This window comes from Pseudomonas sp. PDM19, from assembly GCF_014852215.1.
Lineage (GTDB): Bacteria > Pseudomonadota > Gammaproteobacteria > Pseudomonadales > Pseudomonadaceae > Pseudomonas.
In genome coordinates this window covers 1596859-1654127 of sequence record NZ_JACVBG010000001.1, presented here as the reverse complement: position 1 = coordinate 1654127, position 57269 = coordinate 1596859, and the positions used below count along the sequence as shown (strand labels likewise).

Below are 57269 nucleotides of genomic sequence, written 5' to 3'. Positions count from 1 at the left end.
CCCGCATCAATCAGGATCGTGCGCCCCCCCCCCCCCGCACAAGATAGCTGTTGATGTGGATGGAGGATGGGTCGTTCAGGCCTGCACCGCGCTGCAGCCTGAGCGCGTCCATTGGCTCGATATTGGAGAGCAGATCCAGGCTCGCGGACAGATATCCGTCGCTGATGGCCGTGATCGAAAAATTGCCTACTGACCGGTATGGCAATTCGATGTTGTTCATTTCGTAATTCCTGGCCGGCACTCAGTTGCGTGCATGAATGTCGGAGGCCGCGTAGCCAAAGCAGCGAATGCGCGCTGTCATTCCTGCATAACGCGTTATGGCCTCGTCCAGTCCTGCCATGAAGGCATCCATCACCAAGCGTGTTCTGAGCGGTTCGAGGCGGTACTTCACTTCCACGTAGGCCGGATGGCCGCGGCCGTGGTGGACGTCGACGTAGACGATGTGGACGTTTTCCAGCTCAGCCTGAAGGATGCCTGTGCAAAGCTCGGTGCATCGCTCGGTGAGGCCCGCCAGACTCGATGCGGACGGCATTGTTGCCGCCGGGATGAAAAGGGTCAGGCTAGGCATGTTGGTGCGGCTCCATTGCCGGAGCCTTGGCACAGCTGTTCCCTGTCAATTGAGCTGTCAGCGGCGCATAGAGGTGCACACCTGCGGCAAGCCTGTTCATGCTGAGCGGGAAGGTGCGATCCAGCCTTGCAAGCCACCGGTTTTCGGGACACTTCTCCAACGCGGCGGCCCGCATCCAAACAGGCGTGAGCCCCATGTCGATGAGCGGCTCGGCACCGACCTCGCTCAGGAGCAGATACTCGCCTTCGCCGATGGCCGGTGCACGTTCGACACCGCCATAGAGATTGCGGTGCCAATCGATGATGTGCTGTTGCCAGCGCGCGAAGTTCCCGCCTCCCTTCTGCTGATACTCATCGCTTTCAAGAACGGCCATGTCGTCGATCGAATGCACTGCGAGGTAGACGGGGCAAGTTGCGCTCAACGCCTTGAAACGTTGAGAGGTGTGGAACCCACTGACCGAAATAAGCGCGGGCAGCTTCTCCAGGCTGTAAAAATCATTCCACTCTTTCTCGTAGGCGGGATCGGCAAAGCTGCATTCGACGGTGTAGATCATGGGGTTACTCGCAACCGGACTACTGACGTGTCCGTTTTCACTTTGATTTTCGATCATGCTATGGCTTGAAAATCGATGTTAAAAACGATTATTCGGTATGCTTCATTGATAAAAGATCAAGCTGAAATGCTCGCCGTAACCAGGAAACAGTCATGCGAAGGAAGATCCCCAGCAGCACGGCGCTGATGGCGTTCGAAGCGGCAGCACGTCACAGCAGCTTTGCGCGCGCGGCGGAAGAGTTATCTCTGACTGAAGGCGCCATCAGTCGCCAGATTGGCCGGCTGGAAGCTTTTCTCGGCGTCACGCTGTTTGAGCGGGTTGGCAATCGCGTTCGCCCCCTTCCCAATGGGGTGCGTTATGCGGCTGAGGTTCGTGAATTGCTCGAGCGGCTGGATCGGAGCAGCCGTTATCTCACAGGTCAGCCGAGCGATGGCGCGAGCCTGGACATAGCCTCCGTCCCGACGTTCGCGATGCGATGGCTTATTCCGCGTTTGTCGCGATTCCAGGAGCAGCATCCGAACATTACCGTGCATCTTTCGGAGCGCATGGAGCCGTTCGTTCTTGCCGAAAGCGGATTCGATGCCGCCATCCATTTTGAGCACCCGGCCTGGGCAGGAATGCGGACATACCCTCTGGTGCAGGAAGTGCTGGTTCCGGTCTGTCACCGCTCGTTGATCAGTAAGGATGAGGGACACTCACTGTTAGACAAGCTGCCCCGTCTGCATCGGAGACAGAATCCGGATGCTTGGCAAAGCTATGCGCTGGAGACTGGGATTACGCTTACCAATCCGGCAATGGGGGCGCGCTACGACCTTCATGCGATGTTGATCGAGGCTGCATTGGCCGGCCTTGGCGTCGCCTTGGTTCCGCGTCTGTATGTCGAGACGGAGCTCGCGCAGGGCCGGTTGGTCGCACCATGGCCTCAGGGAAAAACAATCTCGAAGACCTTTTGCCTCGTCCTGACCGAGCCGATTGGATTGAATTCCGAACCCATGCAGGCTTTCGCCGACTGGTTGCAGGACGAAGCAAGGAAGGCCACGGCGTACGAAGCGTAGGATATTTTCCTTTTTTGGTAGCGTGAGCAGGCCAGGGGCAGCTACCGACCCATTACGGACGTCCCGCATTGTTGGCCGACAGATACTGAACCGATACGGCTCTTGAAGTCTGTCTGCATCGTCCGATAAGCCTGCCATCAAAAAAGCGTGGCCAACATTGGCGACTGGCCACGCAATCACGCTCAACTGAAATTCAGAAGTGCTCGGCGCGCAGCTCGAACAGGCTTTCGCTGCCGGCGCGTATGGATGCGGCCAGGGACTCGGTGCGCGGCAGCAGGCGGGCGAAGTAGAAATGCGCGGTGGCCAGCTTGCCGCAGTGGAATCCGTCGCCCTGGCCCAGGCTGGCCTGCGCCATGCGCGCCCAGAGATAGGCATACGCGGTATAGCCAAACAGGTGCAGGTACTCAACTGAGGCGGCGCCTATCTCCTGCGGCTGGCTGGCGGCGCGCTCGCGCAACTCGCGGGTGATGCATTCGAGCAGGTCCAGCGCCTCCAGCAACGGCGAGGTGAAGGCGCCCATGGCTGCACCGTTGGTTGCGCCGGCAAAAGCACGGATTTCTCCGGCGAACTGGGCGAGCGCCTGCCCGCCATCGGCGATTACCTTGCGTCCCAGCAGGTCCAGCGCCTGGATGCCGTTGGTGCCTTCGTAGATCTGCGCGATGCGCACATCGCGCACTAGTTGCTCTTGGCCCCATTCGCGGATGAAGCCGTGGCCGCCGAACACCTGCTGGCCATGGATGCAGCTTTCCAGTCCGGTGTCGGTGAAAAAGGCCTTGGCGACAGGAGTCAGCAGTGCCACCAATGACTGGGCCGTGTCGCGCTCGGCGGTGTCCGCGGTGTACTTGGCGACATCCAGTTGCTGGCCGACGTAGGTGGAAAAGGCGCGGCCGCCTTCGGTCAGCGCTTTCATGGTCAGCAGCATGCGACGCACGTCGGGGTGCACGATGATCGGGTCGGCGGCCTTGTCCTTCGCCACCGGCCCGGCGGCGCGGCTCTGCAGGCGTTCGCGGGCGTAGGCGACAGCGCTCTGGTAGGACATCTCGGCGCAGCCGATACCCTGGATGCCGATGGACAGGCGCTCGTAGTTCATCATGGTGAACATCGCTGCCAGCCCCTTATTCGGCTCGCCGACCAGCCAACCGGTGGCGCCATCGAAGTTCATCACGCAGGTAGCCGAGGCCTTGATGCCCATCTTGTGCTCGATCGAACCACAGGAGACGGCGTTGCGCGCGCCCAGCGAGCCATCGGCCTGCACCAGGAACTTGGGCACCAGAAACAGCGAGATGCCCCGTGAGCCCGCCGGTGCGTCGGGCAGCTTGGCCAGCACCAGGTGGATGATGTTGTCGGTGAGGTCCTGCTCGCCGCCGGTGATGAAGATCTTGGTGCCGGTGACAACGTAGCTGCCGTCGGTCTGTGGTTCGGCGCGGGTGCGGATCAGCCCTAGGTCGGTGCCGGCATGGGGTTCAGTCAGGCACATGGAGCCGGCCCATTCGCCAGCGTACATGTTCGGCAGATAGGTACTCTTGAGGGATTCGTTGGCGTGGGCATCCAGCGCCAGGCAGGCGCCGGCGGAGAGGGTGGAGTAGAGGCTGAAGCTGGCGTTGGCGCCGTACATCATTTCCTCGAACTGCACCGAGAGCATTTTCGGCATGCCCATGCCGCCGTATTCGGGGTTGCCCGCCAGCCCGACCCAGCTGCCTTCGGCGTAGGTCGCGTAGGCCTCGCGGAAGCCGGCGGGCGTGCGCACATTGCCGTCGGCGAACTGCACCCCTTCTTCGTCACCACTGCGGTTGAGCGGAGCGAGCAGGCCGCTGGTGATCTTTGCTCCCTCTTCGAGGATGGCGTCGGCGGTGTCGGCGTCGATACGTTCAGCCAGCGCCGGCAGGCGTGCCCAGAGAGCTGGGGCATCGAACACGTCATTGAGCAGGAAGCGCATGTCGCGCAGGGGAGCGTTGTATACAGGCATGGCGGACTCCAGCGCTCCCCGCAGCGGGGAGCGCACGATGGCAGGCGAAAGGTCGGGTCAGAGGGCGTTGGCCCAGTCGCGCAGGACGAACTTCTGGATCTTCCCGGTGGAGGTCTTGGGCAGGTCGGTGAAGACCACGGTGCGCGGCACCTTGAAGCCGGCCAGGTGCTCGCGGCAGAAGCTCATTATGTCCTGCGGCTCGACCGCAGCGTGCTCGACTTTGAGGGTGATGAAGGCGCAGGGCGTCTCCCCCCAGCGTTCGTCGGCACGAGCCACCACGGCGGCCTCGAGCACAGCCGGGTGGCGGTAGAGCACACCTTCGACCTCAATGGTGGAGATGTTCTCGCCGCCGGAAATGATGATGTCCTTGAGGCGGTCGCGAATCTCCACGTATCCGTCCGAGTGCCAGACTGCTAGGTCGCCGGTATGGAACCAGCCACCGGCGAAGGATTCCTCGGTGGCAGTAGGGTTCTTCAGGTAGCCCTTCATTACGGTGTTGCCGCGCATGAAAATCTCGCCGATGGTCAGGCCGTCGCGCGGCACTGGCTCCAGAGTCTTAGGGTCGGCGACCATCACGCCTTCCAGGGTCGGGTAGCGCACGCCCTGGCGCGATTTGATGCGGGCGCGTTCGTCCAGCGACAACTCGTCCCATTCCTTATGCCAGGCGCAGACGGTCACCGGGCCGTAAACCTCGGTCAGGCCGTAGACGTGGGTGACTTCGATGCCCATTTCTTCCACCGCGCCGATCACCTTGGCCGGCGGAGCCGCGCCGGCGACCATGGCGTGCACCGGGTGGTCGATGGCGGCCTTGGCCGAGGCGGGCATGTTGATCAGCGCATTGAGCACTATTGGCGCGCCGCACATATGGGTGACCTGATGTTCGCGGATCAGGGTAAGGATCTTCTGCGGATCGACCCGGCGCAGGCAGACGTGGGTGCCGGCCAGCGCTGTAACGGTCCACGGATAGCACCAGCCGTTACAGTGGAACATCGGCAGGGTCCAGAGGTAGACCGGATGCTGGCCCATGGACCAGGTCATCTGGTTGCCCAGCGAGTTCAGGTATGCGCCACGGTGGTGGTAGACCACGCCCTTGGGATTGCCGGTGGTGCCGGAGGTGTAGTTGAGGGAGATGGCGTCCCATTCGTCCTGCGGCCACTGCCAGGCGAATTCCGGGTCGCCCTCGGCAAGCAGCGCTTCGTAGTCCAGCGGGCTGACTGCCTGGCCTTCGCCGTATTCGGGATCGTCCACGTCAACCACCAGCGGCGGGTGATCGAGCATGCCGAGTGCGGCGTGGATCACGTCGTGGAACTCGCGGTCGGTGATCAGCACCTTGGCTTCGCCGTGCTGCAGCATGAAGGCGATGGCCTCGGCGTCCAGGCGCACGTTGAGAGTGTTGAGCACCGCGCCGACCATCGGCACGCCGAAGTGCGCCTCGATCATCTGCGGGGTGTTAGGCAGCATCACCGCGACGGTGTCGCCACGGCCGATGCCTCGGGCGGCGAGGGCGGAGGCCAGGCGGCGGCAGCGCTGGTAGGTTTCCTTCCAGGTGCGGCGCAGGCTGCCATGGATGATGGCGTTGCGCTCGGGGTAAATGTGGGCGGTGCGTTCGATGAAGCTCAGCGGCGACAGCGCGATGTGGTTGACGGCCGCGCGCGGCAAGCCATGTGCGAAGATCGACATGTGGACACCCTGTGGCTGATTGTTAGCTCATTGTTCTGGTGTGACCCGTGGAGCGCTTGGCGGCAGGCGGGTCGTGAACGGTGCGGCAAGCTGTCGCCCGGTCATTGCGGCTTTTTATAGCAATGTCGAATTGAATATGGAAGTTAAACCTAAGATGTATGGTATTAGTACTATAGTAATCCGAAGCGCCTTCGAGCCTCTTTCATGTCCGAGTTGAATACCTTGGTGCGGCTGGTGCGCGAGCAGGCCCCTGTGGTCGTACAGGCCGACGTTCTGCAGCGGCTCTGTCTCGAGCGCGACGGCGTCGAGCGTGCGCTCTATGTCGAATGGCAACTGCGCAGCCAGAGCTTCGAAGCCCTGGCCGGCGCCTCGCGCCTGCCGCCGGGCAGCGGCGATCCGCTGCAGGCCAATGACCTGGCGCTGCTGGGGCGCCTGGATGGCGTGATCCGGTTGCCGCTCCGGGAGCTGCTCGGCATGCCGTGCTGGCTCAGCGGCCGCCTGCGCCGCGCAGGCTGGAGCCAGGGGCTGGCGTTGGTCCTGCCGTTGCGGGCAGAAGGGCAAGGGCTGCTGCTGGTGGAAAGTGCAAGCGCGGACGCCGAGGCCTGGCTGGGCTGGATCGGTGAACTGCTTGGCGACGTGCTTGCCCTGGCTCATCAGGCGCGCCGCACTGCGCCGTTGCTCAGTGCCGATCCGCAGCCGGCGCTGGTGCTGGACGACTCGGACACGCTGGTGGATTGCAACCAGGCCTTGCGCCAGCTGCTGGCCGAGTTCCCCGGTAGCGAGCCGCGTGACCTGCTGCCCAGCAACCGGGCGCAGTTGCTGCGCACCTGCCTGGAACAGGGACGCGCGGTGCACGAAGTAACCGGTGAGCGCGAGGGCCGGCAATTTCTCTGGACCTTCGTGCCGATGCCTGCCGAGCGCCAAGTGCTGATCCATGGCCGCGAGATCACCGTGGCGCTGCGTGAACAACGCGAAGCCGCGAGGGCCAGCCGGCTGTACCGGCAGATCATCGAGAACACCACCGACCTGATTTCCCGACGAACCCTCGACGGCCGCTTGCTCGACGTCTCGCCAGCCTCCCGGACGCTGCTGGGCTACTGGCCTGAAGAGCTGCGCGACAAGGAACTGCTGCCGCTGCTCCACGAGCAGGATCGCCAGCGGGTGTTCGAGCGTACCCGCGATGCGCTGGTGCAGGACGGCTACGTGACCCTGACCTACCGCCTGCGCCATCGCGATGGCCACTACCTCTGGTTCGAGACTGCGAGCCGCGCCATCCGCGAGACCTACACCGGCCACGTGATGGAAGTGGTCAGCGTGTCACGCGACATCACCGCGCGCGTGCGGGCCGAGGAAGGCTTGCGGCGGCTGGCTGAAGTGGTCGAGGCGAATACCGACCTGGTGCTGTTCGTCGATCCGGGCGGGCGCGTCACTTATCTCAACCCGTCGGCGCGGTGCGCCCTCGGGCTGGACGGCGAGGCACTGCCAGCGTCCGTTGCCGATGTGCTGGACGACGGCCTGCTGGCGGCGCTGGAGCGAGAAGGCTGGGAGAACGCTCGACGCGGCGGCGTGTGGAGCGCCGAAGGGCGCCTGCGCGGGCGCAATGCGGCGCCGCTGTCGCTGGTCCTGCTGGCGCATAGCACGGCAGGCGGCGAGCGCTATTACTCGCTGGTGGCCCGCGACATGACCGAGCGTGAATTGCGCGAGAACCAGCAGCGCCAGCATCAGGACGAGCTGGCCCACACCGCGCGGCTGGTGACGCTGGGCGAACTGGCCTCGGGCATTGCCCACGAGATGAACCAGCCGCTGGCCGCCGTGATGAACTATGCCAGTGCTAGCCAGCGCTACCTGAAATCCCTCGACAACCAGCCGGACGCCGTGCAGCGTGTAGCCTTGGGGCTGGCGCAGATCGTCGAGCACACCGCCCATGCCTCCGAGGTGATCCGTCGCTTGCGGGCCTTCCTGCGCAAGGGCCAGCGGCGCATGCAGGCACTGGACCTCAGTCAGGTGGCGCGTGCTTCGCTGGGCCTGTGCGCCTGGGAAGCGGCCAGCGCGGAGGTGGCGATCAGCGAGGCATTCACCGACAATCTGGCGCCCGTCTACGCCGACCGCGTGCTGCTGGAGCAGGTGTTTCTCAACCTGCTGCGCAACGCCATCGAGGCCAACCGCGAGCGCCATGCCGGCGAGCCCTCGAATGTGCGCATCGGCAGCTGTCGACACAGTGACGGGCAGCTCTGCGTCTGGGTAGATGACGAAGGGCCGGGTGCTAGCCCGGCGGCGCTGGAGCAGATGTTCACGCCGTTCTTCACCAGCAAGCCCGAAGGCCTGGGGTTGGGGCTGTCCATGAGTCGCGGCATCGTCGAAGGCTTTGGCGGCACGCTGGAGGCAGTGGCGGCGCCCTCAGGCGGTCTGCGCCTGGAATGCCGGCTGCCGGCAGGGAGAACCGAACAATTACGGAGTCAATAATGGATACGGCGGTGGTGTATGTGGTGGATGACGACCAGCGGATGCTCGACTCGACAGTCTGGTTGCTGGAGTCGGTCGGTCTGAAGGTGCGGCCATTCACCAGCGGCCGCGAGTTCCTCGACGCCTGCCCGAACGATGCTCACGCCTGTGTACTGCTCGACGTGCGCATGCCTGGGCTTGGTGGTCTGGCGGTACAGGAAGAAATGCGCCGACGCGGCCTGGAACTGCCGGTGATCTTCGTTAGCGGCCACGCCGACGTCCCAATCGTCGTCCGTACCTTCAAGGCCGGCGCGGTGGATTTCATAGAGAAGCCTTACAACGAGCAATTGCTGCTGGACAGCGTGCAGCAGGCGCTCAGCTCCGGTGAGCGTCAGCATGCGTCGCGCTCAGGCCTGGGCGAACTGGAGGTGCGTCTGGCGACGCTGACGCCTCGCGAGCGTGACGTGTTCCTGCCGCTGGTGCGCGGCTACACAAGCCGCGAAGTCGCCGAGCAACTGGAAATCAGCGTGAAGACTGTCGACCTGTACCGCGCACGGGTGATGAAGCGCATGCAGGCTGCGACACTGTCAGACCTGGTGGGCATGGCGATCGCGGCTGGGTTGGTGGACCCGCTCCGGCTTCGCCACAGTTAGCGCGCTTTCCCGGGCTACGTTTTTCCATTCATGGATCAAGCACCGAGCCCCAATGCATGACACCGGCAGGGGGCGAGCTGATCTGGTCGCAAGTCCTTGTGTTCGAGGTGTGATTTGAGGGGGCCGCTTCTGGCCGGAAACTGCCTCTCAATCAAAAAAGAAAGTGTCGCAGGAGCCCGTAAGGCTCCTGCTTATGGCGGGTTGCCGCCTTGAGGACGTAGGATGCGCGTGGACGCTAGTTGAAATATGGCGAGTGTCAGTAGAAGCGCCAGCGTCAATGGCCAAAACCGAATTGTCAGAATTACCAAAGCCACAACGGTAATGGTTCCTGCGAAGATGCTGACCAGTATGAACAGTAAGCCTAAGAACCGCAGCAGGCTCATGAGGAGCTCCTCGAGTAGTCAGAACGACTGTCGAATGCGTTGATACACCTCTTCTCGATGCACCGTGATTTCGGGGGGTGCGGAAATGCCGACGTATACTTGGATGCCCCTGATTTGAAGAATCAGGATCTTGATGTCATCGCCAGTGCGGATGGTTTTGCGGACGCTGCGTGTGAGGTTAAGAATGGTTCATACACCTGTAGATAAAGGCTGGCGTCGAGGTCAACTCGAGGCCAGCCTTTTCATGGGGGAGTTACTGATTGCGTGCTTCTGCCCGATCGCGCAGGAGCGCCGATAGCGCGGGACGAGCGGTTGAATTGGGGAACGTGTCGGCTGTAGACGGGGATGTGTTTACAGCAGTTGGAGCTTCATGAAAGAGCTCTTGCACTATGGCCTCTGCTTCCTCTTCGCTGTCCTCGAATGCACCATTGGCAAATCCCGATCTTGCAGCTGCGTCCAGAGCATTCTGATCAAAGCCCGATGCCTGCCGTGCCTCATAGATTTCTCGAGCATGCTGCAGCGCTTTCTCCATCGATATGCCGTCACGCACGGTGATGTCGACATAGAAGATCGGCAGTCCATGACTTTGCCGTGTCGATTTCCCACGAAGGCGCAGCTCTAGCGGAAGGCAGGCCAAACGATTGCCGGAGATTGCCTGGAGATACTGCAGTCGAGCAGCCAAAGTACGAATACTGTTGAAGCCCGTCGTACGAAATACAAAGCTGCCCAATGAGTCTTCATCACCGATGGCAACATTCAGCCGGCCATAGGGCTTGCAGGCGCCACCTTTCGCCAGCGAGCAACCATCGGGCGAAGGGCAGGGCAGAGACTCGACTCCGTCCTTGCCTCGGCGCTTACAGGTCTCTCCGTTGCCCACGCAGACAGGTCGACCTGTCTGCCGATCAAAAAGGCAGTACTCGGCTCGAAAATTCAGATCTGGTGAGTTGAACAGCAAACGAATCGGGATGCTGCGGATCTTGCCGCCTTGAGCCTTCCGAAGCTCGTCGTCGAGAGGGTGAAGCAGCCAGTGGTCGCGCAACTGGACTTGCGTGGTGATGGTGAATTGATCGTCCTTCTCTGGTAGGCGCTTGCCATTCTTTTCAACGACCTTGCCGATGGAAATCCGCCCGAGCACCGGCGGGGTGATAGCCAAGCCTTTGAGCATTGGTGGTTCTCCAATGGATGAATAAAAAAGGCCACCTAGGTGCTCAGGTGCACCAGGGTGGCCAATGGGGGAAGCGCATTTAGAGGATCAGGAAACGACGGCTGCCGGTTTTGGTGGTGGGGTAGCGGGCGAGGAGATAAGGCTTCTCCTTGAGGGCCTGAGAAACATCGAGCGTGATGCTGTCTTTAGCCTTGCGCCAAGACACCATGCCGTTGGCAAATACTGCCCGGCTGGCATCTCCCATGGCCTGTTGGAGCTGTTGCTTCAGCTCTGCTTCTCGCTTGCTTTGACGGTCGAGAGTGACGCGCACAGATTTCAACTCATCGAACGCCGCTGATAGGGAGACGTCCTCCGAGAAATCCAATGTGCGGCCTTGGTCCAAGGGATAGAGACAGCGCAGTGCGCGCTCTGCGGATTCCGATCCGTCTGCAGGAGGAGGCGTGTCGCGTTGGACGTAGCCCCAGAACTCCTTCTCCAACTCGATCAGCCAATGGATGAGCTCGTCGTCGCGCTCGATGCGGTGGATCTCCAAGTGCTGGCCACCGAGCAGTACGGCAACGTCGGCAGCCTGCTTCCCTGTGACTGCCAACTGGTGCATCACCTGCAATTGCACGTAGACCGGTACGCCTTCTCTCCAGAGAGTTGCTCCATTGAGACCGGCGGTTTTGCATTCGAGTATCTGTACATCCTCTGCGCCGATGACTTCACGATCAATGTTGGCCAACATCCAGTCGAGTTTGGTGTCAGGGTGCTGCAGCACTGCATTGATGCGGCGTACGCGATTACCGGTTCGCTGGGTGTAATGCCGTGCGACGATCGACTCCAGAATGTTGCCCCAGTAGGTCGGACTCTCCTCATCGTTCACATCGCTCTTAGGCAGGCCAGAATCGCGGCCGGTCTTCTCGAGCCACAACTCCAGCTGCGACTTGTAGGGGTTAAGACCTACCGCAGCGGCAGCATCAGAGCTGCCAATGCCACGCTTGCGGACAGCAAGCCAGTCGTCGCGAGACAGATCCTTGGTGCTAACCAGGCGCAGGGCAGGGCGCAGTTGTTCCGTGCAAGGGGTGAAATAGGCGTGGGCCATAGAAACCTCCGGGCATAAAAAAGCCCAGCAGGTTTTCACCGGCTGGGCGTGCAAGGGATTTGGGCTTAGTGCGCTAGGGCGCTTAGCCCTGGTGAGCACCGATGCTGATGAAGAAGCAAACGATCCAGGTGATGAAGTAGGCGAGGTTCTGGTTCAGCAGCTTGGAACGCTGATACAGGTAAACCGGAACCACGAAGACCCAGCCTTTGAATCGGCTGACATCATGACCCGCTTGCTTGAGGCGCTTGGAGTCGAGCACCGACAAACCGATGTTCAATGCCAGGGTGACGTACCAATAGCGGTTCTCCGACATGGCTCGCTCCCACTGAGCTTCATTTGCACCGAACAGACCGGCGACGAAGGACTCCAGGATGTAGCCAATAATCGGAGCGAAGGCGAGCAGCCAGACAATCTTGTTGCTCACACCGGAACCCGTGAGGGGCGGCGGACCAAACTCCTCCAGGTGCGGGCGCAGCTCGGTCTGCTCGATCTTGGCCCAAGCTGACATGCCTTTCTTCCAGACCATTGAGCCGTAGGTCAGCGTTCCACTGCGGATCAAGTCGATGATCTGCTGCTGATCGAAGCCGCCTTTGCGTTCTCCGTTTTGCTCGTAGTGCCATTGATTGCCGGCCGGATCGATGCCGTTGGATTGGGCGTTATCAAAACTGGTGCTCATGACATTTCCTTAGGGTGAGCGAGCTCGCTGCAGAAGTTGGCTTCCACAGTGCTTTGGGGGATTTAGGGGGTTATTTTTTAGGAAGCATGTCGGCATTTACGCCGATCTGTTTTCCGCTCTTGTCGTAGCACATCGGCAGGGAGTCGCAGTTCCCGCCTTTGGCGGTAACGTCGGGTTCATTGAGCGCTGGGATACCGATAGTTGGCAGGTTGGCCAGCTTCACAGTGATAAGCCCGATAGCCGTATCGACAGTGCAGTACTCGCTGTCGGTAAAAGGACAGACCGCGTGGAAGTTCTCACCGGGCTCACGTTTTCCCAGGGGATTGGCAGTCTGACGTTTGCCGTTGAATCCAGGGCCCGTGCCATTGGCATAGGAAACCGGGTTGCCGGCCGTGTCGACTCCCATGTACCAACCTGCCGCGACGACATAGTTTCCTTTGGGCGCACTGCCGTAGAAATCCTTGCCTAGGGCACAGATTCCATCCTCACCGCAGGTGACCGGTTTGTAGCCTGAGACGGACCGTACTTCGCCATTAGGCATGACGAGGCGAGCGACTTTAGGAGCATCGAGCGGTAAGCACGTGCTGGCCGGTCCCTCAGCGGCAGTGAATAGCCCCCCAAATGGCGAGCCTTTCAGGTCCCACGGTTTCGAGCAGGGCATGACGTTGTCAGCTGCCTGAGTGACCGTTGCTGCGGTAGCCAAGAGCAAGGCTACGAGTACTGCGATTCTCATGGGATTCTCTCTCTGATTTTTCCTTGCTGGGTGGTGCTTTAGGTAGATGCGAGTTCGCCAACGTCTCTTAAGAGGAATTCGTGTCTTGCATGACATGCTCCCAAGTGCGGGCTGCTGTGGCTTTGGAATGAGAAAACTGTTCAATGTCACGATTAGTGTGTTCACGATTAGATCACATTAATCAACGATCTGGGAATGACGCATCCCTCCCAGCATCCAGCCCTCCGCATACGCTTCGGCTCCCGAGTCCGGGAGTTGCGGCTGGCTAGTGGGGTAACGCAGGAAGAGTTTGCGGAGAGATGTGGATTTGCCCGGACGTACATGTCCCGCATAGAAACCGGCGGAGCAAATCCTAGCCTTGATGCTATTAAGGTGTTGGCTGATGCACTGGGTATTTCGATGTCCCTGTTGTTTGAGAACCTGTGACGTCCATGTCGTTTGGCTCCCTCATAGGCGCAGTGGATGCCTGGCGCGAGCTACGCAGCTAGAGCCAGGGCAGCATTTAACGCCTCCTGCTTGATCACTGCTCCCTGGCCAAACCACGCCGAGTCCATGCGGTATTCATTGCTGCGCGCGCGCCGTTCGTGATCCACAAACTCGGTGACTGCATTGAGCAGTCCCCACGCGGTTCCCTTAGCTGCTTCCAGATGCGAACCGCGCCCGGCACCCTCATACAGTTCGTGTACCTTGCGTAGTGCGCGCTCGTTAACGAGCTTGTCGGGTATCTCCTGGTTCGCTCTCACGCCGCACATGACGTTCATGAAAAAGCTCGTCGCTTCTCGCGGGTGCACCTTGATGTCGGCCAGGATGCGCATGCGGTACATGAACTCATCCCACTGCGAGACGGCGATGCCGAGTTGCTTCTTCACTGCTTGAGCGTCAAAGCGAGTGCTATGCGGAACCTTGATCGCTCGGGTGGCGCCGTCAACGGCGATGGTGAGGGTGTTGTTGCACACGACCCGTACGGTTGTCGGAGTAGCTGTCGTGGCCAAAGTCCCGTCGCAGGACGTGGCCAGGAGCAGATAACCGTTGACCAGGTCGTTACCCTTCAGCGAGGTGTTCTGCCCGGTGCGAGCAAGTGCCCAAAACTTGCGGCCGCCTTTGAGCACGCCGGCGGTTTCAAGCTCGTAACCGGAGACCTGGGTGAGGTCTCGGTAGAACTCCAACACCTCCCGCGGTTGCACGACTTGGTAGCGTTGAGAGACGACGGAAAGGGGAGCCTTGGTGTCGGAGCGGTAGAGCACTTTCTGCTCGGGGAAGGAGTGGATGCTGCCGAGGTGGCCAGCGGCGTCTGATTTAAAGTGGACTGGGCTTTCCTGGATTTGCCAGTCCATGCCGGCTTCACGTTGCCAGACTTCAAGAGGTTGTCGCTGCGATAGACGACTACCCAGGCCGTGCCAGGGAGCTTCGCCAACGTAAGCCATGCTTTCTATGAGATGAGCCATGATGAAATTCCTTTGAGCATTAGCCGGCATAAAGCGCTGCGTCGCACGCAGCACCGGCGAGATGTTTATTTGAAGTGTGTGGAGGTGATGGAGACCGATTTGGCCGAAAGGTTGAAGCGAGTGCCGCAGCTCAAGCAGATATGGTCGGTGGGCGAGTGACGGTCGATTTGCTCACCGAGTTGCGCGCCGAGTGCGCAACCACTGATGGCGCCAGTCAAGCCTCGGAGAATGACCGCAGATAGAGAGCTGACGGAGAGGGTTAAGGGCGTGGCAACTGGACCGGCCATGCTTGTTCGATTTCCTGCCAACGCGGCCAAAGCACCGCGGGCTGCACCACAGAGAGTTCCGACAATGATGCCGGCCTTCATGATGGGTTTTGCAGATTCGATCCTGTGCGAGTGACAGCTAGGGCAGTGCAATGACATGTCGCAGACTCTCCTGTTGGTATGTCATTGCAGTGATATAGGACTGAGATTTTTTTGAGTGAGATCGTTGCTTGAAATGGCTTTCGATTCTGCGCGGTCCGACAAGGAAACGGTGTACCTCGCGGCTGCGCGGAGCGCCCTAGAGCAGTTGGTTGCAACCCATCGCCAGAGTCGCCGGCATGTCGTCGTTTACCTACTGGCGGCCTGCAGTATTGACGCACAGGTTGTCCGACGAGATGACGATGTCAACGTTGGTGGTTCTGATCAGGTTTCCGGCGTGCTTGCGCTCTGGTCCCCGTTGGCCAGCAGGAAAATGTCTGGCGCTGGTAACGCAACGCAGCAGGAGGGCGCATATGCAATGCAGATAGGAGGGGGGCGGATTGCTTGCTTTTGTTACTTTTGTGCTTTTTCCCCAGTGGCTGAATGCAGCACTCGGATTAGAGGTTCCTAGCTATTTTGGCCTAGGAGACTCGGCACTTGGCGTTGGAGGTGTGGTTGCGCTTCTGAGTGGGGTTAGCTGCAGCAATTGCATGACAGCTATCGAAAAGGCAAGCCGCCGAGATTCTTTCGTCGAAGGTTTACATGATTAGCTACTATAGAAATTCGCGCCAGAATTTATATGTGTCACTTGCGCAATGGCGAGTCTGCTGTCGCGGGCTTCAATGGAAGCCCGCAATTGCTCAGCTAATTCAGATTGGTAGCCTAATGCAGTAGCGCTTTTCTGCTAAATGGCGGATGGGATGTTCAGGTTTATAGAGTTCTTGGTCGCTGAATAGCGGGAGAACATTTATTGTAATGCTTTCGCCGTTTCTCAGTTCTGGTTCGCCATTATTTATGATTGACTCCCTGAAGCTATATTGGGATCCGTTCTTGGCAAGATGGCCGAGCCTGGTGAGAATTTCGATGGATGCGAGTAGCCGTTCCGCGTTGGCTCGTCCCCGAAGTCTGTTCGGGCCGTACTGCTTTATCTTGGTAAGAGTTACCGTGGCTCTCATTCCATCTCTCAAATGGGCTGGAAGGCTTCTCTCGAGCCCTCGTTTGTTCCGCTTGTGCAGGCCATCTTCAAGGATCTCTTTGTTTCGAATATCCTTATAGCACTCCTGAATTAAGAAGCTTGCAAGCTCGCAGGTGTCTGTAACAATTTGTGGGTCGCTAGCGAGATTGCTCTTGAAATGTCTAGAGCAGGCCTGGGCGAATTTCCAGCTGAATTTTAAAGTGAAAAGATCTATTTCTGAGTTGTCTTCAGATGTGCGCTCAAATGCATGGATAATTGCCGCTAGCCGACTGGTGTTTTCCAATAGCTTGGATGCGTGGTCTCTCATGTAGCGGTACCAGCCGCCATCTTGCATTTGCTTCTCGAGATTCTCGTTAATTTTAAACCATAGGCTCTTTGCTGGTTCAGAGAATGTTAATACTTGTCGTGCTTTGGGGGAGGGGCTTCTAATAGATTTCTAACTCTTTCATTAAATAGGGTCTTTCGTGGGTTTCCCCTTTCTCCTGCCAAGCTAGAGCGCTCTCCAGCCATGGGCTTAGGTTTTGAAATCAAAAAACGAGCGAGAAATCCTGTCCCGCGCGCTTCTTCTCCGCGACGGCCCATAAAGTTTGATATTACGCTGGGTTGTGCCATCAGCGACATCGTGAGTCGGGCGTTCTTAAGGGTGATCGGGGCTCTAGAAAGACGATCTACTATCAGGCTTCCTCCATCCCAAAGAGTATTTAACTTGTCGAGTTCGTTGACGATCTTTCCGTTAAAAATACTATTGGCTTCGCTGGTAAGTAGGCAGCCGTGTGCTGAGTTTTCGTAAAGATATTGCACCAGCGCTTGCGGTGTTGTGTCCTCATAGAGGAACTTTTCTGAGCGATTAGGCTCAGGCTTGTTCCTTAGGTGGTCTTCAAGCTCTTGGAGCGCGGCATCTGCTTCCCCCTTACCTCCTGAGCTGGCCAGCTTTCCCCACGAGCGCTCAAAGTACTGCTTTTGAGTGCTCCAGATTTCTTGCTTTATGCGGTGCTCACGCAGAGCTGCGTCGTGAGCGTCTATGGCCTCTTGGTTTACTGCTGAGATTGACTCAAAAAAATAATTTTGCGTGGTGGTCTTGCGCTCACCCGACTCGGCGATGGTTAACAGCATTAAAGAGGTGGTCGACTTGTTCCCCGGAGGCATCTGCACATCTACATGCCGTTGGCAGGCCGTAGCCATAGCGCCGAATGCACACATCATACTCATCTCTCGCGATACCTCTAATTGGCGAGATGACTCCTCCACTGCCCCTTCAAAAAGGCTGTGCTCCCGATAGCACGGCCACCCATCTTGCATTCTCGGGTCTGCGGGGTCAGTGTCTTCAAACCGCGCATCGAAAATCTGGCTCACATTGATGATTCCGCTATTTCCGCTAGAGCTAGCGAAAGTAGCAGACCACGTCAAAGTCGGGTCGTAAGTTTCATGCAATTTGGTACGATCCCAGAAAGAATTGATCTAGAGCAATTCTTTCTGGGGGCGGGGGTGGGGAGGCGCTAGGTGGCCGGCCCGGGAGCACTCTAGAGGCTTCCGTGTTGTAAAGTCTGGCGGTGATTTGCTAACGAACCCGCCAATCCTTTGAGCGAAGAATAGGAGCCCGCTTATGAGGACGATGCGACTTCGAGAATCCTTGGAACTCATAGACCTAACCAAGTCAACAATTTATAGGCTTGTTGTTGGTGGCGAACTCCCAGAATCATCTTCTCTGAGGCATTGTGCAGGCTGGGTGGAGGAGAAAGTGATTTGAGCGGGTTCTTGTTAAGATTGACGAGCGAGACGCTAATTTAGAAAACACCCTTGATAGATGAGTGGGTCTGCGATTCGGAATAAACGCCATGGCTGATTACGTTAGGTCGTGGCGTTTATGCTGGAGGCTATGATGTTTTTTAAGTATTAAGACGCGCTGTGCTTAGTGTTTTATTTAAATAAGGGTTATTCGTCATTAGCGCAGGCATGCGAAATCCTCCTGTGTAGAGGGCGCATCGCTATCCCACGGGTAGGACAGGCCATTCAGGGTGCAAAACAAGGTTCCTATCCGGCCACTGACGGCAGGCCTAGCAATGCCAGGAAACCTCAGCAGCCAATCGACAGGTCAATGCGGAGGCAATCCAGCAAGCCAATCCCAGCACGAGTTAGATTGGGCTGACGTTCAGGAGGACAGTGAACTGAGTATCCCAACAGTTTTCTCGCTGCGAGTAGCTGGGCGCGATGCGATGTCGTCGAAGCAAGGCCTGGTACCCGTAGGTGCAGTACTGGCTGCCGCGACCCGAGTGCAACAGCATCTCTGCTTGTGGCTGTCGGCGTGCCACAGCTATCTCTAGCGCGGCGTGCACTAGGGCCTGCTGCACCGCCCAATCGACAACGGCGCGCGAATAGAGATCAAGCACGACGGCCAGATACAACCAGACTTGGGCCGTCCGTGCGTGGGGCATGTCCGAAACCCAATGCCGGTTGGCGTGATCCTGGCGAACTGGCGATCTAGATGATCCGGTGCAATCGGCAGATCGTGGCGACAGCCGGATTCCAGCCGCCAACGTTTTCGCGAACGAACACGCAGGCCGCTTCGCGAGTCAGTCGAGCGACTCGGGGCCGTCCACACGCTTGCCCCATGGCCGTCAGCTCAGCCCTGATGCGGCGATGACCATAGATCCCATTAACCGTCATGGATGGTGCGGATATCCTTGCCCAGACGCCAATTCGCCATCTCTCTCCGAGGGAGGTCGGTGCTGCCGGGCATAGAAACCGCTGCGTGATACCTGCAGCAACCGGCGCATCGGTGCTACGGGATAGCGACCTGCCAACGCCTCGATGGCGCGAAACTTCACATCGTCCGCTGCGAGAAGATGGCGAGCGCTTTTTTATGTATCACGCTCCACGGTGGCCTGCGCCAACTGCTGGCGTAGGCGACGAAGCTCCGAGCTCTCGCCGCGCTGCTTGCCGTTGCCTGGAAAAGCATCGTCACCTTGCTGTTCATATTGGCGCTTCCATTTGCCCAGCAGGCTTTCAGCGATGGCCAACGTGTCGGCTACGTGACGAAGCGGCGTACCGGCAAGCACTTGGTCTAGCGCTTCGCGTTTGACGGATTCGGGGAAACGTCGTCTGGTCTGGAGGCATGAACACTCCTTGCGGTGGACATTATCCACCTTAAGTCAGTTTCCACTCAGTCTGGGACAGATCACTCGCTGTTCATCTCTCTGGACGGGACGTTGGAGCAGTTGCCGTCCGGTGGCTTGAATGCAGTGCAACGGATCAGGAGATGGGCGCAGAGGTTATTGCCCAAGTGATGAAGCCGGCGTTGACAGCCGTATAAGCCAAGGCGATCAGGAATACGGTGTCAGCTACCCGCATCATCCGCTGACCACGCAGGGTGTGGTGAGTACGCAAGCTCCAGTAGGAAGTGAACGCCGAGACCAGGTAGAAGGTCGTGTTGACCGCCAACAGATCATCGATGATCAGATCCTCCCGGCGCAGGGTGAGAATGACCCGGATGATGCCGATCACTGTTAGGCACACACCCACCATGGTGGCCGAGACTGAAAAGATGTGGATGCAGATATCGTCATCGAGGCTGGGAGGTTCCAGTTCACTCATTGCGTGACACTCGCTGGCAGGAAATGTGGAAAGTGTAGTGAAGGCTTGAGTACAAAGCCTAACGCGCCTACTGTCAGCGTCTGCCCTCAGTCCTGATACGAAAAGCGCATGATCGACTTCAACAACGTCACCGCCTTCCAGCAGCAGACCCGCGTGCTCGACAGCTTCTCCCTGCACATCGGCGAAGGCGAGAAGGTCGCCATCCTCGGCCCCAACGGCGCCGGCAAGAGCACTCTGCTCAAGTTGATCAGCCGCGAGCTTTACCCGGTGGATCGCCCGGACAGCTCGCTGAACCTGTTCGGCCTGCAGAACGTCACGCTCTGGGACCTGCGCAGCCGCATCGGCTTCGTCTCCCAGGACCTGCAGGAAGACTACACGCCGTTCACCGAGGCGCTGGATGTGGTGATCTCCGGTTTCTTCGGTGCCATCGGCAGCCATGGTCACCTGCAACCCACGCCGGAGCAGGTCCAAAAGTCCCGCGAGATGCTCGCCGCCGTGGAGATGGGCGACTATGCCGAACGCATGTTCCAGCGCCTCTCCACCGGCCAGAAGCGCCGCCTGCTACTGGCCCGCGCACTGATCCACGAGCCCCGCGCACTGATCCTCGACGAGCCGGCCAACGGCCTGGACATGGGCGCCAGCCTACAGATGCTCACGCTGCTGCGCCGCTTCTGCGGGCCTGAGCACGCGATGATCATCACCACCCACCATCTGGACGAGGTCATCCCGGAGATCGAGCGCGTGGTGCTGATCGCCAATGGCAAGGTAGTGGCCGACGGGCCAAAGGCCGAGATTCTCACCAGCTCGCACCTGTCGGCCCTGTATCAGGCACCGCTGAAGGTGACTGAACAGGACGGCTGGTATCGCTGCTGGCATGCCTGACCGAGCGCAGGGGCTTCGCCGATGGCGAAGCCCCGCTGCATCGTTGCGTGGCTCAGGCTCCGCCACGGAAGCAGGAAAGGCCCCACGCGGTGAGTTTGAACGGCAGGTGATAGTGCTGGTGCGCATCGCCGATGCCGAAGCGGTAGATCAGCTCGTCGAGAAAGGGCGTGTCGGGCAGCGCAGCTCCGGCTGCCCGGTAGAAATCGGCGACTTGCAGGCGCACCTCGTAGACCCCGCTGCCAAACTGCTCGGAGAGCGCCTCCAGTCCCGGCAGCAGCCCGCGCTCATCGATACGGCCGTGCAGGATGACGCTGCCATCGTACCGCCCCACGCTCAGCTCCAGCCCTTGCGCGACCCGCCCGCTGGCGATGTCGACGACATGGATGGACAGGCCGCCATTCATTCCCAGAACCCCACATGGGCCGTCGCGGCTTCGTCCTCCAGCATTGGACCGTGCACGTCGATCACACGCTGGCCACGGGCAAAGACTTCCCGGCAGGGCAGGGAGAAGGTCGAGTTCTCCGGATGCGCGCCGGTCAAACCGAGCAGCGAGTGCTCGGAGAGCGCGTAGACCACGCGACCGATGCCGGTCCAGTAGATCGCCCCGGAGCACATGCAGCAGGGTTCGGCGCTGGTGTAGAGCGTGCAGTCGGCCAGCTCTTCCGGGCTCAGCTGACGCGCGGCAAGGGCGGCTGCCACCAGTTCGGCGTGCTGGGTCGGGTCGCCTTCGGGCGGCATCGAGTTGTTGCCGGCGCTGGCGATCACCCGGCCCTGGGCGTCGGCCACCAGTGCGGCGAAGGGATGGCGCCCGCGCTCACGGGATTCCTCGGAAAGTCGGATCGATTGGCGCAGCAGGTCGAGGTCGAGATCCGACAGTCCGGCAGGGGTGAGCTTGCTGAAGTGAGTCATGGAAGTTCCTTGGGCAGTGAAGTGGTGCGTGCGCCCGGGGGCGCACGCCGGATGGATCACTCGGTGGCGCTGGCCTGTCCGGCGGGTTCGGCGGTAGCGCTCTTGTCGTTGTTGAGCAGCAGGTTGAGCAGGATGGCGGTGAACGCGCCGAGGAAGATGCCGCTCTCCAGCACCAGCTTGAGCGGGCCGCTGGCATGTTCGAAGAGGGCGGGGAAGGACATCGGCAGCACGCCCACGCTGACCGAGACCGCGACGATGATGCCGTTACGGGTGCCTTCGAAACGCACGCGGGAGAGTTCCTGGATGCCGGCCACGGTGGTCATGCCGAACATCACGATGGCGCAGCCAGCGAGCACTGGTGTGGGGACTGCTGCGATCAGTGCGCCGAGCTTGGGGAACAGCCCCATCAGCACCATGATTGCGCCGGCGGCGACCACGAAGCGGCTCTTCACGTTGGAAAGGGCGATCAGCCCGGTGTTCTGGGTGAATGCGTTGTAGGGGAAACTGTTGAAAATGCCGCCGAGCAGGGTCGACAGGCCGTCGGCACGGAAGGCATTGCCCAGGGTGCGCTGATCGGTCGGCTTGCCCACCAGCTTGCCGATGGCCAGGCAGTTGCCGGTGGTCTCGGCCATGATCACCAGCATCGCCAGGACCATGATCAGGATCGGTGTGAGGGAGAACTGCGGGACACCGAAGGCCATTGGCGGGCTCAACTCGAACCAGGCTGCTTCGCCCACCTGGCCGAAGTGGGTCATGCCGAAGGCGGCGGCGAGCAGGCTGCCGGCGACCAGCCCGATCAGCACGCTCAGATTGCCGATAAACCCTGAGAAACGCGCATAGATCACCAGGGTGATCGCCACCGTGGCCATCCCCAGCAGCAGGTTGGCCGGTTTGCCGAAGTCCTCCGATCCCGGATTGCCGCCGCCCAGCCAGATAGCGGCGGCGGGCATCAGCGAGATGCCGATGATGGTGATCAGGCTGCCGATGACCACCGGCGGAAAGAACCGCAACATCCGGCTGAACACCGGCGCGATGGCGATGGTGACGGCGCCGGCGGCGATCACCGCACCGAACACTTCCTGCAGGCCGAACTGCTTGCCGATCATGATCATCGGCGCCAGGGTGATGAAGGAGCAGCCCTGGATCAACGGCAGGCGAGCGCCGAAGCGCCAGAAGCCGAGGGTCTGGATCAGCGTGGCGATGCCGGAGGTGAGCAGATTGGCGTTGATCAGCGTGACGATCTGCGCCTGGGTCAGGCCCAGGGCGTTGCCAAGGATGAGCGGCACGGCGACGGCGCCGGCGTACATCACCAGGACGTGCTGCAGGCCGAAGGTGAAGAGCTGCCGCAGGGGCAGGATCTCGTCCACCGGGTGAACGCGGGTAAGGCTCATGTCATGAATCTCCTGAAGGTGCGGCTCTTGTTGTTATTACGGGCGCCCGGAGTGACACGCAGCACAGTGGTCGGGGGCAGCTGCTGCCGATGTCGGGAGGAATATTCCTGCGAAATAAGCGATGGAACAAATGAATAACCATCGCTAGCATCGATGGATCGAAGGGAGATCAGCCATGCGCTTTTCGCTGGAGCAGTTGCAGGTGTTCGTCACGGCGGTCCAGGCCGGGTCCTTTTCCGCCGCGGCGCGGCGTCTGGGGCGGACGCAGTCCACGGTCAGCGCGGCGATCGCCAACCTGGAGACGGACCTGGGCGTGGAACTGTTCGACCGCTCCAGCCGCATCCCGGCCCTCACCGCTGCCGGCCGCAAGCTGTTACTGCAGGCAGAGGCGGTACTGGAGCGCTGCTATGCGCTGGAAGGCAGCGCCGACAGCCTGGCGGAACAGGTCGAGCCCTCGCTCACCCTGGCCATCGAAGTGCCCTACGGTTCACTGATCCCGGTGCTGCGCGAATTCGGCGCCGCATTCCCCTTCGTCGACCTGCTGATCCGCCACCCCGTGCACGGTGATGTCAGCGAGTTGGTGCTCAAGGGGGAGGCTGACCTCGGCGTGGCGTTCTCCCAGCCGGAGTACCCACAGGAGCTGGCCTTCCAGCAACTGGGCAAACTGATCATGGCCCACGTCTGCCATGCGCAGTTCGCGCTGGCACAGCGCGAGCGAGTTGGCTTCGCGGACCTGCATGCCCACCGTCGCCTGGCCTTCGTCGCCCATGCCCACAAGCTGCCCAGCAGCGAATACCTGCGCGCCGCCCAGGTCTGGCAGGCGGAGAGTTACCTGGCACTGGTGGAAATGGTCCGCGCTGGTCTCGGCTGGGCAACCCTGCCTCGGCAATTGATCCAGCGCGAGCTGGCAGCGGGCGAACTGGTGGAATTGCAGCTGGAGGCTTATCCACACACGGACTGGTTGGTGGGCGTCGACCTGCTCTGGCAACGCCGGCGCCAACCGGGCAAGGCCGAGCGTTGGCTGCGCGAGTGCCTGCAGCGCAGCAAGGTGTTTGAACTGGATCGGCGCGGCGTGTCCACGACCTTGTGACGGTGTCGGTCGCTGCGGCAGCCGACCGGTTGCGCGTCCTTTAGGCTTTCAGCGGCCCAGCGCCTGGCGCTGGGCGTGCATCGCGCGGATGCGCTCCCCCCACTGGGCACGTTCAACCTCTGGCAGAGCGTTCCACCACTGGCTCACCGCGCTGTTGCTGTAGGGCGTCAGCCAGTCGGACCAAGGTGCGAGCTGCGCCTGCGGGAAACCGTTGTCGCGGCCGCGCAGGTAGTGGTCGAAGAAGCCCAGAACCAGCGCCGCCGGTGCCTCGATCAGAACGTCGGTGGGTGCGCTGCCAATGAGCTTGTCGCGCAGTGGACGGCGCATGTACAGCGCATTGTCGGTGAGGCCCGCATGCAGGGTGTCGCGCAGTACCAGGCGATGGATGCGCGGGTTTTGCCCGGCGTCTTGCAGGTTCTCGTAGGAGAAGTCGTTGAAGCTGCGCGGCCGGGACGGGGGCGTCAGGCCGAGCATGCGGTAGAACAGCGACAGGTCCGAATGCAGCATCAGCAGCGGCACTGGCAGGTTCTTGTCGAAGGGCAGGAAGTCGAAGTCGCCGCCGTCCAGATTCACCGCCGCGGCGCAGCGCTTGTCCACCAGGCAGACGGCGCCGCTGGTGGAGCCGCCGAAGGACATGCCCATCTCCCCGGTATGGGCGAAGTTGCTGGCGGCCACCAGGTCGGCCACATTCGGCGGCACTTCGCCGGCCTGCAGGCGGTCGTGGACGAACAGCCGGTCGGCCAGCCAGACCGGTGCGCTGAGGTGGATGGCACGGTCGGCCGGCGGCGTGGTCTCGGTAGCGAATCGCAATTGCCCGTCGAGGCGGCGGGCCAGGTCGTCCTCGCCGTAGCCTTGCAGCAGCAGCGGCGAGAAGCCGTGTTCGAAGGCGTAGCGTAGGTGTTCGTAGAGTGCCGGGTCAGTCGGTGCTACCTCGCCGTTGGGGAACTGTGTGGGAGACGCGTCACCGGTGTGCTGCACGGAATAGACCGCGTAACCGTTGCTCGCCAGCTCCTCCATGATCCGCCCGTTCATGCCGGCGAACGAGCCATAGCCATGGCTGTAGAACACCACCGGCAGGCGACCGAGGTCGGCGCGCAGCGGCGCGTTCTCAAAAGAGTTGGTCCGTAGATGACGCAAGTACGTGAGCAGGGGCGGGAAATTGAACAGCTCGCCGAAGCCGCGCGCGGTGCTGCGTGATTCAGCGGCGCTGAAGTAATTGCGTGGTTTGCTGCCCGCCACCGGCCGGGCCGGATACCAGACCCGCACCAGCAGGCGCCGGGCCTTGCCGGCAGGCGCGCCGAGCACTCCGGTACGGCTGGCGTCGACCAGCTCGAAGTCGCGTACGCCGACCTGATAGGGCCCGCCCGGCTTGGGCAGTGGCGAAACCGGGAAGAAGTACAGCGCAGCGAACGCCAGGCCCGTCAGCAGGCTGAAGAGCAGTCCCGACCAGAGCGGGAGCCGCGCCGGGCGCTTGCGCCGCACCAGCAGGGCCAGCACCAGCAGCAGGGCGACCATTGCGCCGGCTCCCGCCTGCCAGCGGTCGTCCCATACGTCGTACAGCGCCGCGACCAGCGCGAGCAGTGCGGCGACACTTGCCAGGACCCGACGCCGCAGCCACCAGCCCAGCAACGCAACAGCCAGAAGGGCCAGCAGTGCGACGTCAGCGAGAATCATGCAGTGGCGCTCTTGCGCGGCAGCACGGTCCAGGCGACGCCGAACAGCAGCAGCGCGGCGACCAGTACATAGGGTGCGCGGCTATCCAGCTGGTGCAGCAGGGTGCCCAGCAGCGGGCCGCTGATCATGCCCAGGCCATGCACGGCCACGAGGCTGCCCGCCGCGGCACCCTGTTCGTCGGCTTCCACGGCGTTGGCGTTGAGCGCCGAGACGGCAGGGAAGACCCAGCCCATGCCGGCGGCAGCGACGAAGCAGGAGGCATAGAGCATCCATGGGGATACGGCGAAGCACACCGAACCGAAGCCCAGCGCGGAGACGGTGCCGCCCATGCTGATCAGGCGCAGCGGCGCCCAGTTCAGCTTGCGCACCAGCATCTGCGCGCAGATCAGCGCCACGCCCACCGAGGTGAGCGCGATGCCGGCGACGCGGGCGGCATCGGCCGGTGGCAGCTGCAGGCGGTCGAGGGCGAAGAAGCCGACGGTCATCTGCGCCACGGTCACGCAGACCATGGCGATGAAGCCCAGGGTGAGCGAGCGGCGCAGGCGCTTGTCGCTGATCGCCAGCGCCGGGCCCTTGCGTTCGCTGACGCGCTGGCTATCGGGCAGCCAGCGCCACAGAACGGCGAATGCCAGCAGCGGCAGCAGGCAGGTGAGCAGCAGCGGCAGGGCCAGGCCGAGCATGGCCAGCAGACCGGCGAAGCTCGGGCCGACCACCATGCCGACGGCGCTGGCGGCACCCAGTCCGGCCATGGCCGACGCGCGCTTTTCTGCGCTCACATGGTCGGCTACCAGCGCCGCCGAGCAGGCCGGCACGGCGGCATAGAAACCGCCCGCCAGGCCGCGCAGCGCGACTATGCCGATGAAGGTCGGCAGCGGCGACATGGAGGTATTCAGTGCTAGCGCCATGAAGGCGCAGAGCAGCGCGTAGGTGACCGCGAAGCCGGCCAGGCCGCTGAGCAGCACGCGGCGGCGGCCGAGGCGGTCGCTGGCGATGCCCCAGACCCGCGCCATGAGCATCCAGGCGATGCCGCCGACGGTCACCGTCATCCCCGCCTGCCAGGGCGCCAGGTCCAGGGTGCGCGCCACCGGTCCGATCAGCGCGACGAAGGACATCACCGCCACCGTGCAGACGAAGGTCTCGAACATCAGCGGGCGCAGGTTGAGGGTGGGCGCCTGGGGCGGCATGGCGGTCATTTCAGCGTGGCTCCTTGGGACGACGGGGCATTCTCATCCATACAAAGACGATCAGCAGCAGCGGAACACCAAGGGAAATCCACGACAGCACGTCGAAAACCCCATCGCCGAGCAGCGCCGAGAGCAGCCCGAAGGTGCTCAGCACGGCCAGCGCGACGGGCCAGCGGAAGATCATCCAGAGTCCGCGTCTCATACCTTTACCTCCGTCGCCAGGCCGCCGGAGTTCAGTTCCGCGAGGCGTTTCTCTATGGGCGTACGGCGCCGGCCGAGCCACAGGTACAGGCCGCTGGCGAGGATGACGATGCTGACGATGTCCAGTAGTGCCCAGACGATCTTCAGCGGCATGCCGCCGTAATCGCCGAAGTGCAGCGGCTGGGACAGCAGGAGGGTCTTCACGTACAGCGGCATTTCGCGCATGTCGGTCAGCTCGCCGGTTTCGGCATCCACCAGCGCGGGCTTGAGCAGGCGTTCGGTCAGCGGGGTGTTGCCGCGCATGAATACGGCGTAGTGGTGCTGGCTGCTGAACTGCGTGCCGGGGAAGCCGACGAAGCTGGGCTTCATGTCCGGCGCCGCCTGGCGGGCGGTTTCGATGGCCTTGTGCAGCGAGCCGAGCTGTTCCAGCGCCGGCAAGTCCTTGTAGGGCGCGGTCATCTCGGCTAATTGGCCGCCTTGCCAGAGCATGAGGATCGGCAGCGCCAGGGTGTTGATCACTCCAGTGACGCCCACCACCAGCACCCAGGCAAGAGTGACGATACCCAGCACGTTGTGCAGGTCCAGCCACTTCAGCCGCGAGCTGCGCTGAGAGCGCACGGTGGCGAAGTCCAGCTTGCGCATGAAGGGCGTGTAGACCACCACGCCGGACACCAGCGAGGCCACCAGCAGCAGACCCATGAAACCCAGGAACAGGTAGCCGGGCAGGCCCATGAACAGGTCGGTATGCAGCTTGAGCATGATGTACATGAAGCCGCCTGGTGGTGGCAGCGGATCGAAGAACTCCCCGGTGCGCGCGTCGAACGGCTGGATGTGGCCATTCTCCGGCGGCGGCACCAGGGTCGGAGCAGTGAGGACCGCGCCCAGCGGATCGTCCTGCTCCCAGAACACGAAGCGCACCACTTCGCCGGGCCGCTTGGCCAGGGCGCGGGCCACCACGTCGTCGTAGTCGATCTTCGGCGACTGCTCGGTGAGCGGCTTGAGCTCCGGGTGTGGCTCGAAGTAGTGCTCGATTTCTTCGTGGAAGATCAGCGGCAGGCCCGTGAGGCAGAGCATCAGCAGGAATACCGTGGAGATCAGGCTGGTCCACTTGTGCACCAGGTACCAGGTGCGGAGGGCTTTGGCGGTCATCGTCAGGCTCTTTCTTCGTTAGAAGTCCACGCTCGCGGACAACTGCAGGGTGCGACCCTCGCCCAGGTACAGGTACCCGGCAGTGGAGGTACCCCAGTAGTCCTTGTCGAACACGTTATCCAGGTTGGCGCGCAACACTACCGGCTTGCCGAGAGTGTCGAAGCGGTAACGCGCGCCCAGGTCCAGGCGCCACCAGTCGGGGATGCTGAGGCTGTTGGCCTGGTCCACGTACTGCTCGTCGGTGTAGATCGTGCGGGCGGTGACGGTCAGGCCGGGCACCTGGGTGATGTCGTACTCGCCGCCGAGGTTCAGCTGCTTGCGCGGTACGCCGATGCCATCGTTGCCGTCGTACTGGCCGTCCTGGGTCTTGGTCAGCTTGGCCTGGGTATAGGACGCGCCGCCGAGCAGGCGCACGCCTTCGGTTACCTCGCCGAACAGGCTCAGTTCAAGGCCACGGTTGCGCTGTTCTCCGCCTCGGGTGAAGCGACCGTTGTCGTTGACGCTGTTCGGGCGCTTGATCTCGAACGCGGCCAGGGTCGCGCCGAAGGCGTCCCACTCGCCCTTGATGCCGACTTCCTTCTGCTTGGAGACATAGGGCGAGAGCATTTCGCCGGCGTTGATGCTGCCGATGGGGGCGGTTTCGCCCGGGCTCAGGCCCTCGATGTAATTGGCATAGAGCGAAATGTTTTCCCACGGTTTGACCACGATGCCGCCCATGGGCGTGGTCTCTTCCTCGTCGTAGCCGTCGCCCGCCGGGGTGCCGACGTTCATCTCGAAGTTCTGCGATTCCACGCGCTGCTTGCGCGCTCCGAGGGTCAGTTCGACGCGGCCGTCGAGGATCGACAAGGTGTCGGCCAGCGCATAGCTGGTGAGGGTCTGGGCTGTGTACTTCTGCACATTCTTCGGGTAGCCGTCCGTGCTCGGCGTGCCTTCGTAGACCGGGTTGTAGATATTCGACGCACGCGACGGGAAGGCGGTGTAGAGGAAGAAGATGTCCGAGTTCTGCACCACGCGGGTCGCGCCGAAGTTCAGCCGGTGCTCCACCGGTCCGGTGTTGAAGGTGCTGCGCAGGCCCGCCTCGGCAGAGTGCGAGCCAACGTCGTAGACCTGCCAGGCCGGGCTGGAAACGAAGTCACCGTCATTGCCCATGAGCACCGGGTTGCCGGCCAGCGCATCCATCTCGCTGCGACGGTCGCCATAGCCGGCGTAGCCGGTCAGCCAGTCAGTGAGGTCGTATTCGCCGCGCACCACCAGGGTCCGGTCGATCATTTCGGAATCGCCGTAGCCGGGGTAGTTCAGGTCGTTGTCCGGGGCGTGGGGAATCTTCGTCACACCGGGGCCGACGGAGAACTGGCGAACCACGTTGGTTATGTCTTCCCGCTGCCAGATGTAGTCGGCGGAAAGGCGCAGACGTTCGCCAGCGTAGTCCAGGCCAAGTGAGCCCAGGCCGTCTTCCAGTTCCTGTTTGTCGATGGTGGTGTCGCCATTGCGGTACACGCCGTTGAAGCGCACGCCGAACTCCTTGCTCTCACCGAAACGACGGCCGACGTCGACGTGGGTTCCGAACACCGAATCCGACAGGTAGTCCATGGTCACACGCGTCAGCGGCTCGTCGCCGGCGCGCTTGGTCACCAGATTCACCGCGCCACCGACGTTGCCGCTGGGAGGCATGCCGTTGAGCATGGTGCTCGGGCCCTTGACCACCTCCACGCGTTCGGCCATTTCCACCGGGACGCGGAAGAATGGCGCCAGGCCGTACATGCCGTTGAGCGCGACGTCGGCGCTGACCACCGGGAAGCCGCGCAGGGAGAAGTCCTCGTTGAGGTTGGTGCGCGCACTACCGATCTGCGCCGATGGCTCGTTGCTCAGTACATCGGCGACGCTGCGCGCTTGCTGGTCCTGGATAGTCTTCTCGGTGTAGCTGGTGATGCTGAAGGGCGCATCCATCAGGTCAGTGTTGCCCAGCAGACCGAGGCGTCCACCGCGCGCCACCTGGCCGCCGGCGTACTCGGCTGGCAGGTCTTCAGGGCCGGCGGCCTGGCCGGTGATCAGCGAAGGTTGCATCTGCAGGGCATCGGGGCTGGGCGAACGGACCAGGGTGAAAGTGCCGTCGCCGCGCTGCTCCAGCTCCAGGCCGCTGCCTTGCAGCAGCCGTTCCAGGGCGCTGCGGGTCGAGTAGTCGCCGCTCAGCCCAGGACTCTGCAGGCCGTCGGTCAGCGTCGGGTCGAAGGACAGATGCACGCCGGTCTCGGCGGCAAACGATGCCAGGGCGCGACCCAAGGGGCCGGGGGCGATGCTGTAGCTGCGCATTTCGCTGGCAGCCGGCGCTGCCGTCACCGGCGCTGCGACAGCAACCGCGAGGGAGAAAAGGGCGGTGCGTACCGCCAGGGAAAGCGAAGAGTGTTGGGCGTGTCTGCTGCTGGACATGGACGGGGTACCTTCGGGCCTCTGCGGGCTTCGTGTCGGGAGATGTTCCCCTGTTGCCAGTCGAGGTGAGAAAAAGTCTCACTTATTTTTGAAAATATTTTGCATCAACGCCCGGAACTTGTCTTCAGGCGGCTGAAAGGGTGATCCAGAAGTCCGTCATCCGGCGGATTCGTAAGGGGTAGGTGGACTGCAGCATCGACAGCGCAAGGTTGCTGTCCAGCAGGGGAAAAGCCCCGGATACCGCCAGATTTGCCACGGCGGGGGAGCAACGCAGCAGACCATGGCGGTAGCGACTCAGCTCGTCCAGCAACGTCTGCAGGGGCATGCGGTCGGCCATCAGCATGCCGTGGGTCCAGGCATCCGGGCTGGGGAATGGTGGGGCGGCGTTGATACTTCTCGCCGATAGCAGTACTGACTCCCCGGCGCCCAGCCATTGGCTGAGGCCCTGCAGCGGCGCCACTTCGACGCGACCGTGAAGGACGGAGACGCTGGTGGAGGTGTCGCCCTGACGCACGTTGAAGCGGGCCTCGCGGGTATTCACCCGGCCTTCGCGGGTTGTGACCAGAAATGGCCGGCTGTCCGCACGCGCATCGAGGAATATCTCCCCGCGCAGCAGACGCACCAGGCGCTGTGCCGGGGTGAAGGCGATGTCCACCGCGCTGTCGGTGTTGAGCGTCAGCAGGCTGCCATCGGGTAGCGGCAACTTGCGCAGCTCGCCGATCCCGGTGTGCTGGTCGGCGCTCCAGTCCTGCCAGGGCTGCGTCCGCCAGGCGGCCAGGCCGACCGGAGCGACGGCCAACAGCACGGCCAGTTGCTTGAGGGCGCGTCGGCGATCCAGCGTGCGTTCGCGGCCCAGTGTCGGCATCGCCAGCGCCGGAGGCAGGCTGCCAAGGTGGCCCAGCAGACGTTCGGCACGATCCCAGGCTCGCGCGTGTTGCGGGCTCTGGCGTTGCCAGTCGACGCAGGCGCGGCGGTTTTCCTCGCTGGCATCCTGCTGCAGGCGAACCAGCCAGTCCGCCGCCTCGTCGAGGATACGCGCGGCGATAGGCTCGGCGGTGCTCATTCCATCAGCTCCAGGCAATGGCGAAAGGCTTGCTGCATATAGCGCTTCACCGACCCCAGGGATACGCCAAGGCGCTCGGCGATGGCCTCGTACTTCAGCCCCTCGATCTGCGCCAGCAGGAAGGCCTGGCGCACAGGCTCGGGCAGGCGGGCGAGGAGGGCATCCACCTCGTGCAGGGTTTCCAGCACGAGGTAACGCTGCTCCGGCGAGGGCGCCAACTCTTCGGGCAGATTGGCGAGCGCTTCGAGGTAGGCACGTTCCAGCGACTGGCGCTGGAACCAATTGATCATCAGCCCCTTGGCCACCGTGGTGAGGTACGCGCGCGGCTCGCGGGCATCCAGCACCCGGCGTGAGCCGAGCAGGCGCGTGAAGGTGTCCTGGGCCAGGTCGGCGGCCTGTTCATGGCAGCCCAGGCGACGACGCAGCCAGCCTTGCAGCCAGCCGTGATGGTGCTGATAGAGCTCACTGACGGCGGCGTGGAGGGGAGCGTCGACCGAGGGCATGGCAGAACTTTTATCATTTGAGAATGCTTCTCATGATAAGGGTTGCTGCGCTCTGCTCACAAGCCCTCCTGAAGGAGGGCTCGCAGCAGCTCGTCAGCCCGCCCGGCTGGCGAGGTCGAGGGTGGCGAGTTGGGTGGCGGAAAGGCTCAGCAGGGTAGCCCGCACCAGACTGGTGAGCTGGCGTTCACTGGTGGCGCTGGCGATGGGAGCGGTGATGCCGGGCTGCTGGCGGAGCCAGGCGACGGCGATTTCGGCCGGCGACGACTGGGTTTCTTCGGCGACCTGGTCCAGCGCTGCGAGAATCTTCAACCCGCGGGCATCGAAGTAACCCTTCAGGTCTTCGCCACGAGCACTGCCAGTGAGGTCGCTGGTGCCACGGTACTTGCCGGTGAGGAAACCCGAGGCGAGGCTGAAGTAGGTCACCACGACGTTGCCGTGCTCGGCAGCGATGGCTGTGGTTTCCGTTTCGTGGCCCGCGCGGTCGTAGAGGTTGTACTGGACTTGCAGCGCGGAGTACGCGGGGAGGCCGGTGTTGCGCGAAGTTGCCTTGGCCGCCTCGAGTTGTTGCCGGCTGAAATTGGACGCACCGATGGCGCGTACCTTTCCAGAGGCGATCAAGTCTTCGTAGGTGCGCAGGGTTTCCTCGTGGGGCGTGCAGTCATCGGGGTAATGGCTGAAGTACAGATCGATGTAGTCGGTGTTCAGGCGCCGCAGGGAGTCTTCGACGCCCTGCAGGATCCTGCGGCGCGACAGCCCGCGCCGCTGTACCGAGAGTTCGGCGCCGACCTTGGTGCACAGCGTCACCTCGGTGCGGCGCCCCGGCTGGCTGGCGAGCCAGCGGCCGATGATGGCCTCCGACTCGCCGCCCTCGTGACCCGGCACCCAGACCGAGTACATATCCGCGGTGTCGATACTGCTCAGCCCCGCGTCGAACGCCGCGTCCAGCAGGCGTCGAGAAATGGCTTCGTCCACCGTCCAGCCGAACACGTTGCCGCCCAGTATCAGTGGCGAAAGGTTGAGGTCACGAGCGTGTATGGCTTTCTCCTCAGCACACGCCGATATGCGAATCCGCACGCGGTTCGGTGCCGCCGCAGAGCACGCCAGTCTGCGGATCGCGGACGATGATCTGCCCACGTCCGTAGTCGGTCAGGTCGCAGGCGATCTCGACGTCGTGGCCGCGACGCGCCAGGCCGAAGGCCAGGTCACGGTTGGCGTGCTGCTCGATGCCGACCTTCATGCCGCCCAGCCATTGCCAGCGCGGAGCATCCAGCGCGGCCTGGGGGTTGAGGCCGAAGTCCACCAGGTTCATCACCATCTGCACGTGGCCCTGGGGCTGCATGTAGCCACCCATGACGCCGAACGGGCCGACGGCCACGCCATCCTTGCTGAGGAAGCCGGGGATGATGGTGTGGAAGGTCTTCTTGCCCGGCGCCAGGGCGTTGGAGTGCGCCGGGTCGAGGCTGAACTCCGAGCCACGGTTCTGCAGGCCGATGCCGCTGTCAGGCAGCACCACGCCGGAGCCGAAGCCGTGGTAGGCGCTCTGGATGAACGAGACCATGTTGCCTTCGCCGTCGGCGGTGGCGATGTACACGGTGCCGCTGGAGTGTGGGTCGCCATGTCTGGGCTCGGCGGCCTGTTCGCCGATCTCGGCGCGGCGGCGCGCGGCGTAGTCGTCGGACAGCAGCGCGGCGGTGCTGACGCGCATGTGCTCGGCGTCGGTGATGTAGTGCAGGCCGTCGGCATAGGCCTTCTTCATCGCTTCGAGCTGGCGGTGCCAGGTGAGCTGGCTGTCGCGCTGGTCGAAGTCGTAGCCCTGAAGGATGTTCAGGGTCATCAGGGCGATCAGGCCCTGGCCGGCCGGCGGGATTTCCCAGACGTCATAGCCGCGGTAGTTGGTCTTGATCGGCTCGACCCACTTGGGCTTGTAGCCGGCCAGGTCAGCGGCGCTCAGCGCGCCACCGGTGGCGGCGGAGTGGGCGGCCAGGCGCTCGGCGATGGCGCCACGGTAGAAGCTTTCACACTTCGTCTCGGCCAGCTCGGCGAGGGTTTTCGCCTGGGCCGGGTTGCGGAACAGCTGGCCGGCGCGCGGTGCTTCGCCATTGACGGTGAAGGTCTCGAACCAGGTTTCCAGCGCGGGCACGACGGCGCGGCTTTGCTGGTATTCGCGGCGGGCGATTTCCCACTGGTGGGCGACCACCGGGGACACTGGGAAGCCATCGCGGGCCAGAGCGATGGCGGGCTGCAGCAGGTCGGCGAAAGGCAGCTTGCCGAAGCGCGCGGACAGTTCCGCCCAGGCCGAGGGAATGCCCGGCACGGTGACCGGCAGCCAGCCGTGTACGGGCATCTTGTCGAAGCCTGCGGCCTTGACCTTGTCGATGGAGAGGGAGGCGGGTGCGTGGCCGCTGGCGTCCAGGCCGTGCAGCTGGTCCTTGATCCAGACCAGGGCGAAGGCGTCGCCGCCGATGGCACAGCCGGTGGGCTCGACCACGGTCAGCGCGGCGGCGGTGGCGATGGCGGCGTCGATGGCGTTGCCGCCGGCACGCAGCATGGCGATGCCGGCCTCGGCAGCCAGGGGCTGCGAGGCGGCGACCATGCCGTTGCGGGCGAAGACGCTCTGGCGCTGGGAGGCGTAGGGATACTCGTGAGCGGAAAACTTAAGCATGGCAGGGCTCTTCGAAGGTCATTGGCCAGTCTTGATTCGGGTCCATTCGCGGGTGATCACGCGCTGGATTTTCGGCGGGAGGTCGGCGGAGACGTAGAGCTTCTCGATCACCGCGTCGCTGGGGTAGATGCCGGGGTTGTCACGCACTTTCGGGTCGAGCAGCGCGGTCGCTCCGGTATTGGGGTTGGCGTAGCCGACGTAGTCGCTGACCGGGGCGATCACTTCCGGGCGCAGCAGGTAGTTGACCAGCTCGTGGGCGCCCTTGGGGTTCTTCGAGTCGCGCGGGATGGCGAGCATGTCGAACCACAGGTTGGCGCCTTCCTTGGGGATCACGTAGCGCACGTCGATCTTCTTGCCGGCTTCCTGGGCGCGGGTCTGCGCCTGCATCACGTCGCCCGAGTAGCCGACCGCCACGCAGATGTCGCCGTTGGCGAGGTCGGTGGTGTACTTGGAGGAGTTGAAGTAGGTGATCGACGGGGCGAGCTTCTGCAGCAGGGCGGAGGCCTTGGTGTAGTCGTCCGGGTTGGTGCTGTTCGGGTTCAGACCGAGGTAGTGCAGCGCCTGCGGGATGATCTTCACTGGCGCGTCGAGGAAGGCGACGCCGCAACCGTGCAGCTTGGCCAGGTTCTCCGGCTTGAAGATCAGATCCCAGGAATCCAGCGGGGCGCTATCGCCCAGTGCGGCCTTGACCTTGTCGTAGTTGTAGCCGATGCCGACGGTGCCCCACATGTAGGGCACGGCGTACTGGTTGCCCGGGTCGGCGGCTTCCAGGCGCTTCATCAGGCGCGGGTCGAGGTTCTTCCAGTTGGGCAGCTGCGAGCGATCAAGCTTCTGGTAGACGCCGGCGTTGATCTGCTTGGTGAGGAACTGGCTGGACGGCACCACCAGGTCGTAGCCCGAGTGGCCGGAGAGCAGCTTGGCTTCGAGCATCTCGTTGGTGTCGAAGACGTCGTACTGGACCTTGACGCCGGTGTCCTTCTCGAAGTTCTTCAGAGTGTCCGGGCCCATGTAGTCGGACCAGTTGTAGAAGCGCACCAGCTTGTCGTCGGCCTGCGCGGCGGTGGCGCAGGCGAGGAGGGTCAGAGTGCTGGCGAAGAGAACGCGTTTACGCATGACTTGTCCTTTTGATCTTCAAAGTACGCGACTGAGGAATTCCCGCGTGCGCGGGTGGTGCGGATTGCCGAAGACCTGCGCGGGCGGGCCTTCCTCGATGAGTTCACCCTGGTGCAGCACCACCACGCGGTCTGCCACTTCGCGGGCGAAGCCCATCTCGTGGGTGACGACGACCATGGTCATGCCTTCGTCGGCCAGCTCCTTCATGACCTGCAGGACCTCGCCGACGGTTTCCGGGTCGAGGGCGCTGGTGGGTTCGTCGAAGAGCATGGCCTGGGGCTTCATCGCCAGTGCGCGGGCGATGGCCACGCGCTGCTGCTGGCCGCCGGAAAGCTGGCCGGGGTAGTGCTCGGCCTTGTCCGACAGGCGCACCCGCGCCAGCAGCCGGCGGGCCTGGTCCAGCGCCTCGCCCCGGGGTACGCCGAGCACCTGGGTCGGCGCTTCGATGATGTTCTCCAGCACGGTCATGTGCGGGAACAGGTTGAAGCGCTGGAACACCATGCCGATGTCGCGGCGGCGGCGGGCGATGTTGCTTTCCGAGTCGCGCACCAGCTTGCCGTCCGGGCGTTCGCGGTAGCCCATCAGCTCGCCGTTGACGCGGATGCTGCCGCCCTGGATGTCTTCCAGGTGGTTCATGCAGCGGATGAAGGTGGTCTTGCCCGAGCCCGAGGCGCCGATCAGCACCACCACTTCGCCACGGCGCACCTCCAGGGACACGCCTTTGAGAATTTCCAGCTCGCCGAAGGCCTTGTGTACGTCGCGGGCCTGGATCACCACGTCTTTCATGTCCGGGATCATCTCAACGTCCCCTCAGCAGTTTCATCGCCTGCCGGCCGAACATGCGGTTCGGTGCGGCAGTGTGGCCGTCGGATTTGCCGAAGCGCACTTCCAGCCAGCGCTGGAAGAAGCCCCACAGGGTGGTCAGGGCGAGGAAGTAGATCGCCACGACGAGGTACAGCTCGAACACGCGGAAGGTTGCCGAAGTGACCATCTGGGTGCTCAGCAGCAGTTCCTGCACGCCGATCACGCTGACCAGCGTGGTGTTCTTCAGCATCACGTTGAACTCGTTGCCCAGCGGCGGAACGATCACGCGGAAGGCCTGCGGCAGCACGATGCGGCGCATCAGCTTGGGGAAGGTCATCCCCAGGGATTTGCCGGCCTCGTACTGGCCCTTGTCCACCGCGCCGATGCCGGCGCGGATGATCTCGGCCATGTACGCGCCTTCGTTGAGCCCCAGGGCGATGATCGCCGCCTGGATGTTGCCCGGCAGGATGAACAGCCCCAGGTCAAGGTCCTCGAAGCGGAAGATCCCGCCGGCGGCCAGCGCGGTGTAGAGGAAGACGATCTGCACCAGCAGCGGCGTGCCGCGCATCAGCCACACGTAGAAGCGCACCGGGTATTGCAGCAGCGGGTTGGACGACAGGCGCATCAGCGCCGCCAGCAGCCCGAGCACGCAGCCCAGGACCATCGCGCTGACGGCGATCACGCAGGTCAGCCAGAGGCCGTAGAGGTAGATGTCGCTCGGCCGCAGCAGGTATTGCCAGAACACGTCCCAACTGAAGTTCATGTCTCGTTACCTCAGTCCAGTTTGTCGCCTTCGATGTGCCACTTGGCCAGCAGCGCGGCGTAGCTGCCGTCGGCCTGCATGTCCTTGATGATCTGCGTGACGGCCTCGCTGAGCTGCTTGTCGTCCTTGCGGATGCCCAGGCCGGTGAGGATGCGCGCGAAGGCCGGCACGCCGATCTCGAACAGGTCCGGCGCCATGCTCTGGTAGTAGCCGGCGGTTTCCACGGTGGTGCCGTAGGCGTCGGTCTGGCGGATGCGCAGGGACTGGAAGGCATCGGTGTCGGTGTTGTAGACCACCACCTTCATCGGCGGCTTGCCGGCCTTGGCCAGCTTCTCGTTGTGGGCGTCGAGCAGGGTGCGGATGGTTGAACCGTTGAGCACCGCGACCTTCTTGCCGGAGAGGTCGTCCAGCGTGCGGATACCCTCGGGGTTGCCCTTGGCGACCACCACGGCCTGGCTGGAGTACATGTAGTTGACCATGTCGATCACTTCGCGCCGTTCGGGCTTGTCGAACAGCTGATCCACCAGCATGTCGCACTGGCCGGCCAGCAGCGCCGGGATCAGCCCGGAGAAGGGCGTGATGCGCCAGTCGATCTTCTTGTCGCCCAGTCGTTTGGCGATGGCTTCGCCCAGGTCGATGGTGACCCCGGTGAGCTTCTGGTTCGAGTCATAGAAACCCATGGGCGGGGAGTCCATGCCGCCGCAGAAGGTCACCTTGCTGGCGTTCTGCAAGCGGTCGGGAATCTTCACATCGGCGTGCGCCAGCGGGGCGGCCAGGCAAAGGGCGAGAAGGCACTGCGGGATCCTGCGTTCGAACATGTTGAGCTCCGGGGTGGGGTTGCCAGGGGCAGTTCAGGGACACAGAAGTACGGGTCTAGGCGCCCGTTGCTTCGATTCGCTTCTTCGTGGATTGCGTTTGGGTGGATTGCGCGTGGGTGGCACGCGCTTTCAGGTGGCTTGAGCCTCCAGAAACTTCGCCAGCGAGGGAATCGTCCCCTCGATGTGGTCGCAGATCACCCGCTCGGCTTCGCGGGCATCGCCCGAGCGCAGGGCGTCGAGGATCACGGTGTGTTCCTCGCGGGCGCTCATGGGCTTGTCGACGTGCTGCAGCCACAGGCGCATGTGCGGCTCGATCACCGAATAAAGCGCGGTGATCTGGCGCAGCAGGCGCGGGCGCCCGGCGAGGCTGCAGAGGTATTCGTGGAAGGCGCGATGACGGCTGACCCACTCGGCGCTGTCGTCGCGGTAGTCGTCCATCTCGTCGAGCATGCGCTCCAGACGGGACAGGTCGCGGTCGGTCAGTTGCGGCACGGCGATGCGGATGGCCAGGCCTTCCAGGGCGCTGCGCATCTCGAAGACTTCGCGCATCTCTTCGATGTTCAGGCCACTGACGATGGCGCCGCGATTGGGGCGCAGGGTCACCAGGCCCTCGGCGTCCAGGCGCTTGAAGGCGCCGCGCACGGGCATCCGGCTCATGCCGATCTCGCTGGCGATATCTTCGGCCACCAGGCGGTCGCCGGTCTTGTAGCGGCCGGTGCAGATAGCCTGGAGGAGGTAGTCGTAGGCCTCGTCTTCGGCGCTCATCGGTGGGCGGGCAGCGGGTACCAGGCGCATGGGGTGTTCCTCGTGGATTTTTGGATCCAATTATCCATGCATGCAATTAAGCAGTTGCCATGCCAAAGACGGCGAAACGATTGGAAGTGGGCGGGGTAGAGCGGTGCGCGCAGGAAACCGGCGTAGGAGGCGCGACGGGGAAAGGGGGCGAAACGGTAACGGATGGGGTGATTCGTGCGCGTTCACGGTGCGCATCGGTAACGTTGTGGTGCGTGTTTAGACGGTGCAGGAGCGGGTCGTGCGTGCGACCAGCTGCGCGCCAGGTCGGTCAGGCAGGCGCGCAGTTGGCTCCGGCCTGCCGGCCGGTTCGCGGGCAGGGCCCGCTCCTGCAGGGGACCGATCAGGTACCGATCACACCGCCATCATCCTTGGTGATCACCAGCGTCGTGGAACGCGGGATGCTCTTGCCGTCGCTGGCCGGGAAGCTCAGCGTCGGATGCTGGATGTTCACCCACAGCGTCTTGCCGTCCGGGGTCTGGGTGATGCCGGTCAGCTCGCAGCCGCGCGGGCCGACCAGGAAGCGCCGCACCTCGCGGCTGTGCGGGTCGGCGCAGAGCAACTGGTTGCAGCCCATGGCCTGCATCGCCGGGACGTCATCGTCGTAGTCGGTTTCGATCCACAGGCGCCCGGCGGTGTCGAAGTACAGGCCGTCCGGCGAGGAGAAGATGTCGCCGTTGATGGTGCCGATCAGGTTCTCCGGCGCGCTGGCGCCCTGGTGCTCGCCGGCCAGCAGGAAGATTTCCCACTGGAAGCGGGTGGCGGTCGGATCGCCGCCGGCTTCGTTCCAGCGCAGGATCTGCCCGTGCAGGTTCTCCTTGCGCGGGTTGGCGGCGTCCACCGGCTGCTTCTTGCCGCGGGCATCGTTGTTGGTAAGGCTGACGTAGACCTCGCGGGTGGTCTGCTGCACGGCGACCCACTCGGGGCGGTCCATCGGCGTGGCGCCCAGCTTGTCGGCGGCGGCGCGGGCGTTGACCAGCACCTCGGCCTGGCTGGCGAAGCCGTTCTCGGCGCTCAGGCCATTCTGCCCGTGCACCAGCGGCAGCCACTGGCCGCTGCCATCGGCATTGAAGCGGGCGACGTAGAGGGTGCCTTCGTCCAGCAGGTCGACGTTCGCTGCACGGTTGTTCGCGTCGTACTTTCCGGCCGGGACGAACTTGTAGACGTACTCGCCCTTGGTGTCGTCGCCGTAATAGAACGCCATGCGGTTGTCGGCGCCCAGCGAGAGGGTCGAACACTCGCGGCAGAAACGGCCGACGGCGGTGCGTTTCTTCGGCGTGGAGGTCGGGTCGAACGGGTCGATCTCCACCACCCAGCCGAAGCGGTTCGGTTCGTTGACATGGCCGCCATGGGGCTGGTCGGCCTTGGGCGTGGCGTCGAAGCGCGCATCCACCGCTTCCCAGGCGTAGTAGTTGCTGAACTGGCCGTTGGACAGGCCGTAGCGCTTGTGCGAGACACGCTTGGCGTAGTCGTCCTTGTCGCGGTTGACGAAGTACTGGTGCCAGTTCTCTTCGCAGGCCAGGTAGGTGCCCCAGGGCGTGACGCCCATGGAGCAGTTGTTCAGGGTGCCGAGCACCTGTTTGGCCTCGGGGTCGCTCGCGGTGCGCAGCAGGTCGTGGCCGGCCAGCGGGCCGGACAGGTCCAGTGGCGAGCTGCCGGTGATGCGACGGTTGTAGCTCGAGCCCTCGACGCGTTGCCACTGACCGCCGGCGTCCTTCTTCACCTCGATGACGCTCAGGCCGTGGGCGGCGATTTCCTTGCGTACCTCGCCTTCCGGGCGGCCGCGCGAACCATCGGGGCGGTCCTCGAAGGTCTGGCCTTTGGGGTGCAGCGTCGGGTTGATGTACTCGTGGTTGATGACCAGCAGGCCGTGGTTGTCCGGCGCATCGGGGAAGGGGAAGTAGTGCATGCCGTCATGGTTGTCGCCGGCCTGCAGTTCCTGGGCTTTCCAGTCCTCGCTGGCATCGCCTTTCCAGGCCGGCGAGCCGCTCACCACGGCGTCGCCCCAGGAGAAGAACGGGCGAGCCGTGTAACCGTCAGCGACGATAACGCGGTCGAACTTCGGGTCCTGCTGCACCGGCACGCCCTTGAAGCCCAGCAGCGCGGTGGGCACCGGGGCGTCGGCGGCGAACAGCGAGCGGCCGGGGAACAGGCCGCCGCCGAGGAAGCCGACGGCGCCCAGCACCAGGCTGTTCTTCAGCAGGCGGCGGCGCGAGGCGTCGATGATCTCGCTCATCGGCAGGTTGCCGGAGGGGTTGATCGACTCATCGTCGAAGGCGGAAAGATGGGCGTGGAAATCGGTCGGCTCGGCACTCATCGGGAGGTTTCCTGGATCCGGTAATGGAAGGTGTTGCGCACGTTGGCCACGGCGACGGCCTGGCCGTCGATTACCCGTGGCTGGTAGCGGAAGCGGGTGGCGGCCTGCAGCGACGGGCGCTCGAACACGCTGTGGCTGCAGGCGCCGGGGACCACGCGCGGGTCGCGCACCGAACCGTTGGGGGCGACGGTGTATTCCACCGTGCAGTCGCCTTCCAGATGGCGGTCGAGGGCGCTGTCCGGGTAGGTCGGAGCCTTCTTCACCAGTGGCTGGTAGTTCTGCGCGGCGCGGGCGGCCTCGGCGGCGGCTGCCTGCTGTGCGGCGAGCTGGCGGTCGTGTTCGGCGCGGGCCCGTTGCTCGGCTTGCTGGCGTGAGCGTTGCTCCTGTTCCTGGCGTTGCTGCTCGGCGATGCGCTGCTGCTCCTGGCGCCGTTCCTCGCGCTGGCGCTCTTCGCGTTCACGCTGCTCGGCCTTGCGCCGGGTCAGTTGGGCGACGTCAGGTTGCGGCGTCGGACGCGGCGCCTCGACCTGTGGCGGGGGCGGTGTAGCGGGCTCGGGCGGTTGCACCACGGGGGGCGGCGCTGGCGCGATGGGCGCGGGGCTCGGCAGGCTGACCAGCGCGGTACGCATCACCTTCGGCGCCGGGGTAGCCGGCGCCGACGGGTGGAAACCGATGTACAGGCCGGCCAGCGCGAGCGCGTGCAGCCCGACGCTGATGGCGGCAGGCAGGGCGCGGCGGGTGATCCTGGGGTTCACGATTGCGGCGCCTCGGTGATCAGTCCGACATCGCTGACGCCGCCGCGCTGCAGGGCGGCCATGGCGGCGATCACCCGACCGTAGTCCACCGCCTGGTCGGCACGGATCAGCACCTGGGTGTCGGCGCCCAGGCGGGTGAGCTTGGCGGTCAGCTCGTCCAGGTTGCCGGCGGCGTCGGTGCGCTGTTCGGTATCCACCTGGCTGCCCAGGTACCAGTGGTAGCCGCCGTCGGCCTGCACCGTGAGCGTCAGCACCGGGCGCTCGGTCTCGCTGGGTAACGCCTCGCTGGCCACCTTGGGCAGTTCCACCTTCAGGCCCTGCTGGATCATCGGGGCGGTGACCATGAAGATCACCAGCAGCACCAGCATGACGTCGATGTAGGGCACTACGTTCATTTCCGCCTTGGGCGCGTGCTTGCTGCGTATGCGTCGCATGGCCGGCCTCCGGTCAGGCCGCCGCGGCCAGCGCCGGGGCGGCGTGGATGCGGCGGTTGAGCTGGGCCTGCAGCTGTTCGGCGAAGGCGCAGTAGCGGCCCAGCAGCTGGTCGGAACTGGCAGCGAAGCGGTTGTACGCCATGACTGCCGGGATTGCTGCGAACAGGCCGACGGCGGTGGCGACCAGGGCTTCGGCGATGCCCGGCGCGACGGTGGAGAGGGTGGCTTGCTGCACGCCGGAGAGGCCGATGAAGGCGTTCATGATCCCCCAGACGGTGCCGAACAGGCCGATGTACGGGCTGGTGGAGCCGACCGTGGCAAGGAACGGCAGGCCGCGCTGCAAGCGTTCCTCCTCCTGGGCGATGACCACGCGCATGGCACGCTCGCTGCCTTCGATCAGCAGCGCGGGATCGATGCCCGGCTCGTCACGCAGGTGCAGGAACTCCTGGTAACCGGCATGGAAGATACGCTCGACGCCGGCGTCCTCGCCGGGTTCGGTGGTTTCCCGGAACAGCCGCTGCAGGTCGCCGCTGGCCCGCCAGCGCGCTTCGAAGGCGCGCAGGCGACGGCGGGCGCCGCCCAGCAGCAGGCTGCGCTGGACGATCACGTACCAGCTCGCCAGCGAGGCAGCCAGGAGGATCAGCAGCACGGCCTGGGCGAGCGGGCTGGCGGCTTCGACCAGTGCCCAGATGCTGGTGTGTTCGAGAGTGGCTTGCATGGTGGTCTCCCGGTGAGGCTCCCCGTCACGGGGAGCCTGGTGGTCAGTCGAGGTTGAGGGCGCGGGCGATGTCCGCCCACGGCACGTACTTGAAGTTCTGCGTGCCTTCGGGCAGGCGCTTGCGGCCGTCCTGCACCACCAGCATCCCCTGGCCGAACGCGCCGCCCAGGTTGGCCGAGGTGACTTCGATACCGTCGGTTTCCGAGGTGCCGTCGATGCCGGCAGCGGCGTTCAGGCCGATGCGGAAGGCACCACGAACGCGGTAGGGCGCGGCGGCGTCGAGCACCAGGTAGCTGTCGTTGCCCTGGCTGGAAACCAGCAGGTAGCTGGCCTTGGCGCCGTGGTAGAGGGCCAGGCCCTCGACGTCGTCGCGAAGCAGGTCGCCCACGGCCAGTACCTGTTCCGGCTCGGCCTTGGCGTCCGGCTCTGCCCCGAGGGTCCAGACCGCCACGTCTTCTTCGCCGAGGAACAGCCGCTGGTTGCGGTCATCGGCGACGCAGCCTTCGGGCTGGCTGGCGACGCGGAATTCGCGCAGCAGCTCGCCTTTCACCTGGCCGCCGGGAGCGCTCAGCCGGTACTGCTGGAAGCGTCCGTCCTTGTCATTGACGAAGGCCTGGATGTCGCCGTCGCGGGGCGCGTACAGGCACAGACCGTAGACTTCCTCCAGCGGCGTTGGCACGCGGCCGATCTCGCGTACCTTGCCGTCTGCCGGCTCGATGACGAACAGGGTCAGGCTGTTGTCGCTGCGGTTGCTCGCCACCGCCAGGTCGACGCGGCGATTGCCGAGCCGGAAGCCGTGGCGCACGTCGACGTTGTTCACCAGCCCGGCAGCCAGGCTCTGCAACTGGCGACCCTGGAGGTCAAAGACCAGCAGGCCTTCCTGCTTGTTGGTGCCCAGTACGCGGCTGAGTTTCGGGTTCTTCGCGCTGACCCAGATCGCCGGGTCATCGGCGGCGTCGCCATGGCGCTGCACGCTCTGCGTCTGCACCGCCGGCATCACCTCGGGTAGCGTGCGGGGCGCTTCCGCGCGTGCGGGCAGGGCAGGGACTTCGGCGTGGTAGTAGTGCCCGCTGGCGTCGTCCTGCAGGACGATGCGCAGCGTGCCGGCCTGTTCGGTGGCCGCGAGTTGTTCGGCTTTCTTCGGGCCGTTCAGTGCGATCGCGCCGAGGTTCTCCCAACCGTCGCCCTGACGCACGTAGCGCTGCAGGGCAGGGCCCTTGTCCAGCGCGAGCACGCCGCCGGACACCACCGCCAGTCCGCTGACCGATCCGGCGAGCCTGCCATAGGGCGCGCTCAGGTCCACCGGCAGGCGGCTGCCGTCTGCCTCCGGGTTGGCACCATAGGCCCAGAGGCCGATGCCCGATTCGTCGACGTACAGGGTGCCGTCGCTGTCGTCGGCGCGGCACAGCTCGGCGCTCGGCGGCAGGGCCAGGCGACGCACCTTTCGTGCCTCGCGCTCGAGCTTCTGGCCGTGGCCGACCAGCCACTGCTCGCCCTGGCCGTTCTCGCCGACCAGGAACAGGTAGAGGTTGGCGCTGGCGTCACGGTAGAGGCACTGGCCGTTGACCGCGAAGTCCGGGCTCGGCAGGCGCAGCGCAGCACCCCAGTGGCCGTCGCCGGCCAACGGCTGCAACAGCGGCTGCTGGCGTTCCCGGTCGAAGGTGGCGAGCAGGCTGCCGTCGCCCCAGGGGCGCTGGTCGAGGAAGTCGTAGCGGCCGGCGAGGCGACCGCGTTCGCTGCCTGCCTCGTCCAGCAGCAGGAGACCGTCGCGCTTGCTGGCGACGACGCTGCCGGCGCCGGGCAGCAGGGCGATGGCCTGGGCCTTGGCACGGGTCGGCCAGGGTTGCAGGGCGACGGATTCGGCGCAGGCGTAGCCGGCCAGCAGCAGGCTGGCGAGTAGCGGAGTCAGGGAGTAGCGGCGTTTCATGGAAGGCGTCTGTCCTTGTGGTGCTGCGCGGACGCCGGCGGACCGGCGTGCGCGGTCCTCAGAAGTGGGTGAGGGTCAGGCCGACGGTGTAGGTCGGGCCGTACTCTTCGTACTGGTAGTTGTAGCGACGGTGGCCGCTGTAGATGTAGTAGGGCTCGTCGCCGAGGTTTTCGGCGTTGAAGAACACCTGCAGGTTGTCGGTCAGCGAGTAGCGCGCGCTGAAGTCGATCTGCGTCTGGTCGTCGACGCGACTGTCGTAGCGCTTGTCGCTGACGTTGCCGACCTCGTAGAGGTAATCGGACTTGTAGTTGGCGGTCAGGCGCAGGCTCAGGCGGTCCTTCTCGTAGCCGATGAGCAGGTTGCCAGTGACGTCGGACTGGCTGGGCAGGTCGATGTTGCGCTTGTTGCCGTCGGCATCGGCGATTTCGGCGCGCGAGCGGCTGAAGGTGGCGTTGGCTCCCAGCAGCAGGCCGTCCCAGGGGGCGGGGAGCATGACCATTTTCTGCGACCAGGCCAGTTCCAGGCCGTAGACCTTGGCCTTGTCGCCGTTGGCGAAAGTGGCCGCCTCGTCGAAGTCCACCCAGGCGCCGCTGCCGGCGAGGTCGGTGTTGTAGACGAAGTTCTTGATGTCCTTGTAGAACAGCGACGCCGAAACCACGCTAGCGCGGCCCAGGTAACGCTCGATGGCCAGGTCCAGGTTGTGCGAGCGCAGGGCGGCGAGGTCGGGGTTGCCGAACTCGGCTTCGTCGCCGTCGATGGCATAGCCGGGCGCGAGTTGCTCGAAGGTCGGGCGCACCACGGTGTTGGTCCAGGCCGCACGGATCTGCGTCTGGTCGTCCAACTGGTAACGGGCGTGCAGCCCCGGCAGCCAGTGGTGGTAGTCGCGCTTGCGCTCGATGGCCTGGTAGTCGCCGTTGTCGATGCCGGTGCCGCTGGCCTCGAAGTGCGTGCCCTCGTAGCGCAGGCCGGCGATGAAGCGCCAGTCGCCGACGTCCACGGTGTTCATGAAGTAGCCGGCATCGATGTCTTCGTGCATGCGGAAGTCATTGATGGTGGAGGCCTCCTCGTCGTAGTACTGCGACGCGTCCAGCCCGCCGATGAGGTGCTTGATGGCGTCGGCGGAGATGCCCTGGCCAAACTTCTGCAGGCGGTAGTGAACGGTGCCGTCCAGCGCATTGGAGAGGTTCAGCTGGTCATCGCTCAGGCCCGCGTCGGCGAGGTCTTCGTACTTCCAGACGTCCTCGTCGTTGTCCTTGGTGCGTCGGCTGAGCTTGCCGCCGAACTTGAAGGTCGACGCGTTGCCGGCCAGGTCGTAGTCGCGGGCCAGGTCCAGGCGCAGGTTCTTCTCGCGGTCGGAGGTGTAGGACTTGCCCCACTCGACCTTGTCCAGGCTGAAGCGGGTCGGGTCGTAGAAGGCCGAGTCGATGTTCAGGCGGGGCTTCTCACTGTCATACCAGCCACTGTCCATGTCGCCGCCGCTGTAGACGGCCGGGTCGATGTGGCCGGGACTGTCCTCGTCGGACTTGCTCCAGCCGACCTGGCCGCTGAAGGTCCAGTCGCCGCGCCGCTGTTCGCCGCCGAAGACATAGGACTGGATGGTCTGGGTCTCCTCGCGGCTCTTCAAGCGCCGCTCGACTTCCGCTTCGCCGCTTTCGCCTTCGGCCAGGGCATCCTCGAAGTCGATCTTGGTGGACTGCCGGGTTTCCTCGTCCTTGAACTCGCTGTAGAGGGTGCGCAACCAGAGCTTGCTGTCGTCGTCCGGGCGGTAGTCGAAGTTCAGCGCGCCGCCGCTGCGTTCACGCTGGATGTCGTAGTCGCGTTGCTCCAGGCTGTTGAGCCGGGCGCCGTCGTCGAAGTCCCAGTCGCCGCCGGTCTCGACGTTGTCCGATCCGAACTTGCGCTTCTGCCAGCTGAGCGCGGCGGCCACGCCGAAGTTGTCGGTGCCGTCGCCCAGGCTGAAGCGCTGGCTGGCGGCGCCGGAGTATTTCGGGCTGAAGCGGTTGGTGTTCTCGTCGTAGCTGGTCTGTGCGGTGCCGCTGAAGAACAGGCCGTCATGGTCGAAGGCGGAGAGGCTTTCCACCTCGATGGTGCCGCCCAGGGAGTTGGCGTCCATGTCCGGGGTCAGGGTCTTGACCACCGACAGTGACTGGATCAGTTCGCTGGGCAGCACGTCCAGCGCCACGGCGCGGCGACCGGCCTCGGGCGAGGGCACCAGGGTGCCGTTTATGGTGACGGCATTGAGGTCGGGGCCCAGGCCGCGAACCCGCACGAAGCGGCCTTCGCCCTGGTCGCGCTCGACGGACGTCCCCGGTACGCGCTGCAGGGCTTCGGCGGCGTTGCTGTCGGGCAGCTGGCCGATGCTGTCGGCATGCACCACGCTCTCCACGCTGTCGGAGCGGCGCTGCTGACGCAGGGCCTTGTCCAGGCTGTCGGCCTGGCCGTACACGGTGACGCTTTCGCCGGCCTCGGTGGTTTCCTCGGCCCAGCCTGACGGCGTGGCGGCAATCGCCAGCGCCAGGGCGCTGACCTTGAACAGCGGACGCAGCGTCCGCGGCAATTGCTGATCGATCACGGCATTTCCCCTTGTGCCTGTTCCCCCGACCGGGGCGATTGGGCCCGGTCAACTGGGGAGCGGAAGCTAGGCAGCGGGAATGACGGTTACGTGACAGCGATCGGCTGCAGGCCGCGAAATACAGGGGTTTCAGCGTTGCAGGGTGCGTTTCTGAGCCCAATTGACCCGGTGCGTTCGGCTCAGCCCCGGCGGCAGGGCGCAGGGCTTGGTGCGGGGAGCGGCGGCACAGAACTTTTTCGCAGGATGGGGACGGTTTCGAGTGAGCCGATTGCACCCTCGGCGCTGTCATCAAAGCATCACGGGGACCTGTTTGGCTGGCGTCCGTCACTCGTTGCGGATACCGCTCCCATGTCCAACCTGCTCAAGCTGCACCGCCTGAAACTGATCGCACTGGTCGTGCTCGCCAACATCGGCCTGGTGCTCTACCTCGCAGCCGGGCACATCAAGACCTGGGACCGGATCGACTGGCTCGACGTGGTGGGCGAGGGCGGTTCGGCGCTGCTGGCCTTCTGCTGGGTCTGCCTGGTGCTCGCGCACCGGCCGGCCGGGCGGGTCACCACGTTGCTGGCGGTGGGCCTGGGGGCGGTGTTCTTCTCCATGTGGATGGATGCCCTCGACGAATTCATCCAGCTGCCTGCGGAGATTTCCTGGGACCACTGGCTCGAATCGGTGCCGATGCCCATCGGCCTGCTGCTGATCACGCTCGGCCTGTACCACTGGAGCAAGGAGCAGAAAGCCCTCGGCCAGCAGCTGAGCAAGCGCGAGCGGCTGTTCCGCGAGCACCTCCACCACGACCGCCTGACCCCGCTCAACGGCGCCGCCTACCTGCGCCGGCAGATCGAGCTGGAGCAGCGTCGCTCCGGCGAGGAGCAGCAGGCGTTCTCCCTGGTGCTGGTGGACCTGGACGACTTCGCACCCTTCAACCGCAACCATGGCCACGCCGAGGGCGACCGCGTGCTGCAGGCGGTGAGTCAGTTGCTGTTGCTCAACCTGCGCCACTGCGACCTGTTGTGCCGGCTGGCGGGTGATCGTTTCGTTGCCCTCCTGCCCGGCACCGGCGAGGCCCAGGCCTGGCGCATCGCCGGGGAGCTGGAGAACGCCGTGCGCTACTACGCGCACAAGAGCGTGCCCCAGGGCGAGAGCCTCGTCCTCAGCGCCACTGCGGTGGCCTGCATGGCGCGCGACGAATCGTCGGACAGCCTGCTGGAGCGGCTGAGCCTGTCCATGGCGCGCGCCAAGTCACGGCCGCGCCTGGCTCGCAGCGCCTGAGGCCTGTCGCATGGAGGCCCCGTTGAACTACTACGAGCGCGACCTGCGCTTCATCCCGGCGCAACACCAGCCAGCCTGCCTGCTCGACCTCGCGCTCAGCCGCGAACTGGACAGTCACCGCCTGCTGCGTGGCACCGGGCTGTTCCAGGAAGACATCATCGCCGGCCAGCGGTTGATCAGCGCCGAGCAGTACCTGCGGCTGGTGGACAATTGCCGCCAGGGCAGCGGCGGCGAGGAGCTGGGCTTTCTCTTCGGCCAGCGCCTGCTGCCGGGGCACCAGGGCGCCGCCAGTGGCGCGCTGATGCACGCCGCCAACCTGCAGGAAGCGCTGGACCTGCTGATCCGCCACCGCGCGCGCTTCAGCCCGTTGCTCGCCCCGCGCCTGCTGGTGGAGGAACGCTTCGCTTGCCTGTACTGGGTCGACGCCTGTGGTGTCGGCGGCGCCCGTCGCTTCCTGGTGGAGAGTGGCATGACCGCCGTGACTGCGCTGTGCCGCTGGTTGTCCGACGAGCGCCTGCCGTGGAAGTACCTGTTCGCCCATTCGCGGCCCGACTACATCGAGCAGTACCAGGCGCACCTGGGGCTCAACCTGCAGTTCGACTGCCATGTCGATGCCATGCTGATTCCCCGCGACTACCTGGTGAAGCCCTGGCCGCGCGCCTCGCTCACCGCCGGCCAGGCGGCGCAGCGCGATGCGCGGCGCGAGCAGGAGCAACTGGGTCTGGGCGAGGGCGTTCTGGAGCATGTCTACCGCCTGTTGCAGCGCGAGGCCCGCGACCCGCTGAGCCTCGACCGGCTCGCCGAGCGCATGGGCATCAGCCCGGCCACCTGCAAGCGCAAGCTGCAGAAACACCAGACGCACTTCCAGGCGGTGCACGACGAGGTGCGCAAGCACGTGGCGCTGTACCTGTACTGGTCGCGTGGCTACAGCAACGAGGAGGTCGCCGAGTACCTGCGCTTCACCGACACCACCAACTTCCGCCGCTCATTCAAACGCTGGACGGGCCTGGTGCCCAGCGCGGTGCGGGATCTGCGGCCGGGGCGGGATAGCTGGCTGGAACACCGTGCAACGGATAGTTGAGCGAAACGGTTGGTGATGCAGTTCGCTTTCTATAGAATGCGCAAACGTTTCAGCAGACCATGCATCCCTCCCACAACAAAAGCCAAAGCCGAAGGCTTTGCGTGTCTCTCTGCGCAGGACGTCCCTCATTCCATCAAGCAGGCCCCAGAGCCGGCGGAGGAGGGAACTGAGTCCCGACTCATCCTCGTCATCTGTCGCCTTGCCCATCGTTTGCGCTCCGTGCGCGGGGCCTGGCCTTCACGCTGTATGACGCCGGTGGGGACGGCCAAGCCCTAACGACGAGAAACCTTTCGATGATCAAGAAAGTTAGCGGGGCGCTGCTGGGCCTCGCTCTGGCAGTGAATTGCGCGCCCGCGTTCGCGGACACCAAGAAAGTCGATGTGCTGCTGATCGGCGGCGGCATCATGAGCACCACCCTGGGCGTCTGGCTCAACGAGCTGGAACCGGGCTGGAGCATGGAGATGGTCGAGCGCCTGGACGGCGTCGCCCAGGAAAGCTCCAACGGCTGGAACAACGCCGGCACCGGCCACTCCGCTCTGGCCGAGCTGAACTACACCCCCGAGGACAAGGACGGCAACGTCACCATCGCCAAGGCGGTGGAGATCAACGAATCCTTCCAGATCTCGCGTCAGTTCTGGGCCTGGCAGGTACAGAACGGCGTGCTGAAGAACCCGCGCTCGTTCATCAACACCACCCCCCACATGAGCTTCGTCTGGGGCGACGACAACATCGCCTTCCTCAAGAAGCGCTACGAGGCGCTGCAGGCCAGCCCGCTGTTCCGCGGCATGCAGTACTCCGAGGACCCGGCGCAGATCGCCAAGTGGGTGCCGCTGATGATGCAGGGCCGCGATCCGTCGCAGAAGATCGCCGCCACCTGGACGCCGATCGGCACCGACGTGAACTTCGGCGAGATCACCCGCCAGTTCGCCGGCTACCTGCAGACCAGGCCGAACTTCAGCCTGAAGCTCTCCAGCGAAGTCGAGGACATCACCCGCAACGACGACGGCACCTGGCGCGTCGGCTACAAGAACCTCAAGGACGGCAGCGTTACCCAGACCGACGCGAAGTTCGTCTTCATCGGCGCTGGCGGCGGCGCCTTGCGCCTGCTGCAGAAGTCCGGCATCGAGGAAGCCAAGGACTACGCCGGCTTCCCGGTGGGCGGCTCGTTCCTGGTCACCGAGAACCCGACCATCGCCCAGCAGCACCTGGCCAAGGCCTATGGCAAGGCGTCGGTCGGCGCACCGCCGATGTCGGTGCCGCACCTGGACACCCGCGTGCTCGACGGCAAGCGCGTGATCCTCTTCGGGCCGTTCGCCACCTTCTCCACCAAGTTCCTCAAGGAAGGCTCGTACCTCGACCTGCTGGGCAGCACCAACGTCCACAACGTCTGGCCGATGACCCGCGTGGGCATCGACGAGTACCCGCTGGTGGAATACCTCGCCGGCCAGCTGATGCTCTCCGACGACGACCGTCTCGCGGCGCTGCGCGAGTACTTCCCGGAAGCCAAGGCCGAGGACTGGCGCCTCTGGCAGGCCGGCCAGCGCGTGCAGATCATCAAGCGTGACGCGGACAAGGGCGGCGTGCTGAAGCTCGGCACCGAGATCGTTTCTGCCGCCGACGGCAGCATCGCCGGCCTGCTGGGTGCATCGCCCGGTGCTTCCACCGCCGCGCCGATCATGCTCAGCGTGCTGGAGAAGGTGTTCAAGGACAAACTCGCCACCCCTGAATGGCAGGCCAAGGTCCACCAGATCGTCCCGAGCTACGGCACCAGACTCAACGACAGCCCGGAGAAGACGTTCGAGGAGTGGAGCTACACCGCCAAGGTCCTGCAACTGGACCCGCCGCCGGCCATCGACCAGGCCCCGGCCGCGCAGCCGACCGATGCCGCCCCGGCGCCGGAAAAGGCCTCCAGCGATATGGCGCTGTAAGTTGGCGCGCTGAGTAAGTGAGTTCCGAAGCCCGGACTTCCCGTTCGGTCTTCGGACACTCTGTTATATATCCCCGGCGGTCTAACTGCCCCTGCTTTAGTTGGGTGGCCGTCGCGCGATATCTCCTGGCGGATGCCATTCGTTATTCCGCCGTTGACCGCTTCTATTGCGGACGCTGATTCCAACTCTGGAATATCAGGGACTATCCGAGCCTTCAATCAAGCGTGGTTCTACAGGTCTCGCCTGAAGTTGATCCAGCGCTATTCAACAGGCGGAACCGGCTGTCGTTTCCCGCTGGGGATAGGCCTTTTACATTCATTTTTGCATGTCAGCGGGTCTGTTCTGCCGCTTCGCTCTGTTTCGCGGCTCCGGGACTTTTTGTGTGCCGGTTATGGCCTGTCCGGGCGGACAGGATCGAGTCGGATCAGGCTATCCGACGAACGGTGTTTGTGTAATCCAGGGATTACATCGATGTCAGCCATTGGCGATAGTCGAACAAGCGACTGAATATTGTCGGATGCCTGTTGCGACATGCGGTTCAAGTTATCGATTTGCCCGGTTCGTGCGAAAGAGCAGAGCGCACGGCGCCTGCGGCAAATGTCAAATAATTGTCAAAAAGCGCAGCGGTAGTTGATGGCGATCCTATCTTCCATTGATCAATAAAATCTGAACTTACTGCCCGGTGCATAGGTTACTACCTTTCAATTAAACCCTTCGTCCAAGAGCCTTTCGGAGCGCTTCCGGCGCGCTGCACAGAAGCTGCTATCTCTTTCTGGCCATAAACAAAAACATTATTCCGGGCAGAGGAAGTCAGCATGGCGATCCAGGCGAAGGTCGTGGCGTCTCAGGTGCAGGTGGCCACCGCCACGCAGCAGACGGTCGAAGGGCGCATCGTTCTTCAGCAGGCCAGCAACGTGGCCCTGGACGTCACTGCCGACGCGGTCGCCAGTTACCAGCAGGTCGGCGCCGACCTCGTGGTGCAGCTCAAGGATGGCGAGACCCTCCGCATCGCCAACTTCTTTGCCGAAGGCCAGCCGCCCAGCCAGCTCTACCTGGTGGACGAGAAGGGTGACCTGGTGGTGACCGAACTGGATCAGGTCGCCGCTGACGGCACGCTGATGCCTACCTATGCCGCCGAGCCCATCGATGCCGGATTCGAGTCACTCACCGAGGCCGGCGCAGCGGCAGGCAATGCGGGCGCCGCCGGTGGTATTGCCGGCTTGGGAACTGCCGGGACCATCCTCGCCGGCGCCGCGGTGATTGCCGGCGGTGCCGCCATCGCCAGCAGCGGCGGTGGCGGTGGCGGTGGTGGAGGCGGCAGCAACCCACCAGCGCCTCCCGCGCCGGCGACCGATGTCACGGTCAGCCCTGACGGTGGCGTGATCACCGGCCGTGCCACGCCGGGTACGACCGTCGAGGTGGACGTCAACGGCGATGGCCAGCCCGACTACACCGCGCCAGTGGATGGCAACGGCAACTTCCAGGTGCCCGTCAGCCCACCACTGAGCAACGGTGAGAATGTCACCGTGGTCGTGCGCGGGCCCAATGGCGGCAGCGCCAGTTCCGGCACAACCGTCACTGCGCCGGATACCACGGCGCCGGGTGCCGCGACGGGCGTGGCGGTGTCGGAGGATGGCAGCAAGGTCAGCGGCAGCGCCGAGCCGGGCTCCACCGTGAAGGTCGACACCAATGGCGACGGCATCCCCGACGCCACCGGGGTTGCCGGCTCCGACGGGCATTTCGAGATCACCCTCCCGGCTCCGGTGACCAACGGCCAGGGTGTATCGGTGACGGTGACCGACCCGGCCGGGAATACCAGCCCGCCGACCTTGGTGAACGGGCCCGACACGACGCCGCCGGAACCGGCCCATGACCTGACGATCAGCGCCGACGGCAGGGGCCTTGCCGGGATCGCCGAGCCAGGCAGCTCGCTGTCCATCGACCTGAACAATGACGGCATCCCTGACCTGACCGCGCAGGTCGGGCCTGACGGCCGCTTCAGTCTCAACCTCGATTCGCCGCTGCCAGCCGGGCAGATCGTTTCGATCATCGTCCGCGACGCAGCCGGCAACGCCAGCCCGATTGCCACCATCCACGCGCCGGGCGGGAGCGTGCCCGCACCGGTGATCGACCCGAGCAACGGCCACCTCATCCAGGGCACCGCGACGGTCGGCACCCAGGTCTACCTGACCAACGCCCAGGGCACCCTGATCGGCGTGGCGCTGGTCGGTGGCGATGGCCACTGGAGCTTCACCCCCCTCACTCCGCTGGCCGACGGCACCGTGGTCAATGCCGTGGCACGCGGGCCGCAGGGGGAGAGCGGTTCCACCAGCGTCACGGTGGACGGCATCGCGCCCGGCACGCCCGTCATCACCTCGGGCAATGCCGGAGGGCTGGAGGGAACGGCGGAGGCCGGTGCAACTGTCGTCCTCACCACCGGTAACGGAACCCCGCTGGCGACCGTCGTTGCCGATGGGACCGGGCACTGGAGCTACCATCCCGGTTCGCCCTTGCCCAACGGCACCCAGGTCACCGCCGTCGCCAAGGACGCTGCCGGCAACCTCAGCGGCCCGGCGCAGACCACCCTGGATACCCAGCCGCCAGCGGCGCCCACGGTCAATCCGAGCAATGGCGGGCTGTTCAGTGGTATCGCGGAAGCCAACAGCACGGTGTTGCTGAGCAATGCCGACGGCCATGTGATCGGCCAGGTCCAGGCCGACGGCAGCGGCCACTGGCAGTTCATCTTCAACCCGCCGCTGGCCAATGGCGCAGTGGTATCGGTGACGGCTACGGACGCTGCCGGCAACACCGGAGCGGCGGCCAGCGTCACGGTAGATTCCAGCATTCCCTCGACGCCCACGGTCGATCCGAGCAACGGTTCGAACATCAGCGGCCTGGCGGATGTCGGTGATCGCGTGGAGATTCGCGACGCCAACGGCAATCCGATCGCGATCGTGACAGCCGATGGTGACGGTCACTGGAGCTACATCCCCGGCGTGCAGTTCCCCGATGGCACCCAGTTGCAGGTTGTCGCGGTGGATCCGCAGAGCGGCCAGCAGAGCCAGGTGGTCAACCTGGTCGTCGACGGGGTGGCTCCCGATGCGCCCCAGGTGGACGTCAGCAACGGCACCGTTCTCAGTGGTATCGCCGAGCCCGGTAGCCTGGTGACCCTCGTCGACAACCAGGGCAACCCCATTGGCCAGGTGCGCGCCGACGGTCTAAGCGGCGCATGGTCCTTCACTCCCGGAGCCTCGCTGCCCGACGGAGCGGTGGTGGTGGTCCGGGCCGTCGACGCCGCCGGTAACCCCAGCCCGCCCACCAGTGTCGTGGTGGACGCCGTCGTGCCGCCACCGCCGCAGGTCAACGCCAGCAATGGTCTGAGCTTCAGTGGCAGCGCCGAGCAAGGCGCCACCGTGATCATCCTCGATGCCAATGGCAATCCCATCGGCCAGGTCACGGCCGACGCCAGCACCGGGCAGTGGAGCTTCACGCCGCCGTCGGCCTTGCCCAGCGGCACGCAGGTTTCCGTGGTTGCCCGCGACGCTGCCGGTAACGTCGGTCAGCCGACGCCTGTGATCGTGGACCGCCAGGTGCCCGATGCTCCGCAGATCGACGCGAGCAACGGCGACGTGCTGCATGGCTTGGCCGAGCCGGGCAGTACGGTGACGCTGACCGATGGCAACGGCAACCCCATTGCCCAGGTGGTGGCCGACCCGATCACCGGGGACTGGTCGTTCACGCCGGGCACGCCCCTGGGCAACGGTACCCAGGTGCGCGCCACCGCGACGGATGCGGCGGGCAACGTCAGCCAGGTCGGTCAGATCACCGTCGACAACCTGCCGCCCACTGCGCCCTCGGCCGGGCCGAGCAACGGCACGCAGATCAGCGGGACCGCCGAGCCGGGCAGCACCGTGGTGATCATGGATGCTTCCGGCCAGCCCCTGGGAGAGGCGGCGGTGGGCCTCAATGGCTTCTGGTTGTTCCGCTTCAGCCAGGCATTGCCCACTGGCTTCGTGCTGCGCCTGGCGGTGCGCGATGCGGCGGGTAATGTCGGCGCGGAAACCACCACGACGGTGGACAGCAACCTGACCACGCCGCCGACGCCGGATGCGAGCAACGGCAGTGTCATCAGCGGCACCGCCGAGGCCGGCCAGCAGGTGATAGTGCGCGATGCCAACGGCAACGAGATCGGCCGCACCACCGCCGATGGCGACGGCAACTGGAGCGTCACGCCGGCTTCGCCGCTGGCCAACGGCTCCGATTACCAGGTGGTCGCCGTCGACCCGGTCAGCGGCCATGAAAGCGTGCCCATTGTCGGCACGGTGGACTCCGTGGCGCCGGCTGCGCCCACCATCAACGGCAGCATGGGCGTAACCCTGACGGGCACGGCGGAGCCAGGCTCCACGGTCACGCTCACCGACGGCAGCGGCAACCCCATCGCCGTGGTCACGGCAGACGACAACGGCCAGTGGACCTTCACACCCGGTACGGCCCTGCCCGACGGTACGCTGGTCAACGTCACGGCGACCGATGCGGCCGGCAATGTCAGCCAGCCGGCGAACACCACGGTGGATTCCGTGGCGCCGCCAAGCCCAGCGGTCGATCCGAGCAATGGCCAGCTATTCACCGGCACTGCCGAGGCGAACGCCACGGTGATCATCCGCGACGCCGGCGGCAACGTCATCGGCGAGGCCATCGCCGATGGCGGCGGTGTCTGGAGCTTCGCTCCACAGCCGGCGCTACCCAACGGCACCCAAGTGACGGTGATGGCCCGCGACGCGGCGGGCAACGAAAGCGGCACGGTGGGCGTGACCGTGGATGCACAGCCGCCGGCTGCGCCGGTGGTCACCCCCAGCACCGGCGCCGAACTGAGCGGCACCGCCGAACCCAATGCGCAGGTGGTGGTGATCTCCGCCAACGGCCAGGTGATCGCCGAGGTGCCGGTCGGCCCCGGCGGCACCTGGAGCTATACCCCGAGCACGCCGCTGCCCGATGGCGCGACCCTGAGCGTCGTCGCCGTGGATTCCTCCGGTAACCGCAGCGAAACCACCACGGTGACCGTCGACAGCACGCCGCCGGCCGACCCGCTGGTCAACCCCGGCAACGGCACGCAGATTAGCGGTACTGCCGAGCCGGGCAGCACCGTCACGGTGACCGATGGCAACAACAACCCGGTGGGGCAGACCACCGCCGACGACCAGGGCAACTGGAGCATCACCCCGGCGTCGCCGCTGCCCGATGGCAGCAGCGTGACCGTGGTCGCCACCGATGCGGCCGGCAATCCCAGCAATGGCACCACGCTGACCATCGACACCAGCGCACCGACGACTCCTGCCGCCGGGCCGAGCAACGGCACCGTGCTCAGCGGTACGGGGGAAGAGGGCAGCACCCTGGTGTTCACCGATGGCG

Annotated in this window: 49 protein-coding genes and 1 pseudogene (2 of these 50 only partly in view); 10 read left to right on the top strand and 40 right to left on the bottom strand. The window is 64.2% G+C overall.

What is annotated here, in order from left to right:
- The 4 genes in view from IB273_RS07310 to IB273_RS07300 are tightly spaced (at most 21 nt apart) and all read right to left on the bottom strand, a layout consistent with a single transcriptional unit that may run on beyond the window.
- On the bottom strand, positions 1-11 hold the beginning of the coding sequence (locus tag IB273_RS07310; protein ID WP_318652471.1) for an MBL fold metallo-hydrolase. The gene continues 622 nt to the left of window position 1, outside the view; 11 of the gene's 633 nt are visible here — the first part of the coding sequence; it begins with the start codon at positions 9-11; its stop codon lies off the left edge, out of view.
- On the bottom strand, positions 11-220 hold the full coding sequence (locus IB273_RS31375; RefSeq protein ID WP_225610089.1) for a hypothetical protein: 210 nt from the start codon (positions 218-220) through the stop codon (positions 11-13). Before IB273_RS31375 ends, IB273_RS07310 begins: the two co-directional genes overlap by 1 nt.
- A gap of 21 nt (positions 221-241) precedes the next feature.
- Positions 242-568: a hypothetical protein gene (locus IB273_RS07305; protein WP_192223672.1), complete on the bottom strand. Its 327-nt coding sequence runs from the start codon at positions 566-568 to the stop codon at positions 242-244.
- Entirely contained in the window at positions 561-1121 is a 561-nt protein-coding gene (locus IB273_RS07300; RefSeq protein WP_192223671.1) for a sugar ABC transporter, read from the bottom strand. The genes IB273_RS07305 and IB273_RS07300 overlap by 8 nt, the downstream gene beginning before the upstream one ends.
- Positions 1122-1273: 152 nt before the next feature.
- Here IB273_RS07300 and IB273_RS07295 point away from each other — a divergent pair, with 152 nt between their 5' ends.
- Positions 1274-2176 carry a LysR substrate-binding domain-containing protein gene (locus tag IB273_RS07295; protein ID WP_192223670.1) on the top strand — a complete coding sequence of 301 codons (903 nt, stop codon included), beginning with the start codon at positions 1274-1276 and terminating at the stop codon, positions 2174-2176.
- A gap of 193 nt (positions 2177-2369) precedes the next feature.
- On the opposite strand, the gene IB273_RS07290 is transcribed toward IB273_RS07295, so the two are convergent.
- Positions 2370-4142, bottom strand: coding sequence for an acyl-CoA dehydrogenase C-terminal domain-containing protein (locus tag IB273_RS07290; RefSeq protein WP_192223669.1), 1773 nt, complete (start codon positions 4140-4142; stop codon positions 2370-2372).
- A 57-nt stretch (positions 4143-4199) separates the two neighbouring features.
- Positions 4200-5822, bottom strand: a complete 1623-nt coding sequence (locus IB273_RS07285) for an acyl-CoA synthetase (protein WP_192223668.1) — start codon at positions 5820-5822, stop codon at positions 4200-4202.
- 204 nt (positions 5823-6026) lie between these two features.
- Here IB273_RS07285 and IB273_RS07280 point away from each other — a divergent pair, with 204 nt between their 5' ends.
- On the top strand, positions 6027-8285 hold the full coding sequence (locus IB273_RS07280) for a PAS domain S-box protein (protein WP_192223667.1): 2259 nt from the start codon (positions 6027-6029) through the stop codon (positions 8283-8285).
- Entirely contained in the window at positions 8285-8917 is a 633-nt protein-coding gene (locus IB273_RS07275; protein ID WP_412548063.1) for a response regulator transcription factor, read from the top strand. The genes IB273_RS07280 and IB273_RS07275 overlap by 1 nt, the downstream gene beginning before the upstream one ends.
- 401 nt (positions 8918-9318) lie before the next feature.
- Here the strand turns inward: IB273_RS07275 and IB273_RS07270 are convergent, their stop codons facing one another.
- The 5 genes from IB273_RS07270 to IB273_RS07250 all read right to left on the bottom strand — a co-directional run bounded on the left by IB273_RS07270 (position 9319) and on the right by IB273_RS07250 (position 12958).
- On the bottom strand, positions 9319-9486 hold the full coding sequence (locus IB273_RS07270; RefSeq protein WP_138216850.1) for a carbon storage regulator: 168 nt from the start codon (positions 9484-9486) through the stop codon (positions 9319-9321).
- 67 nt (positions 9487-9553) lie between these two features.
- Positions 9554-10465, bottom strand: a complete 912-nt coding sequence (locus tag IB273_RS07265) for a hydrolase or metal-binding protein (protein ID WP_151187358.1) — start codon at positions 10463-10465, stop codon at positions 9554-9556.
- 79 nt (positions 10466-10544) lie between these two features.
- Complete coding sequence (locus IB273_RS07260) at positions 10545-11549, bottom strand: YqaJ viral recombinase family protein (protein ID WP_138216828.1); 1005 nt, start codon at positions 11547-11549, stop codon at positions 10545-10547.
- 82 nt (positions 11550-11631) lie between these two features.
- Complete coding sequence (locus IB273_RS07255; protein ID WP_151187357.1) at positions 11632-12225, bottom strand: DUF4339 domain-containing protein; 594 nt, start codon at positions 12223-12225, stop codon at positions 11632-11634.
- Positions 12226-12295: 70 nt separating this feature from the next.
- Positions 12296-12958 (bottom strand): hypothetical protein, encoded by a 663-nt coding sequence (locus tag IB273_RS07250; protein WP_138216826.1) that lies wholly within the window; start codon positions 12956-12958, stop codon positions 12296-12298.
- A 195-nt stretch (positions 12959-13153) separates the two neighbouring features.
- Here IB273_RS07250 and IB273_RS07245 point away from each other — a divergent pair, with 195 nt between their 5' ends.
- A complete protein-coding gene (locus IB273_RS07245) occupies positions 13154-13384 on the top strand; it encodes a helix-turn-helix domain-containing protein (RefSeq protein ID WP_138216825.1) in 231 nt (76 codons plus the stop codon).
- Between the two features lie 50 nt (positions 13385-13434).
- Here IB273_RS07245 and IB273_RS07240 read toward each other — a convergent pair whose 3' ends face one another.
- From IB273_RS07240 to IB273_RS07205, 6 genes and pseudogenes are all read right to left on the bottom strand, one after another.
- The gene (locus tag IB273_RS07240; RefSeq protein ID WP_151187356.1) at positions 13435-14403 is read right to left on the bottom strand and encodes a DUF932 domain-containing protein; all 969 of its coding nucleotides are present in this window, start codon (positions 14401-14403) and stop codon (positions 13435-13437) included.
- Positions 14404-15517: 1114 nt separating this feature from the next.
- Positions 15518-17025, bottom strand: a pseudogene (locus IB273_RS31875) (YfjI family protein).
- A gap of 950 nt (positions 17026-17975) precedes the next feature.
- On the bottom strand, positions 17976-18377 hold the full coding sequence (locus IB273_RS31870; RefSeq protein WP_225610088.1) for a DDE-type integrase/transposase/recombinase: 402 nt from the start codon (positions 18375-18377) through the stop codon (positions 17976-17978).
- The gene (locus IB273_RS31865) at positions 18322-18507 is read right to left on the bottom strand and encodes an IS3 family transposase (protein ID WP_138216819.1); all 186 of its coding nucleotides are present in this window, start codon (positions 18505-18507) and stop codon (positions 18322-18324) included. Before IB273_RS31865 ends, IB273_RS31870 begins: the two co-directional genes overlap by 56 nt.
- Before the next feature lie 194 nt (positions 18508-18701).
- Complete coding sequence (locus IB273_RS07210; protein ID WP_151187354.1) at positions 18702-18986, bottom strand: transposase; 285 nt, start codon at positions 18984-18986, stop codon at positions 18702-18704.
- 106 nt (positions 18987-19092) lie between these two features.
- The gene (locus tag IB273_RS07205; protein ID WP_192223664.1) at positions 19093-19434 is read right to left on the bottom strand and encodes a hypothetical protein; all 342 of its coding nucleotides are present in this window, start codon (positions 19432-19434) and stop codon (positions 19093-19095) included.
- A gap of 108 nt (positions 19435-19542) precedes the next feature.
- Between IB273_RS07205 and IB273_RS07200 the strand changes: the two genes are divergently transcribed.
- On the top strand, positions 19543-20316 hold the full coding sequence (locus tag IB273_RS07200; RefSeq protein WP_151187353.1) for an ABC transporter ATP-binding protein: 774 nt from the start codon (positions 19543-19545) through the stop codon (positions 20314-20316).
- Positions 20317-20368: 52 nt separating this feature from the next.
- On the opposite strand, the gene IB273_RS07195 is transcribed toward IB273_RS07200, so the two are convergent.
- The 3 genes from IB273_RS07195 to IB273_RS07185 are packed head-to-tail and all read right to left on the bottom strand — an operon-like array spanning position 20369 to position 22616.
- Positions 20369-20719 (bottom strand): hydroxyisourate hydrolase, encoded by a 351-nt coding sequence (locus tag IB273_RS07195; RefSeq protein WP_138216815.1) that lies wholly within the window; start codon positions 20717-20719, stop codon positions 20369-20371.
- Entirely contained in the window at positions 20716-21225 is a 510-nt protein-coding gene (locus IB273_RS07190) for a nucleoside deaminase (RefSeq protein ID WP_192223663.1), read from the bottom strand. Before IB273_RS07190 ends, IB273_RS07195 begins: the two co-directional genes overlap by 4 nt.
- A gap of 56 nt (positions 21226-21281) precedes the next feature.
- Positions 21282-22616: a nucleobase:cation symporter-2 family protein gene (locus IB273_RS07185; RefSeq protein ID WP_192223662.1), complete on the bottom strand. Its 1335-nt coding sequence runs from the start codon at positions 22614-22616 to the stop codon at positions 21282-21284.
- Positions 22617-22791: 175 nt separating this feature from the next.
- Between IB273_RS07185 and IB273_RS07180 the strand changes: the two genes are divergently transcribed.
- Positions 22792-23706, top strand: coding sequence for a LysR family transcriptional regulator (locus IB273_RS07180; RefSeq protein ID WP_151187351.1), 915 nt, complete (start codon positions 22792-22794; stop codon positions 23704-23706).
- A gap of 48 nt (positions 23707-23754) precedes the next feature.
- Here the strand turns inward: IB273_RS07180 and IB273_RS07175 are convergent, their stop codons facing one another.
- The 20 genes from IB273_RS07175 to IB273_RS07080 form a co-directional block, all read right to left on the bottom strand.
- Positions 23755-25380, bottom strand: a complete 1626-nt coding sequence (locus tag IB273_RS07175) for a dienelactone hydrolase (RefSeq protein WP_151187350.1) — start codon at positions 25378-25380, stop codon at positions 23755-23757.
- The gene (locus tag IB273_RS07170) at positions 25377-26573 is read right to left on the bottom strand and encodes an MFS transporter (protein WP_151187349.1); all 1197 of its coding nucleotides are present in this window, start codon (positions 26571-26573) and stop codon (positions 25377-25379) included. Before IB273_RS07170 ends, IB273_RS07175 begins: the two co-directional genes overlap by 4 nt.
- A 1-nt stretch (position 26574) precedes the next feature.
- A complete protein-coding gene (locus IB273_RS07165; protein WP_081518216.1) occupies positions 26575-26766 on the bottom strand; it encodes a hypothetical protein in 192 nt (63 codons plus the stop codon).
- Positions 26763-27914: a PepSY-associated TM helix domain-containing protein gene (locus IB273_RS07160; RefSeq protein ID WP_151187348.1), complete on the bottom strand. Its 1152-nt coding sequence runs from the start codon at positions 27912-27914 to the stop codon at positions 26763-26765. Before IB273_RS07160 ends, IB273_RS07165 begins: the two co-directional genes overlap by 4 nt.
- 18 nt (positions 27915-27932) lie before the next feature.
- On the bottom strand, positions 27933-30341 hold the full coding sequence (locus tag IB273_RS07155; protein ID WP_225610087.1) for a TonB-dependent receptor: 2409 nt from the start codon (positions 30339-30341) through the stop codon (positions 27933-27935).
- Positions 30342-30465: 124 nt separating this feature from the next.
- Positions 30466-31404: a FecR domain-containing protein gene (locus tag IB273_RS07150; RefSeq protein ID WP_192223661.1), complete on the bottom strand. Its 939-nt coding sequence runs from the start codon at positions 31402-31404 to the stop codon at positions 30466-30468.
- Complete coding sequence (locus tag IB273_RS07145) at positions 31401-31907, bottom strand: sigma-70 family RNA polymerase sigma factor (RefSeq protein ID WP_138216806.1); 507 nt, start codon at positions 31905-31907, stop codon at positions 31401-31403. The genes IB273_RS07150 and IB273_RS07145 overlap by 4 nt, the downstream gene beginning before the upstream one ends.
- A 93-nt stretch (positions 31908-32000) precedes the next feature.
- Complete coding sequence (locus tag IB273_RS07140; protein WP_151189685.1) at positions 32001-32942, bottom strand: aldo/keto reductase; 942 nt, start codon at positions 32940-32942, stop codon at positions 32001-32003.
- A 10-nt stretch (positions 32943-32952) separates the two neighbouring features.
- Positions 32953-34569 (bottom strand): gamma-glutamyltransferase family protein, encoded by a 1617-nt coding sequence (locus IB273_RS07135; RefSeq protein ID WP_192223660.1) that lies wholly within the window; start codon positions 34567-34569, stop codon positions 32953-32955.
- An 18-nt stretch (positions 34570-34587) separates the two neighbouring features.
- Positions 34588-35682, bottom strand: a complete 1095-nt coding sequence (locus tag IB273_RS07130) for a polyamine ABC transporter substrate-binding protein (RefSeq protein ID WP_192223659.1) — start codon at positions 35680-35682, stop codon at positions 34588-34590.
- A gap of 18 nt (positions 35683-35700) precedes the next feature.
- Positions 35701-36480, bottom strand: a complete 780-nt coding sequence (locus tag IB273_RS07125) for an amino acid ABC transporter ATP-binding protein (protein WP_081518195.1) — start codon at positions 36478-36480, stop codon at positions 35701-35703.
- 1 nt (position 36481) lies between these two features.
- Positions 36482-37249: an amino acid ABC transporter permease gene (locus IB273_RS07120; RefSeq protein WP_081518194.1), complete on the bottom strand. Its 768-nt coding sequence runs from the start codon at positions 37247-37249 to the stop codon at positions 36482-36484.
- An 11-nt stretch (positions 37250-37260) separates the two neighbouring features.
- A complete protein-coding gene (locus IB273_RS07115) occupies positions 37261-38067 on the bottom strand; it encodes an ABC transporter substrate-binding protein (RefSeq protein ID WP_081518193.1) in 807 nt (268 codons plus the stop codon).
- A 129-nt stretch (positions 38068-38196) separates the two neighbouring features.
- Positions 38197-38862 carry a GntR family transcriptional regulator gene (locus tag IB273_RS07110; protein WP_081518192.1) on the bottom strand — a complete coding sequence of 222 codons (666 nt, stop codon included), beginning with the start codon at positions 38860-38862 and terminating at the stop codon, positions 38197-38199.
- Between the two features lie 340 nt (positions 38863-39202).
- Positions 39203-41176 (bottom strand): PhoX family protein, encoded by a 1974-nt coding sequence (locus IB273_RS07105; protein ID WP_192223658.1) that lies wholly within the window; start codon positions 41174-41176, stop codon positions 39203-39205.
- On the bottom strand, positions 41173-41931 hold the full coding sequence (locus IB273_RS07100) for an energy transducer TonB (RefSeq protein WP_318652468.1): 759 nt from the start codon (positions 41929-41931) through the stop codon (positions 41173-41175). The genes IB273_RS07105 and IB273_RS07100 overlap by 4 nt, the downstream gene beginning before the upstream one ends.
- Positions 41928-42365, bottom strand: coding sequence for a protein TolR (gene tolR, locus IB273_RS07095; protein ID WP_017516969.1), 438 nt, complete (start codon positions 42363-42365; stop codon positions 41928-41930). Before tolR ends, IB273_RS07100 begins: the two co-directional genes overlap by 4 nt.
- Positions 42366-42378: 13 nt before the next feature.
- On the bottom strand, positions 42379-43083 hold the full coding sequence (gene tolQ, locus IB273_RS07090; RefSeq protein ID WP_151187332.1) for a protein TolQ: 705 nt from the start codon (positions 43081-43083) through the stop codon (positions 42379-42381).
- A gap of 43 nt (positions 43084-43126) precedes the next feature.
- Complete coding sequence (locus IB273_RS07085) at positions 43127-45010, bottom strand: phytase (RefSeq protein ID WP_192223657.1); 1884 nt, start codon at positions 45008-45010, stop codon at positions 43127-43129.
- A 58-nt stretch (positions 45011-45068) separates the two neighbouring features.
- Entirely contained in the window at positions 45069-47582 is a 2514-nt protein-coding gene (locus IB273_RS07080; RefSeq protein ID WP_192223656.1) for a TonB-dependent receptor, read from the bottom strand.
- A gap of 348 nt (positions 47583-47930) precedes the next feature.
- Here IB273_RS07080 and IB273_RS07075 point away from each other — a divergent pair, with 348 nt between their 5' ends.
- The 4 genes from IB273_RS07075 to IB273_RS07060 form a co-directional block, all read left to right on the top strand.
- Positions 47931-48851, top strand: coding sequence for a GGDEF domain-containing protein (locus tag IB273_RS07075; RefSeq protein ID WP_151187326.1), 921 nt, complete (start codon positions 47931-47933; stop codon positions 48849-48851).
- A 10-nt stretch (positions 48852-48861) separates the two neighbouring features.
- Complete coding sequence (locus IB273_RS07070) at positions 48862-49932, top strand: AraC family transcriptional regulator (RefSeq protein ID WP_037005978.1); 1071 nt, start codon at positions 48862-48864, stop codon at positions 49930-49932.
- Positions 49933-50225: 293 nt separating this feature from the next.
- Positions 50226-51860 (top strand): malate dehydrogenase (quinone), encoded by a 1635-nt coding sequence (gene mqo, locus IB273_RS07065; protein WP_192223655.1) that lies wholly within the window; start codon positions 50226-50228, stop codon positions 51858-51860.
- An 815-nt stretch (positions 51861-52675) separates the two neighbouring features.
- Positions 52676-57269, top strand: partial view of an Ig-like domain-containing protein gene (locus tag IB273_RS07060; RefSeq protein WP_192223654.1) — the beginning only. Its footprint extends 7025 nt past the window's final position; 4594 of the gene's 11619 nt are visible here — the first part of the coding sequence; it begins with the start codon at positions 52676-52678; the stop codon falls past the right edge of the window.

Excerpts from the sequence above, each read along its gene's own strand:
- IB273_RS31375 (WP_225610089.1), bottom strand. The coding sequence starts at position 220 with ATGAACAACATCGAATTGCCATACCGGTCAGTAGGCAATTTTTCGATC.
- IB273_RS07305 (WP_192223672.1), bottom strand. The coding sequence starts at position 568 with ATGCCTAGCCTGACCCTTTTCATCCCGGCGGCAACAATGCCGTCCGCA.
- IB273_RS07300 (WP_192223671.1), bottom strand. The coding sequence starts at position 1,121 with ATGATCTACACCGTCGAATGCAGCTTTGCCGATCCCGCCTACGAGAAA.
- IB273_RS07295 (WP_192223670.1), top strand. The coding sequence starts at position 1,274 with ATGCGAAGGAAGATCCCCAGCAGCACGGCGCTGATGGCGTTCGAAGCG.
- IB273_RS07290 (WP_192223669.1), bottom strand. The coding sequence starts at position 4,142 with ATGCCTGTATACAACGCTCCCCTGCGCGACATGCGCTTCCTGCTCAAT.
- IB273_RS07285 (WP_192223668.1), bottom strand. The coding sequence starts at position 5,822 with ATGTCGATCTTCGCACATGGCTTGCCGCGCGCGGCCGTCAACCACATC.
- IB273_RS07280 (WP_192223667.1), top strand. The coding sequence starts at position 6,027 with ATGTCCGAGTTGAATACCTTGGTGCGGCTGGTGCGCGAGCAGGCCCCT.
- IB273_RS07275 (WP_412548063.1), top strand. The coding sequence starts at position 8,285 with ATGGATACGGCGGTGGTGTATGTGGTGGATGACGACCAGCGGATGCTC.
- IB273_RS07265 (WP_151187358.1), bottom strand. The coding sequence starts at position 10,465 with ATGCTCAAAGGCTTGGCTATCACCCCGCCGGTGCTCGGGCGGATTTCC.
- IB273_RS07260 (WP_138216828.1), bottom strand. The coding sequence starts at position 11,549 with ATGGCCCACGCCTATTTCACCCCTTGCACGGAACAACTGCGCCCTGCC.
- IB273_RS07255 (WP_151187357.1), bottom strand. The coding sequence starts at position 12,225 with ATGAGCACCAGTTTTGATAACGCCCAATCCAACGGCATCGATCCGGCC.
- IB273_RS07250 (WP_138216826.1), bottom strand. The coding sequence starts at position 12,958 with ATGAGAATCGCAGTACTCGTAGCCTTGCTCTTGGCTACCGCAGCAACG.
- IB273_RS07245 (WP_138216825.1), top strand. The coding sequence starts at position 13,154 with ATGACGCATCCCTCCCAGCATCCAGCCCTCCGCATACGCTTCGGCTCC.
- IB273_RS07240 (WP_151187356.1), bottom strand. The coding sequence starts at position 14,403 with ATGGCTCATCTCATAGAAAGCATGGCTTACGTTGGCGAAGCTCCCTGG.
- IB273_RS31865 (WP_138216819.1), bottom strand. The coding sequence starts at position 18,507 with ATGACGGTTAATGGGATCTATGGTCATCGCCGCATCAGGGCTGAGCTG.
- IB273_RS07205 (WP_192223664.1), bottom strand. The coding sequence starts at position 19,434 with ATGAGTGAACTGGAACCTCCCAGCCTCGATGACGATATCTGCATCCAC.
- IB273_RS07200 (WP_151187353.1), top strand. The coding sequence starts at position 19,543 with ATGATCGACTTCAACAACGTCACCGCCTTCCAGCAGCAGACCCGCGTG.
- IB273_RS07195 (WP_138216815.1), bottom strand. The coding sequence starts at position 20,719 with ATGAATGGCGGCCTGTCCATCCATGTCGTCGACATCGCCAGCGGGCGG.
- IB273_RS07190 (WP_192223663.1), bottom strand. The coding sequence starts at position 21,225 with ATGACTCACTTCAGCAAGCTCACCCCTGCCGGACTGTCGGATCTCGAC.
- IB273_RS07185 (WP_192223662.1), bottom strand. The coding sequence starts at position 22,616 with ATGAGCCTTACCCGCGTTCACCCGGTGGACGAGATCCTGCCCCTGCGG.
- IB273_RS07180 (WP_151187351.1), top strand. The coding sequence starts at position 22,792 with ATGCGCTTTTCGCTGGAGCAGTTGCAGGTGTTCGTCACGGCGGTCCAG.
- IB273_RS07175 (WP_151187350.1), bottom strand. The coding sequence starts at position 25,380 with ATGATTCTCGCTGACGTCGCACTGCTGGCCCTTCTGGCTGTTGCGTTG.
- IB273_RS07170 (WP_151187349.1), bottom strand. The coding sequence starts at position 26,573 with ATGACCGCCATGCCGCCCCAGGCGCCCACCCTCAACCTGCGCCCGCTG.
- IB273_RS07165 (WP_081518216.1), bottom strand. The coding sequence starts at position 26,766 with ATGAGACGCGGACTCTGGATGATCTTCCGCTGGCCCGTCGCGCTGGCC.
- IB273_RS07160 (WP_151187348.1), bottom strand. The coding sequence starts at position 27,914 with ATGACCGCCAAAGCCCTCCGCACCTGGTACCTGGTGCACAAGTGGACC.
- IB273_RS07155 (WP_225610087.1), bottom strand. The coding sequence starts at position 30,341 with ATGTCCAGCAGCAGACACGCCCAACACTCTTCGCTTTCCCTGGCGGTA.
- IB273_RS07150 (WP_192223661.1), bottom strand. The coding sequence starts at position 31,404 with ATGAGCACCGCCGAGCCTATCGCCGCGCGTATCCTCGACGAGGCGGCG.
- IB273_RS07145 (WP_138216806.1), bottom strand. The coding sequence starts at position 31,907 with ATGCCCTCGGTCGACGCTCCCCTCCACGCCGCCGTCAGTGAGCTCTAT.
- IB273_RS07135 (WP_192223660.1), bottom strand. The coding sequence starts at position 34,569 with ATGCTTAAGTTTTCCGCTCACGAGTATCCCTACGCCTCCCAGCGCCAG.
- IB273_RS07130 (WP_192223659.1), bottom strand. The coding sequence starts at position 35,682 with ATGCGTAAACGCGTTCTCTTCGCCAGCACTCTGACCCTCCTCGCCTGC.
- IB273_RS07125 (WP_081518195.1), bottom strand. The coding sequence starts at position 36,480 with ATGATCCCGGACATGAAAGACGTGGTGATCCAGGCCCGCGACGTACAC.
- IB273_RS07120 (WP_081518194.1), bottom strand. The coding sequence starts at position 37,249 with ATGAACTTCAGTTGGGACGTGTTCTGGCAATACCTGCTGCGGCCGAGC.
- IB273_RS07115 (WP_081518193.1), bottom strand. The coding sequence starts at position 38,067 with ATGTTCGAACGCAGGATCCCGCAGTGCCTTCTCGCCCTTTGCCTGGCC.
- IB273_RS07110 (WP_081518192.1), bottom strand. The coding sequence starts at position 38,862 with ATGCGCCTGGTACCCGCTGCCCGCCCACCGATGAGCGCCGAAGACGAG.
- IB273_RS07105 (WP_192223658.1), bottom strand. The coding sequence starts at position 41,176 with ATGAGTGCCGAGCCGACCGATTTCCACGCCCATCTTTCCGCCTTCGAC.
- tolR (WP_017516969.1), bottom strand. The coding sequence starts at position 42,365 with ATGCGACGCATACGCAGCAAGCACGCGCCCAAGGCGGAAATGAACGTA.
- tolQ (WP_151187332.1), bottom strand. The coding sequence starts at position 43,083 with ATGCAAGCCACTCTCGAACACACCAGCATCTGGGCACTGGTCGAAGCC.
- IB273_RS07085 (WP_192223657.1), bottom strand. The coding sequence starts at position 45,010 with ATGAAACGCCGCTACTCCCTGACTCCGCTACTCGCCAGCCTGCTGCTG.
- IB273_RS07075 (WP_151187326.1), top strand. The coding sequence starts at position 47,931 with ATGTCCAACCTGCTCAAGCTGCACCGCCTGAAACTGATCGCACTGGTC.
- IB273_RS07070 (WP_037005978.1), top strand. The coding sequence starts at position 48,862 with ATGGAGGCCCCGTTGAACTACTACGAGCGCGACCTGCGCTTCATCCCG.
- mqo (WP_192223655.1), top strand. The coding sequence starts at position 50,226 with ATGATCAAGAAAGTTAGCGGGGCGCTGCTGGGCCTCGCTCTGGCAGTG.